General features: G+C 74.1%; 52 protein-coding genes, 3 pseudogenes and 1 riboswitch (1 of these 56 cut by a window edge). Of the genes and pseudogenes, 23 read left to right on the top strand and 32 right to left on the bottom strand.

Annotated elements, in window-relative coordinates; all coding sequences use genetic code 11:
• Positions 1 to 841 carry the 5' portion of a CHAD domain-containing protein gene (locus AB0P03_RS09625; protein ID WP_363581706.1) on the bottom strand. The gene continues 47 nt to the left of window position 1, outside the view, so only the first 841 of its 888 coding nucleotides appear in the window; it begins with the start codon at positions 839 to 841; its stop codon lies beyond the left edge, outside the window.
• Positions 842 to 1125: 284 nt separating this feature from the next.
• Here AB0P03_RS09625 and AB0P03_RS09620 point away from each other — a divergent pair, with 284 nt between their 5' ends.
• From AB0P03_RS09620 to AB0P03_RS09610, 3 genes are all read left to right on the top strand, one after another.
• The gene (locus AB0P03_RS09620; protein WP_350883589.1) at positions 1126 to 1800 is read left to right on the top strand and encodes a hypothetical protein; all 675 of its coding nucleotides are present in this window, start codon (positions 1126 to 1128) and stop codon (positions 1798 to 1800) included.
• A gap of 149 nt (positions 1801 to 1949) precedes the next feature.
• Positions 1950 to 2771: a thioredoxin domain-containing protein gene (locus AB0P03_RS09615; RefSeq protein ID WP_363581704.1), complete on the top strand. Its 822-nt coding sequence runs from the start codon at positions 1950 to 1952 to the stop codon at positions 2769 to 2771.
• 68 nt (positions 2772 to 2839) lie between these two features.
• Positions 2840 to 3490: a vitamin K epoxide reductase family protein gene (locus AB0P03_RS09610; RefSeq protein ID WP_363628236.1), complete on the top strand. Its 651-nt coding sequence runs from the start codon at positions 2840 to 2842 to the stop codon at positions 3488 to 3490.
• 33 nt (positions 3491 to 3523) lie between these two features.
• On the opposite strand, the gene AB0P03_RS09605 is transcribed toward AB0P03_RS09610, so the two are convergent.
• The 4 genes from AB0P03_RS09605 to AB0P03_RS09590 form a co-directional block, all read right to left on the bottom strand.
• Positions 3524 to 4021, bottom strand: coding sequence for an NUDIX hydrolase (locus tag AB0P03_RS09605; protein ID WP_363581700.1), 498 nt, complete (start codon positions 4019 to 4021; stop codon positions 3524 to 3526).
• Positions 4022 to 4191: 170 nt separating this feature from the next.
• Positions 4192 to 5265, bottom strand: a complete 1074-nt coding sequence (locus AB0P03_RS09600) for a serine hydrolase domain-containing protein (protein WP_363628234.1) — start codon at positions 5263 to 5265, stop codon at positions 4192 to 4194.
• 46 nt (positions 5266 to 5311) lie between these two features.
• Positions 5312 to 5824: a GNAT family N-acetyltransferase gene (locus AB0P03_RS09595; protein WP_363581696.1), complete on the bottom strand. Its 513-nt coding sequence runs from the start codon at positions 5822 to 5824 to the stop codon at positions 5312 to 5314.
• A gap of 23 nt (positions 5825 to 5847) precedes the next feature.
• Entirely contained in the window at positions 5848 to 6273 is a 426-nt protein-coding gene (locus tag AB0P03_RS09590; protein ID WP_363581694.1) for an ankyrin repeat domain-containing protein, read from the bottom strand.
• Between the two features lie 440 nt (positions 6274 to 6713).
• Here AB0P03_RS09590 and AB0P03_RS09585 point away from each other — a divergent pair, with 440 nt between their 5' ends.
• The 3 genes from AB0P03_RS09585 to AB0P03_RS09575 all read left to right on the top strand — a co-directional run bounded on the left by AB0P03_RS09585 (position 6714) and on the right by AB0P03_RS09575 (position 9302).
• The gene (locus AB0P03_RS09585) at positions 6714 to 6908 is read left to right on the top strand and encodes a hypothetical protein (protein WP_063346460.1); all 195 of its coding nucleotides are present in this window, start codon (positions 6714 to 6716) and stop codon (positions 6906 to 6908) included.
• Between the two features lie 127 nt (positions 6909 to 7035).
• Positions 7036 to 8652 (top strand): hypothetical protein, encoded by a 1617-nt coding sequence (locus AB0P03_RS09580; RefSeq protein WP_363628233.1) that lies wholly within the window; start codon positions 7036 to 7038, stop codon positions 8650 to 8652.
• Between the two features lie 275 nt (positions 8653 to 8927).
• Positions 8928 to 9302, top strand: a complete 375-nt coding sequence (locus tag AB0P03_RS09575; protein WP_030306127.1) for an RNA polymerase-binding protein RbpA — start codon at positions 8928 to 8930, stop codon at positions 9300 to 9302.
• A gap of 136 nt (positions 9303 to 9438) precedes the next feature.
• On the opposite strand, the gene fxsA is transcribed toward AB0P03_RS09575, so the two are convergent.
• The 4 genes from fxsA to AB0P03_RS09555 form a co-directional block, all read right to left on the bottom strand.
• The gene (gene fxsA, locus AB0P03_RS09570; protein WP_363628232.1) at positions 9439 to 10014 is read right to left on the bottom strand and encodes an FxsA family membrane protein; all 576 of its coding nucleotides are present in this window, start codon (positions 10012 to 10014) and stop codon (positions 9439 to 9441) included.
• Positions 10015 to 10069: 55 nt separating this feature from the next.
• Entirely contained in the window at positions 10070 to 11710 is a 1641-nt protein-coding gene (gene lnt, locus AB0P03_RS09565) for an apolipoprotein N-acyltransferase (protein ID WP_363628230.1), read from the bottom strand.
• 324 nt (positions 11711 to 12034) lie between these two features.
• Positions 12035 to 13648 carry an amidohydrolase gene (locus AB0P03_RS09560; protein WP_363628228.1) on the bottom strand — a complete coding sequence of 538 codons (1614 nt, stop codon included), beginning with the start codon at positions 13646 to 13648 and terminating at the stop codon, positions 12035 to 12037.
• A gap of 31 nt (positions 13649 to 13679) precedes the next feature.
• A complete protein-coding gene (locus AB0P03_RS09555; RefSeq protein ID WP_350883567.1) occupies positions 13680 to 14120 on the bottom strand; it encodes an Lrp/AsnC family transcriptional regulator in 441 nt (146 codons plus the stop codon).
• A gap of 229 nt (positions 14121 to 14349) precedes the next feature.
• On the opposite strand from AB0P03_RS09555, the gene AB0P03_RS09550 reads away from it, so the two are divergent.
• Positions 14350 to 14820 (top strand): hypothetical protein, encoded by a 471-nt coding sequence (locus AB0P03_RS09550; protein WP_363581684.1) that lies wholly within the window; start codon positions 14350 to 14352, stop codon positions 14818 to 14820.
• 127 nt (positions 14821 to 14947) lie between these two features.
• On the opposite strand, the gene AB0P03_RS09545 is transcribed toward AB0P03_RS09550, so the two are convergent.
• Positions 14948 to 16111 carry an acyl-CoA dehydrogenase family protein gene (locus AB0P03_RS09545; RefSeq protein WP_363628226.1) on the bottom strand — a complete coding sequence of 388 codons (1164 nt, stop codon included), beginning with the start codon at positions 16109 to 16111 and terminating at the stop codon, positions 14948 to 14950.
• Between the two features lie 263 nt (positions 16112 to 16374).
• On the opposite strand from AB0P03_RS09545, the gene AB0P03_RS09540 reads away from it, so the two are divergent.
• Both AB0P03_RS09540 and AB0P03_RS09535 read left to right on the top strand, forming a co-directional pair.
• Positions 16375 to 16953 (top strand): hypothetical protein, encoded by a 579-nt coding sequence (locus AB0P03_RS09540; RefSeq protein ID WP_363369767.1) that lies wholly within the window; start codon positions 16375 to 16377, stop codon positions 16951 to 16953.
• A gap of 407 nt (positions 16954 to 17360) precedes the next feature.
• Complete coding sequence (locus tag AB0P03_RS09535; protein WP_363628422.1) at positions 17361 to 19328, top strand: AAA family ATPase; 1968 nt, start codon at positions 17361 to 17363, stop codon at positions 19326 to 19328.
• Between the two features lie 27 nt (positions 19329 to 19355).
• On the opposite strand, the gene AB0P03_RS09530 is transcribed toward AB0P03_RS09535, so the two are convergent.
• The 11 genes from AB0P03_RS09530 to AB0P03_RS09480 form a co-directional block, all read right to left on the bottom strand.
• Entirely contained in the window at positions 19356 to 20342 is a 987-nt protein-coding gene (locus tag AB0P03_RS09530) for an NAD-dependent epimerase/dehydratase family protein (protein ID WP_363628224.1), read from the bottom strand.
• Positions 20343 to 20440: 98 nt separating this feature from the next.
• Positions 20441 to 21487, bottom strand: coding sequence for a hemolysin family protein (locus AB0P03_RS09525; RefSeq protein ID WP_363623619.1), 1047 nt, complete (start codon positions 21485 to 21487; stop codon positions 20441 to 20443).
• The gene (locus AB0P03_RS09520) at positions 21484 to 22827 is read right to left on the bottom strand and encodes a hemolysin family protein (RefSeq protein WP_363581676.1); all 1344 of its coding nucleotides are present in this window, start codon (positions 22825 to 22827) and stop codon (positions 21484 to 21486) included. Before AB0P03_RS09520 ends, AB0P03_RS09525 begins: the two co-directional genes overlap by 4 nt.
• A gap of 281 nt (positions 22828 to 23108) precedes the next feature.
• Positions 23109 to 23549: a PH domain-containing protein gene (locus AB0P03_RS09515; RefSeq protein WP_350883553.1), complete on the bottom strand. Its 441-nt coding sequence runs from the start codon at positions 23547 to 23549 to the stop codon at positions 23109 to 23111.
• A gap of 165 nt (positions 23550 to 23714) precedes the next feature.
• Positions 23715 to 24563 carry an ATP phosphoribosyltransferase gene (hisG, locus tag AB0P03_RS09510; protein ID WP_350883551.1) on the bottom strand — a complete coding sequence of 283 codons (849 nt, stop codon included), beginning with the start codon at positions 24561 to 24563 and terminating at the stop codon, positions 23715 to 23717.
• Between the two features lie 45 nt (positions 24564 to 24608).
• Positions 24609 to 24881: a phosphoribosyl-ATP diphosphatase gene (locus AB0P03_RS09505; RefSeq protein ID WP_363581674.1), complete on the bottom strand. Its 273-nt coding sequence runs from the start codon at positions 24879 to 24881 to the stop codon at positions 24609 to 24611.
• A 100-nt stretch (positions 24882 to 24981) separates the two neighbouring features.
• Positions 24982 to 25455 carry a 6,7-dimethyl-8-ribityllumazine synthase gene (gene ribH / locus AB0P03_RS09500; protein ID WP_363581672.1) on the bottom strand — a complete coding sequence of 158 codons (474 nt, stop codon included), beginning with the start codon at positions 25453 to 25455 and terminating at the stop codon, positions 24982 to 24984.
• 60 nt (positions 25456 to 25515) lie between these two features.
• Positions 25516 to 26793 carry a bifunctional 3,4-dihydroxy-2-butanone-4-phosphate synthase/GTP cyclohydrolase II gene (locus tag AB0P03_RS09495; RefSeq protein ID WP_363628222.1) on the bottom strand — a complete coding sequence of 426 codons (1278 nt, stop codon included), beginning with the start codon at positions 26791 to 26793 and terminating at the stop codon, positions 25516 to 25518.
• Positions 26790 to 27377: a nicotinamide mononucleotide transporter family protein gene (locus tag AB0P03_RS09490; protein ID WP_363628420.1), complete on the bottom strand. Its 588-nt coding sequence runs from the start codon at positions 27375 to 27377 to the stop codon at positions 26790 to 26792. Before AB0P03_RS09490 ends, AB0P03_RS09495 begins: the two co-directional genes overlap by 4 nt.
• A gap of 56 nt (positions 27378 to 27433) precedes the next feature.
• The gene (locus AB0P03_RS09485) at positions 27434 to 28096 is read right to left on the bottom strand and encodes a riboflavin synthase (RefSeq protein WP_063346476.1); all 663 of its coding nucleotides are present in this window, start codon (positions 28094 to 28096) and stop codon (positions 27434 to 27436) included.
• A 208-nt stretch (positions 28097 to 28304) separates the two neighbouring features.
• A riboswitch (FMN riboswitch) is annotated at positions 28305 to 28432 on the bottom strand.
• A 177-nt stretch (positions 28433 to 28609) separates the two neighbouring features.
• Positions 28610 to 28924 carry an antibiotic biosynthesis monooxygenase family protein gene (locus AB0P03_RS09480; protein WP_159398348.1) on the bottom strand — a complete coding sequence of 105 codons (315 nt, stop codon included), beginning with the start codon at positions 28922 to 28924 and terminating at the stop codon, positions 28610 to 28612.
• 165 nt (positions 28925 to 29089) lie between these two features.
• On the opposite strand from AB0P03_RS09480, the gene AB0P03_RS09475 reads away from it, so the two are divergent.
• Positions 29090 to 29761, top strand: a complete 672-nt coding sequence (locus AB0P03_RS09475) for an MSMEG_1061 family FMN-dependent PPOX-type flavoprotein (protein WP_363628220.1) — start codon at positions 29090 to 29092, stop codon at positions 29759 to 29761.
• 138 nt (positions 29762 to 29899) lie between these two features.
• On the opposite strand, the gene AB0P03_RS09470 is transcribed toward AB0P03_RS09475, so the two are convergent.
• Positions 29900 to 30088: a DUF1508 domain-containing protein gene (locus tag AB0P03_RS09470; RefSeq protein WP_063346479.1), complete on the bottom strand. Its 189-nt coding sequence runs from the start codon at positions 30086 to 30088 to the stop codon at positions 29900 to 29902.
• 166 nt (positions 30089 to 30254) lie between these two features.
• Here AB0P03_RS09470 and AB0P03_RS09465 point away from each other — a divergent pair, with 166 nt between their 5' ends.
• The 5 genes from AB0P03_RS09465 (at position 30255) to AB0P03_RS09445 (ending at position 35645) form a co-directional block, all read left to right on the top strand.
• Positions 30255 to 30668 (top strand): HIT family protein, encoded by a 414-nt coding sequence (locus AB0P03_RS09465; RefSeq protein ID WP_363581666.1) that lies wholly within the window; start codon positions 30255 to 30257, stop codon positions 30666 to 30668.
• 277 nt (positions 30669 to 30945) lie between these two features.
• Complete coding sequence (locus AB0P03_RS09460; RefSeq protein WP_363628419.1) at positions 30946 to 32013, top strand: glycoside hydrolase family 19 protein; 1068 nt, start codon at positions 30946 to 30948, stop codon at positions 32011 to 32013.
• 190 nt (positions 32014 to 32203) lie between these two features.
• Positions 32204 to 33292, top strand: a complete 1089-nt coding sequence (locus AB0P03_RS09455) for a serine hydrolase domain-containing protein (protein ID WP_363628219.1) — start codon at positions 32204 to 32206, stop codon at positions 33290 to 33292.
• A gap of 177 nt (positions 33293 to 33469) precedes the next feature.
• Positions 33470 to 34264, top strand: coding sequence for a hypothetical protein (locus AB0P03_RS09450; protein WP_363623609.1), 795 nt, complete (start codon positions 33470 to 33472; stop codon positions 34262 to 34264).
• Between the two features lie 205 nt (positions 34265 to 34469).
• The gene (locus AB0P03_RS09445) at positions 34470 to 35645 is read left to right on the top strand and encodes an alpha/beta hydrolase (RefSeq protein WP_363628217.1); all 1176 of its coding nucleotides are present in this window, start codon (positions 34470 to 34472) and stop codon (positions 35643 to 35645) included.
• A 70-nt stretch (positions 35646 to 35715) separates the two neighbouring features.
• Here the strand turns inward: AB0P03_RS09445 and AB0P03_RS09440 are convergent, their stop codons facing one another.
• Complete coding sequence (locus AB0P03_RS09440) at positions 35716 to 36258, bottom strand: helix-turn-helix domain-containing protein (protein WP_363628215.1); 543 nt, start codon at positions 36256 to 36258, stop codon at positions 35716 to 35718.
• Between the two features lie 120 nt (positions 36259 to 36378).
• Between AB0P03_RS09440 and AB0P03_RS09435 the strand changes: the two genes are divergently transcribed.
• Together AB0P03_RS09435 and AB0P03_RS09430 are read left to right on the top strand one after the other, a co-directional pair.
• Positions 36379 to 37860: an MFS transporter gene (locus tag AB0P03_RS09435; protein ID WP_363628213.1), complete on the top strand. Its 1482-nt coding sequence runs from the start codon at positions 36379 to 36381 to the stop codon at positions 37858 to 37860.
• A gap of 203 nt (positions 37861 to 38063) precedes the next feature.
• Entirely contained in the window at positions 38064 to 41744 is a 3681-nt protein-coding gene (locus AB0P03_RS09430) for a SpoIIE family protein phosphatase (protein ID WP_363581654.1), read from the top strand.
• Between the two features lie 54 nt (positions 41745 to 41798).
• Here AB0P03_RS09430 and AB0P03_RS09425 read toward each other — a convergent pair whose 3' ends face one another.
• From AB0P03_RS09425 to AB0P03_RS09415, 3 genes are all read right to left on the bottom strand, one after another.
• Positions 41799 to 42866, bottom strand: a complete 1068-nt coding sequence (locus tag AB0P03_RS09425; protein ID WP_363628212.1) for an S-adenosylmethionine:tRNA ribosyltransferase-isomerase — start codon at positions 42864 to 42866, stop codon at positions 41799 to 41801.
• A complete protein-coding gene (locus tag AB0P03_RS09420) occupies positions 42863 to 43612 on the bottom strand; it encodes an SDR family NAD(P)-dependent oxidoreductase (protein WP_363581650.1) in 750 nt (249 codons plus the stop codon). The genes AB0P03_RS09425 and AB0P03_RS09420 overlap by 4 nt, the downstream gene beginning before the upstream one ends.
• Before the next feature lie 72 nt (positions 43613 to 43684).
• Positions 43685 to 44653 carry a pseudouridine synthase gene (locus AB0P03_RS09415; RefSeq protein WP_363581648.1) on the bottom strand — a complete coding sequence of 323 codons (969 nt, stop codon included), beginning with the start codon at positions 44651 to 44653 and terminating at the stop codon, positions 43685 to 43687.
• A 145-nt stretch (positions 44654 to 44798) separates the two neighbouring features.
• Between AB0P03_RS09415 and AB0P03_RS09410 the strand changes: the two genes are divergently transcribed.
• The 3 genes from AB0P03_RS09410 (at position 44799) to AB0P03_RS09400 (ending at position 47573) form a co-directional block, all read left to right on the top strand.
• A complete protein-coding gene (locus AB0P03_RS09410; protein ID WP_363628211.1) occupies positions 44799 to 45887 on the top strand; it encodes a PP2C family protein-serine/threonine phosphatase in 1089 nt (362 codons plus the stop codon).
• Between the two features lie 164 nt (positions 45888 to 46051).
• Positions 46052 to 46441 (top strand): DUF3224 domain-containing protein, encoded by a 390-nt coding sequence (locus AB0P03_RS09405; protein WP_363581644.1) that lies wholly within the window; start codon positions 46052 to 46054, stop codon positions 46439 to 46441.
• Positions 46442 to 46544: 103 nt separating this feature from the next.
• Positions 46545 to 47573 carry a DUF5995 family protein gene (locus AB0P03_RS09400; RefSeq protein WP_363628209.1) on the top strand — a complete coding sequence of 343 codons (1029 nt, stop codon included), beginning with the start codon at positions 46545 to 46547 and terminating at the stop codon, positions 47571 to 47573.
• Here the strand turns inward: AB0P03_RS09400 and AB0P03_RS09395 are convergent.
• Positions 47534 to 48973, bottom strand: coding sequence for a GuaB1 family IMP dehydrogenase-related protein (locus AB0P03_RS09395; RefSeq protein ID WP_363628208.1), 1440 nt, complete (start codon positions 48971 to 48973; stop codon positions 47534 to 47536). The genes AB0P03_RS09400 and AB0P03_RS09395 overlap by 40 nt on opposite strands.
• A 297-nt stretch (positions 48974 to 49270) precedes the next feature.
• On the opposite strand from AB0P03_RS09395, the gene AB0P03_RS09390 reads away from it, so the two are divergent.
• Together AB0P03_RS09390 and AB0P03_RS09385 are read left to right on the top strand one after the other, a co-directional pair.
• Positions 49271 to 50761 (top strand): SDR family NAD(P)-dependent oxidoreductase, encoded by a 1491-nt coding sequence (locus AB0P03_RS09390; protein ID WP_363581895.1) that lies wholly within the window; start codon positions 49271 to 49273, stop codon positions 50759 to 50761.
• A gap of 41 nt (positions 50762 to 50802) precedes the next feature.
• Positions 50803 to 51255, top strand: coding sequence for an NUDIX domain-containing protein (locus AB0P03_RS09385; protein WP_363623588.1), 453 nt, complete (start codon positions 50803 to 50805; stop codon positions 51253 to 51255).
• 123 nt (positions 51256 to 51378) lie between these two features.
• Here AB0P03_RS09385 and AB0P03_RS09380 read toward each other — a convergent pair.
• Both AB0P03_RS09380 and AB0P03_RS09375 read right to left on the bottom strand, forming a co-directional pair.
• Positions 51379 to 51501, bottom strand: a pseudogene (locus AB0P03_RS09380) (ATP-binding cassette domain-containing protein); the annotation flags it as partial.
• Positions 51502 to 51545: 44 nt separating this feature from the next.
• A pseudogene (locus tag AB0P03_RS09375) lies at positions 51546 to 51862 on the bottom strand (PadR family transcriptional regulator); the annotation flags it as partial.
• A gap of 412 nt (positions 51863 to 52274) precedes the next feature.
• Between AB0P03_RS09375 and AB0P03_RS09370 the strand changes: the two are divergent.
• Positions 52275 to 52949 carry a hypothetical protein gene (locus AB0P03_RS09370; protein ID WP_363628206.1) on the top strand — a complete coding sequence of 225 codons (675 nt, stop codon included), beginning with the start codon at positions 52275 to 52277 and terminating at the stop codon, positions 52947 to 52949.
• Positions 52950 to 52997: 48 nt separating this feature from the next.
• On the opposite strand, the gene AB0P03_RS09365 is transcribed toward AB0P03_RS09370, so the two are convergent.
• The 3 genes and pseudogenes from AB0P03_RS09365 to AB0P03_RS09355 form a co-directional block, all read right to left on the bottom strand.
• Positions 52998 to 53675, bottom strand: a complete 678-nt coding sequence (locus tag AB0P03_RS09365; protein ID WP_363628205.1) for a YoaK family protein — start codon at positions 53673 to 53675, stop codon at positions 52998 to 53000.
• A 59-nt stretch (positions 53676 to 53734) separates the two neighbouring features.
• A complete protein-coding gene (locus AB0P03_RS09360) occupies positions 53735 to 54469 on the bottom strand; it encodes an MgtC/SapB family protein (RefSeq protein WP_063346501.1) in 735 nt (244 codons plus the stop codon).
• A 129-nt stretch (positions 54470 to 54598) separates the two neighbouring features.
• Positions 54599 to 55081 (bottom strand): annotated as a pseudogene (locus AB0P03_RS09355) (manganese transporter); the annotation flags it as partial.

The following is a 55081-nucleotide window of genomic DNA, read 5'->3' as shown; positions in this document are numbered from 1 at the left end:
GGGGCAGCCGGGCCCGGGCCGTCTCGGCGGCGGTGAGCTGGCGGGCGTAGAGCGCCCCGAGGCCGAAGGGCTCGCCGCTGTCGGCGGCCTGCCCGGCGAGGGTGTCGGCGGCGATCACCGCGTCCTGGTGCTCGCCCAGCAGTTCCTGGACGGCCTTCATCCGGTCCGTGTACCGCTCGGCGGCCGCGCCGACCGCCGGGGCGGCGGTCTCGCCGGCGTAGCGGGCGCGTTTGGCGGCCTTGCGGGCCTCGTGCAGGGCGCGGTCGCGCTGCTCGGCGGGCCCGGCCCCGGCGTCGAGGGCCGCCCGGACGCGCTCGCCGGTGCGGTGCTGCTCGCGCTCGGCGATCCGGGCCAGCTCGGGGACGGCGTCACGGCCGGCCCGGCGGCGCAGCGGGGGGTCGGCGAGGAGGGTGGCGAGGGCGTCGGCGAGGGCGCGGCGGCGCGGGCTGTCGAGGGCCGCGAGCACCTCGGGCCAGGCCTGCCGGTACTCGGCCCGCCCCCACCGCTCCAGCTCCGCCGCGACCCGCTCCGGCCGGCAGACGGCGGGCAGTGCCCGGGCCTGGGCGGCCAGCCGCTCGGCGAGCACCTCGCCGTCCCGGGCGCGGCCGAGGGCGGCTGCGAGCCAGCGCAGTTCGGCGACCAGGTGGTCGGTGGCCCCGGGGGCGAACAGCCGCCGGAAGGTCCGCAGGGCGCTGCGCAGCCGCCGGCAGGCGACCCGCATCCGGTGCACCGCGTCCGGTTCGTCCGCCCGGACGGCGTCGTCGAGGCCGGCCAGCACCGCCGCCTGGGCGCCGAGGCGGTCCAGCAGCACCTGCCCCACCGTGGTGGCGGGTCGCGCCATGAGCGCTCACCCCCTCATCGGGGTCACCGGGAACGCATTCCAGGCTACGGGCCCCGGTGCCCGACGACGACCAGGACCGCGACGGGGACGAGCAGGCCCGGGCGGGGACGAGCAGGCCCGGGACGACCGCGCGGCGCACAGGACGCCGACCCGCACGAACAGCGAAGCGATCCCGGCTGAGCGCGCGTCAGGCGGGTGAACGAACGGCCTCCGGCGGACAACGCTTCCACTCCCCGGGTACGCGCCCTCGTGCCGGATGTAAGCGTCGTGGCATACTCCGGGACGTGACGACCTCCACCCATGCGATCAGGGCCCTGCGGGCCGCGGTGTTCACCGCGCTCGCCGTGCCGCTGTCCGCGCTGGGCCAGGTGGTCATCACGGGTCGCCCGCTGCCGCTCTCGCTGGTGGCGGCCGCGACCGCCGTCGTCTTCCTGGTCGCGGCCGCGCTGGCCGGCGGGGAGCGGCGGCTGCTGCACATCTCCGGTGTGCTGGTGCCGGTCGAGCTGCTGCTCAACACGACGTTCAACCTGGGGCAGGCCGGCTGTGGGCCGATCCTGTCCGAGCACGTGCCCGCGCGCGGCGTGAACCTCCTGGTGTGTGGCGGCGGTTCGGTGGACGGGTCGCTGCTGGCCGGTCCGCTGGGCCACGTGGGGCCGCTGGCCCCGGCGGCGACCCAGGTGCTGCTCCTGCTGGTGCACCTGGTGATCGCACTGGCCGCCGCTGCCTGGCTGCGGCTGGGCGACGCGGCCCTGTCGGGCCTGGCCCGGTCGCTGCGCGCGCTGCGCCAGTCGCTGGCCCGCCCGTTGCGCGCCCTGGTCCTGCTGCTGCTCCCGGCTCCGGTTCGGCCGGTGCTGCGGGTGCCGCTGCCGGTGTCGGACCGCGTGCGGCCGCGCCGCGAGGACGTGGTGCTGAGCCCGGCTCCCCGGCGTGGTCCGCCGGTTCTCGCGCCTGCCTGCTGACCCGCCCGAGGCCTTCCCGAGGCCTTTTGGGGCCGCCGCGCACGTTCGTCCGCAGGCAGCGCGCACAACTCCCGCGTTCACTCGATCCCGCCGCACCCGGTGCGGTTTCCCGCGCGCATCCGCGCGCCGCGTACAGGAGTTGACCTTCCATGGCTCAGACCCCCAGCAAGCAGCAGGCCAAGCGCATCAGTGCCCGTGAGCGGATCCAGGAGGCGCAGCGCATCGAGCAGGCGGCCTCGAAGCGCCGTCAGCGGATCGTCGTGGTGGTGTCCGCCGTCGCGGTGCTCGCCCTCGCGGGCGGAGCGGCGGTCGCGATCAACTCGGCGTCCGGCAAGAAGGACTCGAAGGCGGCCGCCGATGCGGCCGCGCCGACGGAGCTGGTCGTCCCGGCGAACGCCTCCGGCCCGGACGGCACGGTGATCACCTACGGCAAGGCCGACGCCCCGCACACCATGGAGGTGTACGAGGACTTCCGCTGCCCGGTCTGCAAGCACTTCGAGGCGGCGAACGGCGAGGCGGTCAAGAAGCTGACCGAGGACGGCTCGGTCAAGGTGGAGTTCCACCTGGCGGCGTTCCTGGACAACGCCCTCGGCGGCAAGGGCTCGCGCACCGCGCTGGCCGCCGCGGGGGCCGCGCTGAACGAGGGCGTGGACAAGTTCAAGCAGTTCCACGACGTGCTGTACGCCAACCAGCCCGACGAGCGGAAGGACGACTTCGGCAACGTCAACCACATCCTCGACCTGGCCGGCCAGGTGCCCGGGCTGAAGACGGACGCCTTCGTGAAGGCCGTCACCGACAAGACGTACGCGCCGTGGGCGGCGAAGGTCGCGGACGCGTTCAACGGCAGCGGGGTGACGGGCACCCCGACGGTCAAGGTGGACGGCAAGCCGATCACGCTGTTCAGCGGCCAGTCCACGGTGACGCCGGAGCAGTTCACCGCCCAGGTGAAGCAGGCCGCCGGCCTGAAGTAAGCACGGCACCACCGGCCCGGCCGAACCCCGGCCGGGCCGGCTCCTCCCAGCCACCGGAGTGTGCTGCCATGTCCGCCGCTACCTCTGTGCACCCCTCCCCTCCCGCCCCCGGCGCCCCCGGCCGTGCGCCGGTCGGCGCGGGCCGGGCGTTCTCCCTGCTGCTGTTCCTCGGCGGGCTGATCGGGCTGGCCGCCTCGGCCGTCCTGACCTTCGACAAGCTCCGCATCCTGGAGAACCCGTCCTACGTCCCCAGTTGCAACCTCAATCCGGTGATCAGCTGCGGTTCGGTGATGCGCACCGAGCAGGCGGAGGTCTTCGGGTTCCCGAACCCGCTGCTCGGGCTGGCCGCCTTCGGCGCGCTGGCGGCGGTCGGGGCGGGGCTGCTGGCCGGTGCCGCGTACCGGCGCTGGTTCTGGCTGGGCCTGCACGCGGGCACCCTGCTGGGGGTGGTGTTCGTGCACTGGCTGATCGACGAGGCGCTGTACCGGATCGGCGCGCTGTGCCCGTACTGCATGGTGGTGTGGGCGACGGTGGTGGTGCTGTTCTGGTACACGACGCTGCACAACCTCCGGACGGGGGTGATCCCGGTGGGCCCGCGGCTGCGGCCGGTCGTGCGGGAGGCGGCGCGCTACCACTGGGCGGTGCCGGTGCTGTGGGCGGCGGTGATCGCGCTGCTGATCCTCAATCGGTTCTGGTACTACTGGAGCACGCTGGTCTGACGGGTCTGACGGACTGGCATATTTGATGGATCGTCAGCCTACGTATCCCGTGGAGTGCAGCAGCGCGGTGGCGCCGGTGCGCCGGGCCGCCAGGGCCCGGGCGAGTCGGCGCGCCGCGCAGGGGTGCAGCAGTGCGGCCGCCCGGGCGGGGGTGAAGTACCCGTACTCGGCGATCTCCTCGGCCTGTACCCGGATGGTCGCGCCGGCCGGGACCGTTCCGCCGTCGAACATGAACTGCACGGCGGGGTGGGCGTGTTCGCCCTGGCCGGGGATCGGATCGCGCCACTCGACGACGAGCAGCCGCAGCTCGCCGGCCACCAGCCCGGTCTCCTCGCGCAGTTCGCGGGCGGCGCATTCGGCGGGGCCCTCGCCCGGGTCCATCCCGCCGCCGGGGAACTGCCACTGGGCGCGGTAACTGGCCTTCAGCAGCAGGACGTCGCCGCCTTCGCCGGTGAGCAGCACGCTGCAGCCGACGTAGGCGCGCAGCAGTCCGGCCAGCCAGTCCTGTTCCGAGAGCCAGGTGTCCGTCATCGCGCCTCCTCCGCCGGTGCCCCGTCGCGGTGGCCACTCTGCCGCAACCCCCGTGCCGGATCCGGCGGTTCGTGCCCTAATCCACCCGATCGGGTACTCGACGCAGGAACGGACCCAGGGGCTCTCTTTCGGATCACGCCGCGCGTCCGGCGCGATCCGAAAGAGAGCCCCTAACCGAAGACCGCCCGCCGGTAGGCGTTGCGCAGGTCGGTGAGCGGCTGGATGTCGCGGTCGTAGTGGACCTTGTTGGTGAGCAGCAGCGCCCAGCGGCCGAGCCGCCGGGAGATCCAGATGCCGGTGCCGGTGAAGCCGTAGTGGACGAAGGCGCCCTCGGCGGGGTCGGTGCCGGGGGCGCACAGCCAGGACAGGCCGCGGGCGGGGGCGAGGCCGCCGGTCTGTTCGCGCAGCGACTCGGCGATCCAGGCCTCGCCCCAAGGCAGTTGGGGCGGCGGGGCGAGCAGCGCGGCGAGGAAGCGGGCGAGGTCGCGGGCGGTGGAGAAGGCCCCGGCGTTGCCGGAGACGCCGCCGAGCAGCCGGGCCGAGGGGTCGTGGACGACGCCGCACAGGTGGATCCCGGCCCGCGGGTCGTACTCGGTGGGCGCGGTGCGGGCGGTGTCGGCGGGGCCGAGCGGCCCGTACCGGGTGTCGGCCATGGCGAGCGGCCGCCAGATCCAGCGGGTGGCGAGCTCGTCCAGCGGCGCGCCGCCGAGGTCCTCGACGAGGTAGCCGAGCAGGACGGCGGCGCGGTCGGTGTACTCGACGGCCGCACCGGGGGCGCGGTGCAGCGGGGCGGCGATCACCCCGGCCCGGATCGCCGCGAGGTCGCGCCCGTAGAGCTGCTCGAATCCGGTGCGAGGGAGCATTCCGGCGGTGTGCGCGAGGAGTTGACGGACCGTCACCGCACCGGCGGGGTGCCCGGAGGCGGGCGGCCACCAGTGGCCGAGCGGTGCGTCGAGCGGGAGCCGCCCGGCCTGCCGGAGCACTCCGGCGCAGGGCCAGAGGGCGATGATCTTGGTGAGGCTGGCGAGGTCGTACCGGGTGTCCGGCCCGGGGGCGAGCCGGGCGTACGGGCCCTGCCCGAGCACGCCGTGCGCGCCGCCGCCGAGCGTCCCCCCGGCCTCGCCGACGGCCCAGACGGCGCCGGCCCCGACGGTGCGCACGCCGCCCCGGACCAGCCGGTCCAGCTCCCCACCGGGCGCGGCCAGGGCGGGGAGCCGGTCGGCTCCTGGCGGTTGCTGGCTCATCGCCCCCCCTAAGAGGTGTCGTGAGCCTACCCGGCGGGCGGGCCGGTCAGGCCGCCGCGGGAAGTTCCTTGCCGAGGCAGATGCTCTGCGGGTGGTCGCGGTAGATGCCGAACTTCCGGATCGCCGCGTACCCCTCGGACCCGTACAGCGCCACGGCCTCGGGCTGCTCGGTGCCGGTCTCCAGGATGACGCGGGTGCGTCCGGCCTCGGCGGCGGTCTGCTCCAGGCGGCGCAGCACCGCCCGGGCCAGGCCACGGCCGCGGGCGGCGGGGACCACGAACATCCGCTTCAGCTCGACGTCGCCGTCACGCAGCCCGTCCGGCCCGGCCTGCTTGGCCCGCCAGCCCCCGCAGGCGACCGGTCGGCCGTCGAGGTAGGCGACCAGGAACAGACCGGCCGGCGAGTCGAAGTCATCGAGGTGCAGCACGGTCTCGTCGGGGTCGCCGTAGCGGCGGACGTACTCCTGCTGCACCTCCGCCGACAGGGCCTGGGCGTCGGGGTGGGCGTAGCCGGTGACGCGGAACTCGACGGTTCCGGCCTCCATGGTGGTGCTCTTCATGAGGGAAGAGCCTACGACCTGGATCAGCGGGCCTCGAAACGGGCGACCAGCTCGTTCTTGCCGAACATCCGTGCGGTGTCGACGGCGTTCGGGGTGCCGGCGGCGGGGTCGGCGCCGCCGTCCAGCAGGACGGTCAGCACGTCCTCGGCGCCCTTGAAGACGGCGCCGGCGAGCGGGGTCTGGCCGCGGTCGTTGGCGCGGTTCGGGTCGGCGCCTCGCGCCAGCAGGGCTTCGACGGTGGCGGCGTGGCCGTGGTAGGCGGCGAGCATGAGCAGGGTGTCGCCGCGGTCGTTGGTGAGGTCGGCGGGCGCGCCGGCGTCCACGTAGGCGGCCAGGGTGTCGGTCTCGCCGGCCCGGGCGGCGTCGAAGAGCTTTCCGGCCAGGGCGATCACCTCGGCGTCGGGGGCGCCGGGGGCGTCGGCGGGCTGCTGGCTGGCGGCGTCGGTCATGGCGGGCGGCCTTTCCGGTCTGCGGGCTCTGCGGGTCCTACGGGTTCTGCGGGTTCCGCAGGCGGCAGAGCCACGGTGGAGGAGTGTCGCTGGCGGAGTGCGGCTGGAGGAGCCGCGCGTACCGCACCGTAGCGGCCGGGCGCCGGGCCGGGCCAGCGCGCGTCCGGATGGCGGATGGCAGCCCTCGAACGGCGGCCATCCGGGCGAACTTCCCCGACCCCCCGGAAACCTCCCGCCCACCCGGCGGGAATGCCTCGCCGCACTGGAACTGCGCGGGACACGGCCCCACCCCGGCCGGTCCGCCCGCCTTCGCCCGAACTCCAGGGCGACGTTGAACGGGAAACCACCCATTTGCACCGTTCCATCATCTATTACTTTTTGTCACGATTAGCGCACTTTCCGTAACACGGTCCCCGTCCCCCCTCCCCGAGGAGCAGAACGTGATCCTCTCGATTTCCGGCATCGTCCTGTTCGGCACCATCGCCTTTCTGTTCTTCCGCAGGGACGGGCTGAAGGTCTCCCACGCCGTCGTCTGCGCCCTCTTCGGCTTCTACGTCGCCGGTTCCTCGATCGCCCCGAGCATCACCGCCGGCGGCGCCAGCCTGGCGAGCCTGCTCGGCGGCCTCAAGTTCTAGCGGTCCACGTTCCAGGCGCTGCCACTCCCCCGCACGGGCCCGGGCGCGGATCCCACCGCCCCGGGTCCCGTCGTACCGGCTCCGCCCCCGCCACCCGACCCGTCCCACTCGCCCGGGGAGTCAAGGAATGCCGCTCCAACGCCATCTCAGCAAGGGCCGCGAGATCGCCCGAACCGCCGGGGACCACGCCTCCGACATGTTCGCCCCGCTCTCCGTGATCGGCCGCGGACTGCGCCACCACGCGGGCTGGGCCAAGGACCGCTGGAACGCCACCCCGAAGGAGCGCCGCGGCCCGACGCTGTTCCTCTCCGCCGCGATGCTGGTCGGCGTCTACCTGCTGCCGCACGGCCTGCTGTTCGCCCTGATCGCCCTGATGGCCAGCTCCGCCTGGGCCGGCCGGGCCCCCAAGCCCGCACCCGCCCCGCCCGCCCCGGACGTCGCCGACATCAAGCTCGGCGCGCTCTACGCGGCACTCACGCCGTACCTGTGCGGCCCCGAGGACGCCAACCCGCTGTACCACTACGAGGGCCACTACAAGAACGCCTTCGGCTCCTGGGAGTTCGACGACGAGGGCCGGCTCTCCCGGCTGGAACTCGGCTACCCGGCGTACTTCACCGACACCGAGCCGATCGCGCGGGCCCGGATCGAGCAGGTCGTCCAGGGCAAGGCCGGCCGGGCCCGGGAGTACCGCTTCGACTGGGACGAGGAGTCCAACCGGCTGCGGATCGCCGCACTCACCCCGCTGCCCGCCGACATCGTCGCCCAGCGCTTCGTGGCCGCCCCCGGCGAGATCGTGCTCGGCTTCACCGACGAGGACGGCACCGCCCGGACCATCCCGGTCACCCAGGGCGGCGCGATCGCCCAGCAGCCGCCGGTCGTCTGGCGCACCGGCCCCCGCTCGGCCGAGCCGCACCTGCTGGCGCTCGGCGTCACCGGCTACGGCACCTCCAGCCTGATCCGCTCGATCGCGCTCCAGGCGCTCCCGTACGGGGACCTGGTGGTGGTCGACGGCGCGGGCACCGGGGAGCACGCCTGCCTGGTCAACCGACCCGGCGTGCACACCGTGGAGACCAGCCTGCACGGCGCGCTGGCCGCGCTGGAGTGGGCCGCGCAGGAGACCGAGCGCCGGCTCGCCGCGCTGAACGCCGCCCGGCACGCCGGCACCGCGCCCCCCGAGGACGCCACCCGCCCGCTCTGGCTGCTCCTGGACCACCCGACCGAGCTGAGCGAGCTCGCCCACGCCGAGGGCCGCCCGGACCCGCAGGACCTGCTGGAACTGCCGCTGCGGCACGGCCGCGCCGCCCGCGTCACCGTGGTGATCGCCGACGACGTCGAGGCCAGGGGCCGGATCACCTCGACCGTGCGCTCCACCACCCGGGCCCGGGTGGTACTCGGCCCCGCCGGCCCCGAGGAGGGCCACGCCGTGCTCGGCGCGCCGCTGGACATCGTGCCCGCCGCGCACGCCCCCGCCGGCCGCGGCTACGCCCGGATCGGCAACGGCACCCCCGTCCGGCTCCAGGTGCCCGCCACCGTCGACCCGCTGGACGAGGAGGCCCCGGCCCAGCTGCGGGACGCGGTGATCGCCCTGCTGCCGCACCGCGACACCCGCACCGAGGCCGCCGCCGACCTGCCGCCCCGGCCGGAGCGCCCGCCGGTGGTCCTGCCCGCCGATCCGGCCCCCCGGGCCCACCCGGTCGACCTCGCCAAGGGCGAGCCGATGATCCGTTCCCGCCCGATCTCCTGACCACGTCGGGCGGGGGCGGCGGCGGTCGTCGAATCCCGCCCCGGTAGGCTCGTCCCGGAAAGGCCGACCGATCACCAGATGTGAAATAGGTGACACCTAGGGTGATATCCACGGCCAGATGTGACAAATCGGGCGCCGATGGGTACAAACAGGGGCGGCACGACAGACGACGCATGTCCCCGGACGGGAATCTTCGTCGGAAGCCGAGCGTTGACCGAACGACGAAGAACAGCGACCACTAGTCCTGTGGGCCATAAGCCCGGGAGGCACGATTCATGAGCGAGCGAGCTCTCCGCGGCACGCGACTCGGGGCCACTAGCTACGAGACCGACCGCGGTATCGATCTGGCTCCCCGCCAGACCGTCGAGTATGCATGTCAGAACGGACACCGATTCGAGGTTCCTTTCTCGGTCGAGGCGGAGATCCCCCAGGCCTGGGAATGCCGCTTCTGTGGCCAGGAGGCGGTACTTCTCGACGGCGACGAGCCGGAAGAGAAGAAGGTCAAGCCGACGCGTACCCATTGGGACATGCTGATGGAGCGCCGGACCCGTGAGGAACTGGAGGAGGTACTGGCCGAGCGACTGGCCGTGCTCCGCTCCGGCGGAATGAACCTCGCGGTACACCCGCGGGACACCCGCAAGAGCGCCTGACCTCGCTCCCGCCACGGCGGGAGGACGCGAAAAGGGACCCTGGTCACCAGGGTCCCTTTCGCGTTCCCGCCTCGCGTTCCCGCGCGCTCCCGGGAAGGCGAGGCGAGGCCGGCTCTCGCGTTCCCGGGAGGGGCGGTCAGCCCGAGATCGGCGGGCGGTAGGTGGTGTCCGGGCCCTGCGGACCGCGCGGGCCATCACCGGGCTCCACCACCTCGCCCTGGATCACCTTGCCGTCCGGGCGGTGGATGCGCAGCTGTTCCTGCAGCCGCATCGCGTCCGCGAACGGATCAGCCCCGGCGACGGTGCTGCGCAGCGCCTTGTCGGCCACCCGGCGGCCACCGGCCCGCCAGAGCGCCCGGGTGGGCGGGAACAGCAGGGTGAGCGCCACCAGGTCCGACAGGAAGCCCGGGACGATCAGCAGCAGGCCCGCCAGCACCGTCAGGCTGGTGCCGGTCTCGGGCTGCTCGGACTTCGGGTCCTTGCTCTGCTCGATCGCCGCGGACAGCGCCTTCAGCCCGGCCCGCTTGATCAGCGAACCGCCGATCAGCGCGCCCGCGACGAGCAGCAGCACGACGACGAATCCACCCAGCCACGAGCCCACTTGGACCAGCAGCCAGATCTCCAGCACCAGCCAGGCGGTGATCAGCAGCGGCAGCACCCGGCGGAGCTTGCCGCGCGGGGCCGGACGGGCGGGGGTAGCTTGCTGGGTCACGGTACGAATCCACTCCAAGCAGTGCTCTGCGCGCCGCACGGGAGGTCCGGGCCGGCTACGGCACCACCTGGTCCAACGATTCCCCCGCGGCCGGTGTTCCGGCGCCGGTCTTCCGTCGGCGGCCGACCAGCACGCCCGCGCCGCAGGCCAGCAGGCCCGCGAGGGCCAGCGTCCACTCCGGCGCGGCGCCGACCCGGTCGGCGACCGTGGTGCCGTCGCGCAGCGGGACGACCGCCGACAGCTCGGCCGCGGTCAGCTCCTCGGTACGCTGCTGGACCGTGCCGTCCGGGGCGATCACCGCGCTGATGCCGCTGGTGGCGGCGATCAGCACGGCCCGGCCGTGCTCGACCGCGCGCAGCCGGCTCATCGCGAGCTGCTGCTCGGGCTGGCCGGTCTTGGCATAGGTCGCGTTGTTGGTCTGGACCACCAGGACGCGGGCGCCGCTGTCCACGGTGTCGCGGACGATCTCGTCGTAGGCGACCTCGAAGCAGATCACGTCGCCGATCCGGGCCGGGCCGAGCTGCATGACGCCGTTGTGGTCGCCGGGGTAGAAGTCCCGGGCGACCCGCTGGAGCCGGGTGATCACCTTCATCAGCTGGGCGCGGAACGGCACGTACTCCCCGAACGGGACGGGGTGCTGCTTGGTGTAGGAGGCGCCGGGGCCGGTCTTCGGGTCCCAGACGATGCCCTCGTTCTGGACGTGCTGCGCGTCCGGGCCGTCCACCAGGGTGCCGACCAGGGTGGGCACGCCCACCGTCTTCACGGCCTGGTCGATGCGCTGGTAGGCGAGCGGGTCGCTGAACGGGTCCAGGTCGGAGGAGTTCTCCGGCCAGATCACGATGTCGGGGCGCTCGGCCTTGCCGGCGGCGATGTCCGCGGCCAGCCGCTCGGTCGCCACCGCGTGGTTGTTGAGGACCATCATCGGGCGGCCCAGGAAGTCCATGCCCGGGTTGGGCACGTTGCCCTGGACGATGGCGACCTTCACGGTGTCGGCCGGCGCGGTCGGCACCGGCACCAGGTACCCGGCCAGCAGCGCGGCCACCGCGCCCAGCCCCGCCAGCGCGGCGGCCCGGGGCGTCTTGCGCGGCCCGCGCAGGCGCAGCGCGGCGCCGGCGAGCAGGGCTCCCGAGAGGGCGACCGCGAAGGTCACCAGCGGTGCGCCGCCGAGCGCGGCCAGCGGCGTGAACGGGGTCGCGGTGTTGGCGAAGGCCAGCCGCCCCCACGGGAAGCCGCCGAACGGCAGCCGGTCGCGCGCCCACTCCTGGGTGATCCACAGGCAGGCCGCCCAGAGCGGCCAGGCCGGCAGCCGGGAGGTGAGGGCCAGACCGCCGCCGAGGACGGCCAGGAACAGCGCCTCCACGACCGACAGGCCGACCGTCGCGTCCCAGCCGACCACCCGCAGCCAGCTGAGCAGCAGCAGGAAGAACGGCAGGCCGAAGGCGAAGCCCGTCCAGACCGCCTGGCGGACGGTGCGGCCCCGGGTGAGCAGGGACAGCGCGGCGACGCCGGCCAGCGACAGCGGCCACAGGTCGAAGGGCGGGAAGGCGAGTGCGAGCAGCAGACCCGCCAGGGCCGCGAGGCCGGTGCGGGGAAGGCCCGCCCGGACCTTGGCGACGGCGCGGGCGGCCCGGCCGGGCCTGGGCGCCGACTCCGCCGGCTCGGGTGCGGCCCCCGGCCGCTCCTGGGTGACGGGCATGGCCACCGGCGCACCATCTTCCTGGATCTTGCTGTTCGGACGCTGTCCGAAGAAGGTACCCCGGAAGGTCAGGGAAGCGTGAGGTCAGGGTGGTAGCAGGGTCAGCGCCTCACGGCCCGGCGGGCCTTGCCGCACACGCCCCCGACCGGGCGGCGGGGTCGGCGGCGCGGTGCTGCCCGCCCAGGGGCTCCGGGCGGAAGTCCGGGGCGGGCAGCTCGCGGGGGACGGTGAAGCCGGCGGGGACCAGCGGGGCGGTCGTCCTGGGGGTCGCCCCACGGCCGCCAGGCCGCCGCTTCGGCCGGGTTCACGCGGGTCTGCTCGGCTCTACTCGGCGGCCCGGTGGACGGTGCGGCCGCGGACGACGGTGCGCAGGCAGGCCGGCAGCGGGTGGCCGGGGGTGAGGTCGGGCAGGCCCGGGGTGCCGGAGCGCGGGTCGGTGGACCAGCCCGCCACCCGGGAGTCCGGGGCCTGGACGACCAGTTCGTCGGCGGCCCAGATCGCGTAGCTGGCGACGGCGCCGGGCACGAGCACGCCGTCCTGGTCGCGGCCGATCGCGCGCCAGCCGCCGCGGGTGTGCGCGGTGAAGGCCGCGCGGACGGAGATCCGGTGGTCCAGGGTCTGGTGGAAGGCGGCCGCGCGGACGGTGCCCCAGGGGTCGAGCGGGGTGACCGGGGCGTCCGAGCCGAAGGCCAGCGGCACACCGGCCCGCAGCAGGGCGGCGAAGGGGTTGAGCGCGGCGGCCCGCTCGGCGCCGAGGCGCTGGACGTACATGCCGTCCGGGCCGCCCCAGGCGGCGTCGAAGGCGGGCTGGACGGAGGCGGTGAGGCCGAGTTCGGCGAAGGCGGCGACGGACTCGTCGTCCAGCGCCTCGGCGTGCTCGACGCGGTGGCGCAGCGCCTTGACCCGCCCGGCGCCGACCCGCTCCCCGGCCGCCCGGACGCCGTCCAGGACGGCGGCCACGGCCGCGTCGCCGATGGCGTGGAAGCCGGCCTGGAGCCCGGCCTCGGTGCAGGCGGCGACGTGGTCGGCGACCTGCTCGGCGGTCAGGTAGGCGGTGCCGGTGTGCTCGGCGTCGGCGTAGGGGGTGTGCAGGCAGGCGGTGTGCGAGCCCAGCGCGCCATCCGCGAAGAGGTCGCCGCCGGCGCCCACCGCGCCGAGCCGGCGGGCCGTCTCGACGCCGCCCAACTCACCCCAGTAGCCGAAGACTTCGGGGCCTTCACCCTCGGCGGCGAGGGCCAGCAGGGCGGCCAGGTCGGCCTCGGAGGAGATCTCCGGGCCGGCGCACTCGTGCAGCGCGCCGATGCCGAGTTCGGCAGCGCGGGCGAGGGTGGCGCGCTGGGCGCGGCCGCGCTGCTCGGGGGTGAGGTGGGCGAGCGCGGTCCGCCGGACGGCGTGGTGGGCGTCCTTGGTGAGCGGGCCGTCGGCGGTGTGGCCGGGGCGCTCGGCCAGGCCGGGGGCGAGGGTGCGCAGCGCCGTGGTGGCGAGCGCGGAGTGCACGTCGGTGCGGGAGAGGTAGAGCGCGGCGCCGCGGGCGGCGGCGTCGAGTTCGGCGAGCGTGGGCGGGCGGCCCTCGGGCCAGCCGGTCTCGTCCCAGCCGTGGCCGATGAGCACCCCGCCGGGCTCGGGCCGGGCGTCGACGAAGGCGGTGACGGCGGCGAGGGCGTCGGCCAGCGAGGGGCTGCCGGTGAGGTCGAGGCCGGTGAGCGCCAGGCCGGTGGCGGTGGCGTGCACGTGGGCGTCGACGAAGGCGGGGGTGACCAGGGCGCCGTCCAGGTCGACGATCTCGTCGGCGGTGGCGGCGTACGCCTCGGCGGCGCCGTCGCTGCCGACCCAGGCGATGTGCTCGCCCTCGACGAGCATCGCGGTGGCGAAGGGGTCGGCGGGGCTGTAGACGGCGCCGCCGCGCAGCAGGACGGTCCGGGAAGTGCGTTCGGTCATGCCGCTAAGTCTGCACCTGCGGGGTTCGTCCTCAGAGCCTCGGGGGTCGCGCCTCGTAGGGGGTGGAGAGGACGACGGTGGTGCGGGTGGAGACGCCGGCGGCGCTGCGGATGCGGGCGAGCAGGTCCTCCAGGTCGCCGGGGGCGCCGACGCGCACCTTGAGGATGTAGTTCTCGTCGCCGGCGACGCTGTGGCAGGCCTCGATCTCGGGCAGGCCGGCCAGCCGTTCGGGGGTGTCGTCCGGGGCGCTGGGGTCGAAGGGCTTGACCGAGATGAACGCGGTCAGTGCCAGGTCGACGGCGTCGGGGTCGATGATCGCGGTGTAGCCGCGGATCACCCCGCGCTGTTCGAGGCGGCGCACCCGCTGGTGCACCGCCGAGGTGGACAGGCCGGTGGCCTTGCCCAGGTCCGTGTAGCTCATCCGGCCGTCCTCTAGGAGCAGCTGGACGATGCGTTGGTCGAGATCCTCCACAGTGCGCAAACCTACCCGGTCGGGGGCACGGGGGGCGCACGCGGTGTCACATCGGGTGCCCGCAGGTGTCACGCGGGCAAATGCCAGGCGAATGTGGCAGTGGATGTGGCCAAGGACACACCCGGTGCATCACGGTGCACCGGACCGCAGGGTTATGAGCCCGAATCGAAGGGAAGTGCTGGTTGTGGCCCCGGGCGACCACGCCGGGCCCGATCCGAGGGGGATCCTCATGCCGACTGACCAGCGTGCCCTGGGCGCCGACGAGACCGACGATACGACCGGCCGCGACGACCTCGCGGTCGATCACGGCCACGTCCCGGGCATCGACCCGGGCGAGGCCGAGACCTGGGACATCTTCCGGGTGCACTGCCCCGAGTGCCGCCGCCCGATCGCCCTGGTGGCCGACGAGGAGCGGCTGCCGCAGCACGCGCTGCTGCCGACCGCCTGGAACCCCTTCACCCCCGCGCTGTGCCCGGGTTCGGGCACGCCGACCGACGACCTCGCCGAGGTGGAGACCCCGGAGGACGCCCAACCCGCCGGACTCGACGCGCTGTTCAGGCTCCCCACCGAACTCGACTGGCGCACCCAGCCGTTCTCGCACGCGGTGGCGCACCGGCCGACGCGGACCGCCGTCGTCGCCCCGGCCGTCCCGGTCATCTCGGCCATCCCCGAGCAGCGCCGCCGCCTGGTCCGGCGCTGATCCGCCGGCCCGCGCGGGCGGGTTGCTGATCCGCCCGCCCGCGCAGGCGGGTTGACGCAGGATCGAAGACGCCTCCGGCCGTCACTCCGCACCCTGGAGTGACGGCCGGAGGCCGTTTGTGGGGGGCTCAGCCCTTGGTGAGGTGACGGCCGATCACCAGGCGCTGGATCTGGTTGGTGCCCTCGACGATCTGCAGCACCTTCGCCTCGCGCATGTAGCGCTCGGCCGGGAAGTCCTGCGTGTAGCCGTAGCCGCCGAGCACCTGGACCGCGTCGGTGGTCACCCGCATCACGGCGTCGGTGCAGAACAGCTTGGCCATCGCCGCCTCCTTGGAGAACGGCAGGCCCGCGTCCCGCAGCCGGGCGGCGGACAGGTAGAGCGCCCGCCCGGCCTCGATCTGGGTGGCCATGTCGGCGAGCATGAAGGACAGGCCCTGGAACTCGGCGATCGGGCGGCCGAACTGACGGCGGGTGCGCGCGTAGTCGACCGCGAGGTCGAGCGCGGCCTGGGCGACGCCGACCGCGCAGGCGGCGATGCCGAGGCGGCCGGAGTCCAGTGCGGCGAGCGCGATCTGGAAGCCCTGGCCCTCCTCGCCGATCAGCCGGTCGCGGGAGACCCGGGCGCCGTCGAAGTGCAGTTGCGCGGTCGGCGAGGAGCGCATGCCCATCTTGTGCTCCGGCGGGGCGGCCGACAGGCCCTGTGCGTCGCCCGGGACGAGCAGGCAGCTGATGCCCTTGGAGCCCTCGCCGCCGGTGCGCACCAGGGCGCTGTAGAAGTCCGCCCGGCCGCCGTGGGTGATCCACGCCTTGGTGCCGTTCACCACGTACGCGTCGCCGTCGAGGTCGGCGCGGGTGCGCAGCGCGGCCGCGTCCGAACCGGACTGCGGTTCGGAGAGGCAGTAGGCGCCGAGCTGCTCGCCGGAGAGCATTCCGGGCAGCCACCGGCCGCGCTGCTCCTCGGTGCCGAAGCCGGCCAGCGCGTGGCAGGAGAGGGTGTGCACGCTCACCCCGAGGCCGACGGCCAGCCAGCCGGACGCCAGCTCCTCCAGCACCTGCAGGTACACCTCGTAGGGCTGCCCGCCGCCGCCGTACTTCTCGTCGTAGGGGAGGGAGAGCAGGCCGGCCTCGCCGAGGGTGCGGAAGACCTCCCGCGGGAAGCGGCCGGCGGCCTCGTCCTCGGCCGCGCGGGGCTGCAGCTCGCGCTGGACCAGGTCCCGGGTGAGGCTCAGCAGCTCGTGGGCCTCCTCGCTGGGCAGCTGGCGCTCCACGGCTTTCACTGGGGACGGGGTCATGGCGGCGGTCGCCTCCTCGATCGGGCACCGGAGCGTGGTGTGGCTGGTCCGGCGCGGGTGTGGCAGGTCGGCCCGACCGGCACCGGATTACGGTGAACGGCCGTTCACAGGCATGGCGATGCGAGTATGCCGGAAACCCGCGCCGCCGTCACGATCACCCAGGAGTAACTGGACGGACTGGTGGGCTACGGCACCGTAGGGTTGCCGTTGTGGCTGCTTCCCGACCCCTCTTCCCCGCCCTTCCACCCGTTCCCGGCGACGCGGTGGCCTCGCTCGCGGCGGAGCTGCGCGCACTGCCGCCCTCCTGCGGGCCGGTGCGGCTGGTCGCGGTGGACGGGCACGCGGGCTCGGGCAAGACGACCTTCGCCGGGCGGCTGGCGGCGGCGCTCGGCGGGGCGCCGGTGGTCCACCTCGACGACCTGGCCACCCACGCCGAGCCCTTCGGCTGGACCGGGCGGCTGCGCGAACAGGTGCTGGAGCCGCTGGCGGCCGGCCGGGACGGCGCGTACCGGGTGTACGACTGGACGCTGCGCCGCTTCGCGGGCACGGCCGCGGTGCCGGTCGCCCCGGTGGTGCTGGTGGAGGGCGTCGGCGCCGGACGGCGGGCGGTGCGGCCGTGGCTGGCCCGGGTGATCTGGCTGGAGTTGGACGCCGCCTCGGCCCGGCGGCGCGGCGAGCAGCGGGACGGGCCGGATCTGGCCGAGTTCTGGGCCGGCTGGGCCCGGGCCGAATCGGCGCATTTCGCCGCGGATCCGAGCCGTCCGTTCGCCGGGACGCGGGTCGACGGGGTGACCGGACGAATCACGCCGGGCACCGTGGGTGAACCTTCAACAAGCCCTTGACCTGCGCTGTCGCCAGGATTTAGGTTCTCCTCAGCCGCCGGAACGGGATGTTCCGGCCGCCTCGGACCCGGCGTCCCCGGCTTGTTCCCCCGTGAGCCGGGGGCGCCGTCCGGTCCTTTCCGAATCGCGCTCCCCCACCCCCGGTCCAGGCCCCCACCCGCTCAACGACCGCTCACACGATCGCATTTGACTCCGTGGGCGCCCTTCCGGATCAGCGCCACGCCGGTACGATTCCTCGCAGGCGCAGATGCGCCCGGGGGCTTTCGACCACCGGCCCGGCTGCACGCAGGCGACCTGCCACCGAGCCCCGGGCCAAGCCGCGGGGGGCGTGAGTGACGACGGTGGACAGTTCGGACAGCAACGCGGGCGGCCCGGACCGGCTCGCCGAACGCGCGTGGCTGCGTGCCATGGACGCGTACACGGCGGGCGCGTACGCCCGTGCCGAGGAGGAGTTCCGCGCGGCCGTCCGGCTGGACCCGGGCATGGCCGACGCCTGGCTCGGCCTGCACGCGCTGCGCAGCGACACCTCGGCGGCGCTGCTGGCCATGTACCGCAACCAGAAGCGGTTCGGCGAGCAGCGGCGGCGCCACCGCCGCCCGCTCAGTTCCTGGTACTGGCTGGGCTGGTGGGTGCAGCCCGTCCTGGAGGACGCCCGCGACCTGGCTCTGGCGCACGCCTCGCACTGGCTGGACGGCCGCCACCTGGCCGAGCTGGACCGGGCGCTGGAACAGTGCCCGGCGCCCAGCGAGGACCCGTCCGCCCAGTTCCTGTACGCCTGCCGGTCCTATCTGCTCAAGGACTGGGAGCAGTTGATCCGGGACACCGACCGGCTGCTGGACGACCCACTGCTCGGCATCGAGGCCGGGCTGTTCGCCGGCATGGCACGGGTCCGGCTGGACATGTGCGCCCAGGCGCAGGCGCCGCTGGCCGCCTCGCTGGCCCGCTGCCGCTCCGAGCAGCCCCAGCGCAAGGAGCTGCGGTACTGGCTGGCCCGGGCGTACGAGGGGGCCGGGCGCAGTGCGGCCGCGCTGCCGCTCTACCGGGCGGTGCACCGGGCCGATCCGGTGTTCATGGACACCGCCGCGCGGCTGGCCGCGATCGCGGCGGAGGACGGGTTGGCGGACGACCTGCCGGACGCCTTGCTGGACGGCGGCCTACCGGCGGGCGGTCGGTCGGCCGGGTACGAGGACACCGCGCCGGACGAGGCGGACGAGGCGGACTTCCAGGACGGGGCCGGGTACGCCACGGCGGGGGGCTTCGGCGACGCGGCCCCCGGGTTCACCGAGGGCGCCGGGTACACCGAGGGCGCCGGGTACACCGGCGGGGTCGGATTCGTCGAGGGCGTCGGGTTTCTCACGGGGCCCGGCCCGGGCGACGCCTCCACGGCGGACCCCGCGCCGCAGGCGGCCGGCGAGCGGTCGGGTTCGCCGGGCGGCTCCGCCACCCCGCTGCCGGCTCCGGTCCGCGCCGAGGCCCAGCCCCGCACCGCTCCACTGCCCGCCACCCAACCGGTCGACGACGAGCGCGAGTTGGACGCGGCGCTGGCGGAACTCTCGCTGATGGTGGGCCTGGAGCCGGTCAAGCGCCAGGTGCGGGCGCTGTCGGCGCAGCTGCGGATGTCCAGACTCCGGGCCGCGCAGGGCCTGCCGGTCCAGCCGCCCAAGCGCCACTTCGTCTTCTCCGGCCCCTCCGGCACCGGCAAGACCACCGTGGCCCGGATCCTCGGCCGGGTCTTCCACGCCCTCGGGCTGCTCTCCGGCGACCACCTGGTGGAGGCCCAACGGGCCGACCTGGTCGGCGAGTTCCTCGGCCAGACCGCGGTCAAGGCGAACGAGCTGATCGATTCGGCGCTGGATGGCGTGCTGTTCATCGACGAGGCGTACAGCCTCTCCAACTCCGGCTACACCAAGGGCGACGCCTACGGCGACGAGGCCCTACAGGTGCTGCTGAAACGCGCCGAGGACAACCGCGACCGTCTGGTGGTGATCCTGGCCGGCTACCCCGAGGGCATGAACCGGCTGCTCGCCACCAACCCCGGCCTCAACTCCCGCTTCACCACCCGGGTCGACTTCCCCAGCTACCGCCCGAACGAGCTGACCGCGATCGGCGCCGCGCTGGCCGGCCGGGACGGCGACGGCTGGGACGAGGACGCGGCCGAGGAACTGGCCAGCATCTGCGCCCACGTGGTCCGCGAGGGCTGGATCGACGAACTCGGGAACGGCCGGTTCATCCGCACCCTCTACGAGAAGTCCTGCGCCTACCGGGACCTGCGGCTCTCACTGCTGCGCGAGCCGCCGGGCCGGGAGGACCTGGCGACCCTGCGCCTGCCCGACCTCGTCCAGGCCTACGGGGAGCTGATCGACGGCCGCGGCTGAGACCAGCTCCCCGGGATCGCGCCGGGATCAGCCCCGGAGCAGCTCGGCCTCGCGCTCGGGGTCGAGTCCGACCTTCGGCCGGTCGGCGCGCTGCGGGGCGACGCCGCCGATCGACCGCAGCCAGGCCCAGGTGTCCTCGACCGTCTCGCCCACCGGCCGGCAGCGCAGCCCGGCGGCGACCGCCCGGTCCACGGACGCGCCGTGCAGGAAGTCGTTCAGCTCGCCGGGCGCCAGCCAGATCGGCAGCTCCGTCCAGGGCTCGACGCCGGCCGCCAGGATGCGCTCGGGGTCGGTCCAGCGCAGGTCCGCGTCCGAGCCGGTGACCCGCACGCAGGCCTCCAGCAGCTCGCCCGTCGTGGTGTGGCCCGCCGGGCTGACCACGTTGCACGCGCCGCCGAGCCGGGCCACCGATGCCTCCAGGAGCCAGCCCGCGAGGTCGCGGACGTCGATGTACTGCAGCGGCAGGTCGTACGGGCCGGGGGCGAGCACCGGGCCGCCCCGGGCGATCCGGTTCAGCCACCAGGGCAGCCGGCCGATGTTCTCGTGCGGGCCGAGAATCAGCCCGGCCCGGGCGAGCAGGGCGCGCCCGCCGAACTCCGCCTCCAGGGCCAGTTCGGCCCCGCGCTTGGCCTCGGCGTAGGGCACCTCGCCCTCCGCGTCCGGGGACGACTCGACCACCTTCGCCGACTCGTCCGCCCCGCGCGCCAGCGGGTAGTCGTACACCGACCGGCTGGAGACGTACGCGTAGTGGCCGACCCGGCCGGCCAGCAGCCGGGCGCTGTCGCGCACCGCCGTCGGGGCTCCGGACCAGGTGTCCACCACCACGTCCCACTCCCCCGTGGCCAGCGCCGCGAGCCCGCCCTCGGCGGTGCGGTCGCCCAGCAGTGCGGTCACGCCCGCGGGCGCGGGCTGCGTACCCCGGTTGAGGGCCGTCACCTCCCATCCCCTGACCAGCGCATCCTCGGCGACGACCCGTCCGACGAAATTCGTTCCACCCAGCAGGAGAAGCCTCATGCCGACCACCCTGCGCCCAGGGTGGTCGGCATGGGAACGGCTGAACGCTGAGAGCAGAATCGCCCGCGGCGGACACGCCGTCAGCGAAAGGGGGAACCTCAGGCGGCGGAGCGGTGGTCCGGGTCGTGCATCTCGCCGACCAGCTCCTCCAGCACGTCCTCCAGCATGACCACACCGAGCGTGCGGCCGTCCTGGTCCAGCACGGCGGCCAGGTGGCAGGTCGCCCGGCGCATCGCGCCGAGCGCGTCGTCCAGCGGGAGGCTGCCGCGCAGCACCGTGATCGGACGCCACAGCCGGGCCGGGACGGGCGCGGACGGGTCCTCCACGTCGAGGATGTCCTTGAGGTGCAGGTAGCCCAGGTAGCCGTGGCCGGCCGGGTCGCCGTCGGTGACCGGGAAGCGCGAGAAGCCGGTGCGCAGGGCGAGTTCCTCGACCTCCGCGGCGGTCACCTTGGTGTCCACGGTGACGAGTTGCTCGGGCTTGAGCAGCACCTCGGTGACCGGGCGGTGGCCCAGCTCCAGGGCGTCCTCCAGACGCTCCTGACGGCCCTCGTCGAGCAGGCCGGCGTCCCGGGAGTCGACCAGCAGGTACATCAGCTGCTCGGTGGTGAACACCGACTCGACCTCGTCCTTGGGCTCGACCCGGAACAGCCGCAGCACACCGTTGGCGATGGCGTTCAGCAGGCTGATCACCGGGGCCAGCCAGCGGGCCAGCCGGTCCAGCGGCGGGCCGAGCCAGAGCGCGGCCTTCTCCGGGCCCGCCATGGCCATGTTCTTGGGCACCATCTCGCCCATCACCATGTGCAGGAAGACCACGACGGCCAGCGAGATGCCGTACGAGAGCGGGTGCATCAGACCGGACGGGACGCCGATCGCGTGGAACGGGCCCTCCAGCAGACTGGCGATGGTCGGCTCGGCCAGGGCGCCGAGGCCCAGCGAGCAGACGGTGATGCCGAGCTGGGCGGCGGCCAGCATCGCGGACACGTTGGACAGCGCGTGCAGCACGGTGCGGGCTCGCTTGTGGCCGGCCTCGGCGAGCGGTTCGATCTGGCTGCGGCGCACCGAGACGACGGCGAACTCGGCGCCGACGAAGAAGGCGTTCCCGAGCAGGAGCAGGACGGCGACGGCCAGTTGGAGCGCGGTCATCGGGCGTTCTCCTGGTCGTCTCCGAACGAGGCCGGCGCACTGGTGCGCTCGACCCGGACCTGGCTGGTGCGGTGCCGGTCGACACCCGTCACGGTGAAGCGCCAGCCCGGCAGCTCCGCCTGCTCGCCGACCTCGGGCAGCTTGCCGAGCAGGTCGGCGACCAGGCCGGCCAGCGTCTCGTACGGGCCGTCCGGGGCGATCAGGCCGATCGCCTCCAGCTGGTCGATCCGGGCGCGGCCCTCGGCCTCCCAGGCCGGCAGGCCGTCCACCGGGGGCAGCGGGAGCAGCTCGGGGCGGTCGGCGGGGTCGTGCTCGTCCTGCACCTCGCCGACGATCTCCTCGACGATGTCCTCGACGGTGACGACACCGGCGGTGCCGCCGTACTCGTCGACCACGATGGCCATCGGCTGGAGGCGGCGCAGCTGGTCGAGCAGCCGCTCGGCGGGCAGGGTCTCGGGCACCAGCAGCGGCGGCGAGGTGAGCTCGCTCACCCGGACCAGGCCGCGCCGGGCGGCCGGGACGGCGAGGGCGTCCTTGAGGGTCACGATGCCGGTGACCTCGTCCAGGCTGTGGGTGTACACCGGGAAGCGGGACAGGCCGGTGGCCCGGGTCAGGTTGATCACGTCGGAGGCGGTGGCGTCGCCCTGGAGGGAGGCGACGTCGATCCGCGGGGTCATCACGGACTCGGCGGTCAGCTCGCCCAGGCCCAGGGTGCGGACGAACAGGGTCGCCGACTCCTCGTCTATCGCGCCGGCCTTGGCCGAGTGGCGGGCCAGCGAGACCAGTTCGGCCGGGGTCCGGGCGTGGTCCAGCTCCTCCTGCGGCTCGACGCCGAAGGCGCGGACCGTCCGGTCGGCCGCCCCGTTGAGGAAGCTGATCAGCGGGCGGCAGGCGAAGGAGAAGGCCATGTGCGGGGCGGCGACCGCGCGGGCCACCTGGAGCGGGCGGGAGATCGCCCAGTTCTTCGGGACCAGCTCGCCGATCACCATCTGCACCACGGTGGCGAGCACCATGCCGACGACCACGGCGACGCCGCGGGCGGCCGACTCGGGCACGCCGATCCCGGTCATGACGGGGCTGAGCAGGGTGGACAACGCCGGCTCGGCGAGCATGCCGACCACCAGCGAGGTGACGGTGATGCCGAGCTGGGCGCCGGAGAGTTCGAACGAGAGGTGCCGCAGGGCCCGGGAGACGCGGACGGACTTGGCGTCTCCGGCCTCGGCGGAGCGTTCGACAGCCCCGCGCTCGACGGTCACGAAGGCGAACTCGGCGGCCACGAACAGGCCGTTGGCGAGGATCAGCAGGAGGGCTGCGAGCAACAGCAGCCAGGCGGTGATCACAGTGCCGCCTGCCTTCCGCTGACAGGAAGGTGGGCGGCGCAGGTACTACCGGACGGATCGTCCATCGAGGGGGGAAGTCACTCCTCAAGTCGTCTTTCGGGCAGGACGGAAGTTTTGCCCTGCTTTTACCAGCGTAGACCATACCCGGACGATGGTAGGAAGAGTGTTCGGACCCGCCGGGCCGAGGATTCGCAGGCCCGGCGGGGACCGGAGGGGTGTCGGCGGGCCGGCGGTGCCGGTGTGGAACGGGCGGGCTCCGACCGGCGGCGGCGCTGCGGGGCTCAGGCCCCGGCGTGGTGCTCGACCAGGTCGCGCAGGGCGCGGGCGTGCGCGATCGCCTGGTCCTTGCCGACGCCGGACTGGATGCCGACCGCGGCGAGCGAGGTGCCGTCGGCCAGGTCAAGGGTGGCCCACGGGTCGCCCTGGCGGAAGTTGACCCGGACGATCTCGGCCCAGGTGAGCCGGCGGCTGCGGACGAAGTTGACCACCGTCACGCCCTGCGCGTCGGCGCTCACCCGGGGGCGGGCCAGCATCAGGCCCACGCACGCGAACAGCACGCCGCTGCCCGCCATCATGATCCGGTCGTTGAGCTGCCAGTTCTCCGGGAGCGCCACGGCCATCACGGCGAACAGCACCACCAGCAGCGCGCAGACCGGCAGCAGCACCGCGCGGGTGCGGCGCGGCGCCCAGGTGACGGGGAACTCGACGGGCGGCGTGGACACGTGGGGTCTCCGGTGGGGTGGTTCGGGGGGAACGGTCGTTCCCGGGAACGACGGTTCCGGGCAGCGGGCGGATCCGGACGAAGGGCGGGGACGCCGGTCAGCGTCCCCGCCCCATTCAACCGTTCCTTACCCGCACCACGGCGGGCGAGGTCGCCGCCGCACCGGTCAGAGGCGGCAGGCGTGGATGTTGGTGACCAGGATGGCCCGGGCGCCGATGCCCCACAGGTCGTCCATGATCTGCTGGGCCTCCTTGCGGAGCACCATCGAGCGCACCGCCACCCAGCCCTCGGTGTGCAGCGGGGAGACGGTCGGCGACTCCAGGCCGGGGGTGAGCGCCACGGCGGCACCGACCTTCTCGGCGCGGATGTCGTAGTCCATCAGCACGTAGCGGCGGGCCACCAGCACGCCCTGGAGGCGGCGCAGGAACTGGTCCACCCGGGTGTCCTCGCCCGCGCCCTTGGGGCGGATCACCACGGCGTCCGAGATCAGGATCGGCTCGCCGAACACCTCCAGGCCGGCGTTGCGCAGGCTGGTGCCGGTCTCCACCACGTCGGCGATCACGTCGGCGACGCCCAGCTGCACCGCGGTCTCCACCGCGCCGTCCAGCTTGGTGACGGTCGCCTTCACGCCGTGGTCGGCGAGGTGCTGCTCGACCAGGCCGGTGTAGGAGGTCGCGATCCGCAGGCCCTCCAGGCCCTTGACGTCCTCGACGGCCACGCCTTCGGGGCGGGCGAAGCGGAAGGTCGACGCGGCGAAGCCGAGCGCGAGCACCTCTTCGGCGTTGGAGTGCGAGTCCAGCAGCAGATCGCGGCCGGTGATGCCGATGTCCAGGCGGCCGGAGCCGACGTAGACGGCGATGTCGCGCGGGCGCAGGAAGAAGAACTCGACCTCGTTGTTCGGGTCGACAAGGACGAGCTCCTTGGGGTCCTTCCGCTGGCGGTAGCCGGCCTCATGGAGCATCTCCGCCGCGGGACCCGAGAGAGAACCCTTGTTGGGGACGGCGATGCGCAGCATGGGAGGTTGGTTCCTTACCTGTGGGGAGGGGCGTGCGGTTCGGGTTTAGAGGTACTTGTAGACGTCGTCGAGCGTCAGCCCGCGGGCGATCATCATCACCTGAACGTGGTACAGGAGCTGTGAGATCTCCTCGGCGGTCTGCTCGTCCGACTGGAACTCGGCGGCCATCCAGACTTCGGCGGCCTCCTCGACGACCTTCTTGCCGATCGCATGGACGCCCTGCTGGGCGAGCTGCGCGGTACGGGAGGACGAGGGGTCGCCGGTGGCGGCCTTCTGCTGGAGCTCGGCGAAGAGCTCCTCGAATGTCTTCGAAGCCATGATGGGACTCACCTTACGGCGTGCGGGCTGACCGGCGGTAAACGGTCCCGGACCGTGGACAGTCCGTTGGACGTCCACGGTCCGGGTCTGGGCGGTGCGCTCAGAGCGCGGCGCGCAGCACCGCGGCGGTCGCGACGGCCGCGGTGACGGCCTCGTGGCCCTTGTCCTCCGCGGAGCCGGGCAGGCCGGCGCGGTCGAGTGCCTGCTCCTCGTTGTCGCAGGTCAGCACGCCGAAGCCGACCGGGACGCCGGTGTCGACGGTCACCTGGGTGAGGCCGGCGGTGGCCGCCTGGCAGACGTAGTCGAAGTGCGGGGTGCCGCCGCGGATCACCACGCCGAGGGCGACGACCGCGTCGTAGCCGTGGTCGGCGAGGCGCTTCGCGGCGACCGGCAGCTCGAAGGTGCCGGGGACGCGCAGCACGGTCGGCTCGGTGACGCCCAGTTCCTTGAGCGCCCGGTGGGCGCCGTCCAGCAGGCCGTTCATCACGACGTCGTGCCACTGGGCGGCGACGACGGCGACCTTGAGGTCGGCGGCGCCGTCGATGGTCAGCTCGGGGGCTCCGTGGCCGCTCATGTTCGTTCTTCCTGTCCGTCGTGGTGGTGCGTGGGGTGATGCGTGGGGCGTGGGGAGGGTTCAGGAGTCGAGGCCGGGCAGGTCGTGGCCCATCCGGTCGCGCTTGGTGCGCAGGTAGCGCAGGTTGTGCTCACCCGGCGCGATCTCGACCGCTTCGCGCCCCTTGACCTTGAGACCGTGCTCGGTGAGCGCGGTGAGCTTCTCCGGGTTGTTGGTGAGCAGGGTGAGCGAGCGGACGCCGAGGTCCACCAGCATCTGCGCCGCGATGCTGTAGTCGCGGGCGTCGGCCGGCAGGCCGAGGTCGAGGTTGGCGTCGACGGTGTCGCGCCCCTGCTCCTGGAGTTCGTAGGCGCGCAGCTTGTGGGCCAGGCCGATCCCCCGGCCCTCGTGGCCGCGCAGGTAGAGCACCACGCCGCGGCCGGACTCGGCGACCTTGTGCAGCGAGGCCTCCAGCTGGGGGCCGCAGTCGCAGCGCAGCGAGCCGAACACGTCGCCGGTCAGGCACTCGGAGTGGACCCGGACCACGACGTCCTCGCCCTCGGGCAGCCGGCCGTCCGCGCCGAGGCCGCCGGCCACCAGCGCGAGGTGCTCGACGCCGTCGATGGTTCCCTGGTAGCCGACGGCCGTGAACTCGCCGTGGACGGTGGGCAGGGCGGTCACGGCGGCCCGGTCGACGTGCAGTTCGGTGCGGCGACGGTAGGCGATCAGGTCCTCGATGGAGATGATCGCGAGGCCGTGCTCGCGGGCGAAGGCGACCAGCTCGGGCAGCCGGGCCATGGTGCCGTCGTCGTTGACCACCTCGGCGATCGCACCGGCCGACGGCAGTCCGGCGAGCCGGGCCAGGTCGACGGCGGCCTCGGTGTGGCCGGGGCGCACCAGCACGCCGCCCTCGACCGCGCGCAGCGGGAACACGTGCCCGGGGCGGGTGAGGTCGCCGGGCTCGGTGCCGGGCGAGGACAGCAGCCGGACGGTGCGGGCGCGGTCGGCGGCGGAGATGCCGGTGTCGACCCCCTCCCGGGCGTCCACCGAGACGGTGTACGCGGTGCCCTTGCGGTCCTCGTTGACCTGGGTCATCGGCGGCAGCTTGAGCCGGTCCAGTTCCTCGCCGGTCAGCGGGGCGCAGATCACGCCGGAGCTGTAGCGGATGGTGAAGGCCATCAGCTCGGGGGTGGCGGCGGAGGCGGCGAAGACGATGTCGCCCTCGTTCTCGCGGTCCTCGTCGTCGACCACGATCACGGCGCGGCCGAGGGCGATGTCGGCGATCGCGCGCTCGACCGGGTCGAGGACGAGTTCGGGTGCCGCCTCGCGGTCGCGGTCGGCGGTGTGGTTCTCGGTCATACCGTGACTCCCTGCGGGACGGTGGCGGAGTTGACGCGCGGCTCACGACTGCTCAGCCACCAGGAGCGCAGGCCGAGCAGCACCAGGACGAAGTAGATCGAGTAGGTGAGGCCGGAGAAGGGGTAGCCGTTGTTGAAGGCGAGCGGGACGCCGACCACGTCGACGGCGATCCAGGCGAACCAGAACTCCAGCCAGCCACGGGCCTGGGCGACCATCGCGGCCAGCGTGCCGACGAAGATGTAGGCGTCCGACCAGGGGCTCCAGGACAGGCTGGGGTAGGCCGTGAACAGCCAGGCCAGCGCGACGGTGCCGGCCGCGGTGCCGACCACGAGCGCGGCCCGCTCGGGCCAGGTGGCGAAGCGGACGGCGATCGTGCCGGTGTCCCGGCGGCCCCGCCGCCACTGGGCCCAGCCCCAGCCGGCGGTGACGAGCACGATCAACTGCTTGCCGATCAGGCCGGGGACGTGGCCCCCGAGGTAGGCGGCGATCAGCACGGCGCCGGACAGGAGTTGGAGCGGCCAGCTCCAGACCGAGCGGCGCCAGCCGAAGGCCAGCCCGGCCAGGCCGAGCAGGTTGCCGAACATGTCGGCCCACTTCACGTGCTCGCCGAAGACGGTGAACGCTTCTCCGCTGAGCCAGTTCACTTGGACTCTCCGGCGATCGTCGGGGGAAGGGTGCGGGAGTCGAGCAGTCGCTCGACGTACTTGGCGAGCACGTCCACTTCGAGGTTGACGCTCTCGCCGACGGCCTTGGCGCCGAGCGAGGTCAGCGCGAGGGTCGTGGGGATGAGGCTGACGGTGAAGCTGTCCCGGGCGGCCTCCACCACGGTGAGGCTGACGCCGTCGACCGTGATCGAGCCCTTCTCCACCAGGTAGCGGGAGATGGTGCCGGGCAGCGAGAAGCGCAGCACCTCCCAGCGCAGGTCGCCGGCCGCGTCGCGCTCGCCGGGCTCGCGGCCCAACAGCGTGCCGGTGGCGTCGACATGGCCCTGGACGAGGTGGCCGCCGAGCCGGTCGCCGAGCGCCATGGCGCGCTCCAGGTTGACCCGGGAGCCGGGCTTCAACTCGCCGAGGCTGGAGCGATGCAGCGTCTCGGCCATCACGTCGGCGCTGAACTCGCCCGTATCGGCCGCCAGTTGATCCGGGCTGTCGACGACGGTCAGGCAGACGCCGTTGACCGCGATGGAGTCGCCGTGCCGCGCACCCGTACAGACCACCGGGCCGCGCAGGCGGATTCGCGAGGAGTCGCCGATCTCCTCGATCGACACGACCTCGCCGAGCTCTTCGATGATGCCGGTGAACACCCGGGTTCTCCTCGCGCTTGGGGGCGCGGACTCCGGGGCGGCATGGGAGATGACACGGACGGGCAACGGCGCGCGAGCCGACGGCACGACCCGTCGCCGGGATGCCGAGGCTGCCGGGAGATCGCTCGCCCGGCACGGGAGACACCTCTCCCGCCGTTCACCTGGCCGTGGTCCACCGGGGGACCACGGATACTGCTCTTCGTCCGCCCGCGCACGCCTCCCATCCGGACTTTAACCGTCGGTCCAGGAATTTCACCTGGTCAACCGGCCGCTGGCTGCGGACGGGTCGCGGACTGTAACCGCCGGTTCGGATTTTCACCGACCCCGGAGTGCGCTGAACGTCACTGCTGTTGGGGTCATTCTGCCATGGCGTGCGCAAGCCCAGGGAGAGCCTTCCGCTGTGGCCTGTTTCACGCGGATGCGGGGAATGTGCGGCCGGGTGGTAGGTGACGCCCACAACGTGGCGGGCGCACACGGAAAGTGGCGGGCGCGTACGGAAAGTGGCGGGCGCGGTCAGAGCGTGGCGGGTGCGGCGATCGACGTGAAGTGGGTGACCACCGGCGGGTGCGCGAGGTAGCACAGCTCGCCCTCCGACCAGACCGGCCGGATCCGCCACATCGGCCCCGCGTACCCGCGCAGGGCCGCCTCGTCGCGCCAGCGGCTCACCACGAGCACCCGGTGTCCGTCCTCGGTCACCGAGCGCAGCAGTTCACCGCCCAGGCAACCGTCGGTCCGCCCGAGCTGCGGGATCACCTGGGTTGTCAGCAGCACACAGAATTCCTCGATGCGACCGGCCAGGACCTGCCCGGCCCAGATCCTCACGATCACGACCACCACCTCCGAGCGGAGCGCCTGGCCCCATTATCACGGTAAAACCGCTGGTGGGGAGGGGTGGCGGGGAAGCTTTACCGAGGACTGCACCGGCTGGCGGCCGGGGGCTCCGGGAAGGGGCTCGGCTAGATTTCCGGTATGACCAGCACACCGGAATCTGTCATGTCGTCAACCGCAGCTCCGAATGCGCCGGGCAGCCTGTTCGCCGCTCTCGGCGCAGGGGCGCTGACCGACCCGGCGCAGCTGCGCGAGATCTACGAGCAGCCCGGCGACCACGCGCGCCGCAAGCAGGTCGACCACCTGCACGAGGTCGCGCGGCGGCTGATCGCCTGCTCCTCGCTGGTGTTCGTGGCGAGCTCGGACGCCGCCGGGCGCTGCGACGTCTCCCCGCGCGGCGGGCCGGCCGGGGTGGTCTCCGTCCTCGACGAGCACACCCTGGCCATCCCGGACGCCACCGGCAACAAGCGGTTGGACACCCTGCACAACATCCTGGAGAACGGCCGGGTCGGGCTGCTCTTCGTCGTTCCGGGCCGGGACACCACGCTCCGGGTCAACGGGCGGGCCTGCGTCTCCACCGACCCGGAGCTGCTGCGGCAGCTGACCGCCGTCGGGAAGCCCCCGCGCAGCGCGATCGTGGTGGCCGTCGAGGAGGTGTACGCGCACTGCCCGAAGTCCTTCCTGCGCGGCTCGGCGTGGAAGCCGGAGAACTGGCTGGCCAAGGACGCGCAGCCGACCTCGGCCGAGATCACCCTCTCGCACCTGCGGGACGACTCGCTGACCATCGAGATGATCGAGCAGACCGAGCGGGAGGCGCTGCTCCACCGCTACGAGTGACGACCGCGGCGCGGGCGGCGCCATCCGCCACACGGCGTGCTGCCGCGTGGCGGGCGGCGCTCGATGCTCGGTGCTCGACGCTCGGTGCTCGGCACTCGGTGTCGGCACTCGGCGCTCGGTGCTCGGTGCTCGGCGTGCTCAGGCGGCCTTGGGCACGTCCACCACCGGCGCGTCGCTGGCCGCCCGCTGGACGGCCTCGACGCCCTTGTGGGCGGCCTCCTTGCTGGAGTAGCCCTGGCCGGTGGCGACGATCTCGCCGTTGCCCGCCTTGAGCCGGAACCGGTACTTGCCGCCGGCGTCCTCGTAGACCTCGAACTTGCCCGCCATCGGGCCACCTCCTCGTGCGGCGCACGGCGCGCCTCTGGTCGACCCCCTCCAGCACCGTGCGCCACCCGCCCCGGCGGCCGCACCCGCTCGAGGCCGGACGGGTGACGCCCCGCAACCGCGCGATCGCGGAGGTGCCGGGGCGGGCGCCGGTGGTTTGAATGGGCGGATGGACTGCGTCTTCTGTGCGGTGGTGGCGGGCGAGGAGCCCGCGCACCGGGTGCTGGACGACGAGGCGGCGGTGGCCTTCCTGGACCGGCGGCCGCTGTTCCCCGGCCACGTACTGGTCGTCCCGCGCACCCACCACCGCACCCTGGCGGACCTGCCGGCCGCCGACGTGGGGCCGTTCTTCCTCCAGGTGCAGCGGGTGGCCGCCGCGGTGGAGCGCGGATTGGGCGCGGCGGGCAGCTTCGTGGCGGCGAACAACCGGATCAGCCAGTCGGTGCCGCATCTGCACGTCCACGTGGTGCCGCGCAATCCGAAGGACGGGCTGCGCGGCTTCTTCTGGCCGCGGGGGAAGTACCCGGACGAGGCGGGGGCGGCGGAGGTCGCGGCCCGACTGCGCGCGGCGCTCGGCGACTGAGGGGGCTCGCGGGGGCTGAGGGCGACGCTCGGAGGCCGGGAGGGCTCGCGGGGGCGCCGGGGGGCGTGCGCACCGCATTTGCGAGCCGGTTTCACCCACTCTCTTGACAGGTATAGAACACTCCGCTTGAGTCGCCTTCACGGCCCCGCACCGGCCCACACCCCGGTCGGCCGCCTTCCCCTGGCGCACCCCCGCACGGGACCCGGATCCCCTGCCCGCTCAAGTCCCTGTCACGACGACGTGCGGCCCCCACCGCACAAGGGGTGATGACGTGTCAATGAAACGCCTGCTCGCGCTGCTCTCCGCCGTGGTCACGGCACTGGCGGTCGCGGTCCTCCTCCCCGCCTCCGCCAGCGCCGCCGCCTGCGGCACGCCGTGGAGCGCGGCCACCGCCTACACCGGCGGCGCGGCCGTCTCGTACAACGGGCACAACTGGGCCGCCAAGTGGTGGACCCAGAACGAGCCCCCGAGCACCAGCGGCACCGGGGTCTGGGCCGACCAGGGCTCCTGCGGCGGGTCCACCGACCCGACGCCGACCCCGACGTCCGGCACCTGCGACTACCCCGCCTGGGTCGCCGGCCGCGCCTACGTCGCCGGCGACATCGTCCGGTACACCAACGGCGGCTACTACCGCGCCACCCACGACAACCCGGGCTACGACCCGGTCATCAGCACCTGGTACTGGGAGCCGTACGGCTGCGGCTCGACCCAGCCGCCCAACCCGGGCGGATTCCCGGTCAGCCAGGCCCAGTTCGACCAGATGTTCCCGGGCCGGAACTCCTTCTACACCTACCAGGGCCTGCTCGACGCGCTCGGCGCCTACCCCGGCTTCGCGGCCACCGGCAGCGACACCGTGCGCCGGCAGGAGGCCGCCGCGTTCCTCGCCAACGTCAGCCACGAGACCGGCGGACTGGTGTACGTGGTCGAGCAGAACACCGCCAACTACCCGCACTACTGCGACGCCTCGCAACCGTACGGGTGCCCGGCCGGGCAGGCCGCGTACTACGGGCGCGGGCCGATCCAGCTGAGCTGGAACTTCAACTACAAGGCCGCCGGCGACGCGCTCGGCATCGACCTGCTGCACAATCCGAACCTGGTGCAGACCGACCCGGCGGTGGCCTGGAAGACCGGCCTCTGGTACTGGAACACCCAGAACGGGCCGGGCACTATGACCGCGCACAACGCCATGGTCAACGGGTACGGCTTCGGTGAGACGATCCGCAGCATCAACGGCTCGCTGGAGTGCAACGGCAACAACACCGCCCAGATGCAGCACCGGATCAGCCTGTACCAGAGCTTCGTCCAGATCCTCGGCACCGTCCCCGGGGGCAACCTGAGCTGCTGACGGCTCGCCCCCGCCCCACCACGCGCCCCGCTACGCCCGGACCGGTCATCACACCGTGGTGTCCGTACGCTGCCGAGCGTAGCGGGGCGTACTCATGTGGGGGGCGTACTCCCGCGGGAGCAGCGGAGGGCGGTTGAAATCGTCGTTCCGGCGGACGACTTCGCAGGTCGCGGCCCCCTACGCTCAAGGCATGAACGAACTCGCCCGCCTCGTGCAACAGACCGCCGACCGGCTCGCGGGCCAGCACGTCGGTGCGGTGGTCGCCGGGTTGGCCGGCGGCGCCGTGGAGATCCGCGGCGCCGGGCGGACCGGTCCGGGCGGCGCCGCGCCCGGGCCGCACACCCTGTTCGAAGTCGGTTCCGTCACCAAGGTGTTCACCTCGCTCGCCCTCGCGCGGCTGGTGCTCGCCGACTCCGGCGGGACCGCCACCGGGCTCGACGACCCGCTCGACGAACCGCTCGCCGACGTGCTCGCCGACGTACGGCCCGACGGTGCCGCCGTCCCGGCCAGGGGCGGGCAGCCGATCACCCTGCGGCACCTCGCCACCCACACCTCCGGGCTCCCCCGGCTGCCCCGGGGCATGCTGGCGACGGCGCTGCTCAATCCCAACAAGCCCGATCCGTACGCGCATTGCAGCACCGAGTACATCCTCGCCGGGCTGGCCCGGACGAGACTGCGGGCCAGCCCCGGGCGCGGCTTCCGCTACTCCAACCTCGGCGCCGGGCTGCTCGGCCTGGCCCTCGCCCACCGGACCGGCACCGGCTACGAGGAGCTGGTGGCGCGCGAGATATGCGAGCCGCTGGGGCTGGTGGACACCCACGTGCGCTCGGGCCGGGAGCAGTCCGAGCGGCTGGCGCACGGGCACACCTCCGGCGGGCGACCCGTGCCGTACTGGGACTTTGCGGACATTTCCGGCATGGGCGGGCTCCGGTCGACCGCCTCCGACCTGGCGATACTCCTGCGGGCCCAGCTGGCCGCCGACCGCGAACCGGACGCACCGCTGGCGCCCGCGATCACGCTCACCCGGGAGACCCGGCACCGGGTCAACCCGTTCGCCTGGACGCACCTGGGGTGGCTCGGCCACCGCCTGCACAGCCAGCAGGGCGGCCACCTGCAGATCTGGCACAACGGCGGCACGGGCGGGTTCCGCTCCTTCGTGGCCTTCGATCCGGAGAAGCAGGTGGGGGTGGTGGTCCTGGTGAACACCCGCCGCTCCGCCGATCCGACCGGGACGGCCCTGCTGCGCACGCTGCAGAACGAGTACGCGACGACGAGCTGACGAGCCGAGGCCGGGGCGTGGCGGTGAGCGGGCCCGGCGGAGGACCGGGTGCGGCCGTCGGCGGAGTGAGGTGGAGGATGGGGTGAGGTCGTTTCAGGGCCAAGAGGTACGAATTGGCCCTGTTCGAGGGCGCGGCGGTCGGTCGATGCTGAGGATCTGACAGTCGCGGTTCCGGTTGTGGTGTTCGCTCAGCGGGAGGTGGCCGAGGTGGCGGTGGTGTGGCCCTTGTCGCGGGCTCGGTCGGTCGCGGACGGCGACGGGCGGCTCGGCCGCGCGGTGCGGGTGTACCGGCGGTTCCGGCCGCTGCCATGGCCGACGCGGGCCTGGCTGGACGCGGCGGCGGCCGCTGTCGCCGGGGCGGCCTGGCTGGCGAGCGGGGAGTGGTGGCCCGCGCCCGTGGTGGCCGCGGCGGCGATCACGGCCGCGAGCGGGTACGGGCGGCTGCGGCCGGCGCCGGGCCTGCGGGCCGTCCGGGTGCACGAGCGCGGGCTGGTCCTGGTCGGGGCGGACGGCGCGGAGCAGCCCCTGCCGTGGAGTGCGGTGGAGGCCACCGAGTACGCCCCCGGCGGGCGGCACGGAGTGGGCGAGCAGGGCCGGATCTGGCTGGTCGGCGCGGACGAGCCACTGGCACTGGCGCACCTGCGACGGCTGGACGAGCTGTTCCGGGAGCTCGACGAGCGACTCCGCCCGACCCTCCGGGCCGCACTGCACGAGGCGCTGCGCACGGAGGGCGGCGTCCGGTTCGCCCGGGGACGGCTGACGCTGACGGCCGGCGGGCTGGTGCACCGGCCGCCGCACCCACTCGCCGCGACGGAGTCGTTCCGGTGGACGGAGGTGCAGTCCGCGCGGGCCTCGGAGCTCGGGGAGCTGGAGATCCGGACGCACTCGGCCGGCCTGCCGCTCACCCTCCCGGTGCCGAACGCCGGTGCGGCGGCGGCCTTCGTCGAGGAGGTCCGGGCCCGGAGCCTCTGACCGGCGGACGATCCGAGGGGTGGACTCCCGAACTCACTGCTCCGCGGTGAGTTCGAGTTCGATTCCTCAACGACTCCGGTCCGGTCCGGTCCGGCCGGCGTCCATTCGGCCGACCCCTAAGGGTCCCCTCCCGCACGTCCCGGAAGGGATCTCTACGCCGCTGAGTGGACGTCAACTTCCGCTCCCCCGGCCTACCGTCCCTCACATGAACCGACTTCGCACCACCACGGCCGCGGCAGCCCTGCTGCTCACCCTGCCGCTGTCCGTCGCCGCCGCCGCGCCGGCCCTGGCCGCTCCCGCCGCCCTGACGAACGCCTCCGCCCCCGCCGCCGTCCACGTCGACCTGCCGCGCCCGACCGGCCCGTACGAGGTCGGCCAGGAGATCCTGCACCTGGTGGACCGGGACCGCCCGGATCCGTGGGTCCCCTCCGCCGGTCCGCGCCAGCTGATGGTGTCGATGTACTACCCCGCGAAGGCCGGGACGGGCAGCGCGGCCCCGTACATGACCCCTGCGGCCGCCCGGATGCTGCTGGACGGGAAGCTCCCGGGCAACACCATCCCGACCGAGACGGTCACCGGCACCCGGACCTGGGCGAAGTCCGACGCGCGCCCGCAGGGCGGCCACTTCCCGCTGGTGGTGCTGTCGCCGGGCTTCACCATGCCGCGGGCCTCGCTGAGCGGCCTCGCCGAGGACCTGACCAGCCGCGGGTACGTCGTCGCGCTGGTCGACCACACCTACGAGAACACCGGGACGACGTTCCCCGACGGGCAGACCCTCCCGTGCCTGCTGTGCGACAAGCTGACGACCCCGGAGTCCTGGGCGGCCGTGGACAACAGCCGGGCGAAGGACGTCTCCTTCGTCCTCGACCAGCTGACCGCCCGCCCCCACCCGGCGTGGCGCTACGCCCGCATGATCGACCGCGACCGGATCGGGATGGCCGGGCACTCGGCCGGCGGCGCCTCGACCGTCCCGTCCCTGTTCGCCGACGACCGGATCCGGGCCGGGGTGGACCTGGACGGCACCATGGACGTCACGGTCCCCGCCTCCGGGATCGGCGGCAAGCCCTTCCTGATGATCGGCCACCCGCTGCCCGACGGCGCCGAGGACAGCAGCTGGACGGAGAGCTGGCCACACCTCGACGGCTGGAAGCGCTGGTTGACCTTCGCCGGCTCCAACCACGGCACCTTCACCGACTTCCCGCTGTTCTTCGAGAAGCTCAACCTGCCCCAGCCTCCCGGCACCACGATGTCGGGCGAGCGGGGCGCGGAGCTCACCCGCTCGTACGTGGCGGCCTTCTTCGACCTCCAGCTGAAGGGCGTGCGGCAGCCGCTCCTCGACGGGCCGACCGCCGCCAATCCGGAGGTAACGTTCCACCCGTGACCGGGGCGTGGTGGGCGCGGCCGTCGGCAGCCTGCCGACGGCCGCGCCGCCGTCCGTCGCCCGCCGTTCGCTACGCGGCCGGCGCCGCCGAGGCGATCGGTTCGAGCAGCCGGTGCGGGCGGACCAGGGAGCGGGAGACCGGGTCGTCCCGGTGCGCGCCGCCGCGGGCGGGGTTGGGGCGCATCGCGATCTCGGCCGGCGGGACGGGTGCGCCGCCGCACCGCGGGCAGGCGCCGACGACGTCCAGGTCGGTGCCGCAGACGGCGTGCGCGAACAGGTGGTGCGGACCGCCCGCGGTCGCGTGGCGACCGCCCCAGCGACTCAACTGGTAGAGCGGTCCCCACAGTTCGAGGCCGGTCTCGGTGAGCAGGTAGCCGTGGCGCAGCGGCGCCTGCTGGTACGGCTCCTTGCGCAGCACCCCCGCCGCGACCAGGGCGTTGAGGCGGGCGGTGAGGACGGCGCGGGGGATGCCGAGGTGGGCGAGGAAGTCGTTGAAACGCTGCACTCCGTAGAAGGCGTCGCGGAGGATCAGCAGGCTCCAGCGTTCGCCGACCACCTCCAGGGCGCGGGCCAGTGCGCAGTCCTGCTGCTCGTAGTCGGTTCCCAGCGCCATGCGGGTCAGCGTAGTCCACCCGGACAGCGGGTTCAATGAACAGACCAATGGTGGTAGCGTGCCGATCGAGACGAAGGTTCATTCACCAGACCTAAGGTTCGCGCTCCGGAGGAACACCCCATGTCCCCCGCACCACCCGGCCCCTCCCCCGTCACCGCGCCCGTCCGGCCCCGCGCCACCCTGGCCGCCACCGCAGCCGCGACCGCGCTGGTCACCGTCGCCTACACCGCCCCCACCGCCTCGCTCGCCGCCACCGCCCAGGCCGCGCACCTCGGGGCCACCGGCCGGACCTGGATCCTCACCGGCACCCTGGTCGGCATCTCCGCCCTGCTGCTCACCGCCGGAAGCGCCGCCGACGACCACGGCCGCAAGCGGGTCTTCACCTTCGGCGTGCTGCTGTTCGCGGCCGCCGAGACGCTGGCCGCGCTGGCCCCCGGCGGCGCCGTCTACCTGGCCGCCCGGGTGCTGCTCGGCGTCGCCTCGGCCGCCGTCCTGGCACCCGCGCTCGGCCTGATCAGCCACGCCCACCCGCCCGGCCCGGGCCGGATCCGGGCACTCGGGGTCTGGGGCGCCGCCGTCGGCCTCGGCATCGCCGTCGGCCCGGTGTACGGCGCGCTGGTCGGGCAGTGGGCCGGCTGGCGCGCGGTCAGCGGCGGGATCGCGGTCGTCTCCGCCGCCGTGGCGGCGTACGCGGCCGCCGTCCTCACCGAGTCGCGGGCCGAACGGCCACGCGCCCTCGATCCGTACGGGGTGCTGACGCTGGCCGCCGGGACGTCCTGCCTGATCGCCGGGCTGGCCGAGGGGCGCGGCGGCTGGGGGCGGCCGGTGGTCGTCGTGCTGCTGGCGCTCGGGGTGCTGCTGCTGGCGCTGTTCGGGCTGGTCGAGGCGAAGGTCCGGGAGCCGATGCTGGACCTCGCGCTGTTCCGCAGCCCCGGCTTCGTCGCCGCCACCGGCGGGGCCCTGTTCACCGGGCTCTCGCTGGTCGGCTTCATGAGCTACCTGCCGACCCTGCTCCAGGGCGTCCTGGGCCTGTCCGGCCTGGCCGCGGGCGGGGTGCTGGCGCTCTGGTCGGGCCTGTCGGTGCTGTCCGCGCTCCAGGCGCGGCGGCTGGCGGCGCACCTGTCGGCCACCGCGCAGGTCGCCGTCGGGCTCGCGGTCTGCGGCCTCGGCGAGGCGGGCCTGTACGGGCTGGCACCCGGCTCCGGCTGGCTGCGGCTGGCGCCGGGTCTGGCGGTGGCGGGCGTCGGCAGCGGGGTGCTCAATGCGGCGCTGGCCCGGCTGGCCGTCAGCAGCGTCCCGGCGCACCGGGCGGCCATGGGCTCGGGTGCCAACAACACCTCCCGGTACCTGGGCTCGGCACTCGGCGTCGCGGTCACCGTGGCCGTCGCGGGCTCGGCCCGACCGGGCGGCCCCGGCCGGGAGGCCGCCGCCCGCGCCCTGGCGGCGGGCACCGACCGGGCCGTTCTGGTCGCCGCCGCCCTGTGCCTGGTCGGCGCGCTGCTCGCCCTGGCCGCCCGCACCGCCGAAGCCCGGGGCGGCGGAGCCCGGGGCGCCGAAGCCCCGGAGGCCGCCCCGGCCCGCGAACGGGCCGCGACCCGGTGAGGAGCGCGGGAAGTCGGCCCGGCCGACTTCGCACGCTCGACCGCCGCCAACGCCGCGGTGCCGCCGGTGCAGCCGGGAGCTCGACGACTTCTTCCCGGAGCGCCCGCTGCCGCTCCGGTGAGCCGCTACGGTGAGCGGCCCGCCGGGGCCGCGTGCGAAGATGGCAGGGCTGGTGGGGACGATCTCCGGACGGTTCTCTGGCCATGGTGAACGACAACGAACACCACCTGGGCGAGCCGCAACAGGACGCCCTGCTGATGGTGCCGATCGCGACGGCGCTGATCGAGGCCGACGGCCGGATCCTGCACTGGAGCGGCGACGCGGAGGCACTGCTCGGCTACTCCCCGGGGCAGGCGATCGGGGCCAGGGCCGCCAAGTTGCTGACCTCCGAGGAGCAGCGGCCCGAGGTGCTGGAACTGTTCCAGCAGATCCTGCACGGCCGGGCCTGGTCCGGTGTGTTCCCGGTCCGGCACCGGGACGGGCATCTGGTGAACCTGGAGTTCCGCACCCATCCGATCACCGGGCCGGACGGCCGCACGCTGGTGCTGGCCGTCGCCTCCGACGTGACCACGCTGCGCCGGATCCAGGCGGACCTGGCGGTGCTCGACGGCTTCTTCACCCAGTCCCCCGTCGGCATGGGCGTCTTCGACCCCGAGCTGCGCTTCGTCCGGCTGAACGAGGCGCTGGCCCGGGCCAACGGCCTGCCCGTCGAGGAGCAGCTCGGCCACCGGCTCACCGAGGTGCTGCCCGGGATCAACGGCGCCGAGGCGGAGGCGGTGATGCGACGGGTCCTGGAGAGCGGCGAGCCGGTGGTGGACACCCGCTCGCACGGCCGCACCCCGGGCGACCCGCAGCACGACCACGCGTGGTCCGCCTCGTACTTCCGGCTGGAGGAACCCGGCGGCCGGGTGCTCGGCGTCAGTTCCACCGTCATCGACGTCACCGAGCGGTTCCGCGCCGAGGCCCGGGCTGCGCGGGCCCAGGAGCGGCTGGCCCTGCTGGTCGACGCGACCGCCTCCATCGGCACCACGCTCGACCTCCGGCAGACCGCCCGGGAGCTGGCCGACACGATGGTGCCCAGGGTCGCCGACATCAGCGGGGTGTTCGCGCTGGAGGTGCTGGTGACCGGGCGGAACGTCGAACCGCCCGACCCGGACGCGCCGCAGCTGGTCCGCCGGCTGGCCCTGGCCACCACCGACCCGCTGTACCCGGCCGAGTCACTGCCGGTGGAATCGCTGTACGAGCTGACGCCGGACTCGCCGTACGCCCGGGCGCTGGCCACCGGGCGGACGGTGGTGGTGCCGTCCTGGGAGCTGCCGCTGCTGAGCGAGGCCATCACCGAGAGCCACCGCCGGGCCTACCTCGGCGACCGGCCGCGCTCGGTGCGGATCACCCCGCTGGTGGCGCGCGGCACCACGCTCGGCATGGTGGTGTACTCGCGGCGCGGCGACCGGGAGTCGTTCGCCGAGGCCGACATCACCCTCGGCGACGAGCTGGCCTCGCGGGCCGCCGTCGCGATCGACAACGCCCGGCTGTACCTGCGCCAGCACCAGACCGTCCTGGCCCGGCAGCAGGCGCTGCGCGAGGCGAAGGCCGCCCAGGAGCGGCTGGCGCTGGTCAACGTGGCCTCCACCCGGATCGGCACCACGCTCGATCTCGCCCAGACCGCGCAGGAGTTGGCCGAGGTGGCGACGCCCAGGCTGGCCGACTCCGTGGTGGTGGAGGTGCTGGAGGACCTGGTCCGCGGCGAGCGCGAGGCCCGCGCCCCGGCGGACGGTTCGGCGCTGCTGCGGCGGATGGCCTTCCACTCGGTACCCGGCTCGACGCTGCGGCCGGTCGCCCGACTCGGCGGGGTGCACCGCTTCGCGCCCGGCACGCCGTACGCGTGGAGCCTGGCACACCGCAAGCCGGTCCTGGTGCCGCGGATGGACGCGGAGGGGATGGCCTGGTTCGCCGACGACCCGGTGCGCGCCGCGGCGGTGCGGGAGCAGAACGTCCACTCCTTCATGGTCGTCCCGCTGATCGCGCGCGGCACCGCGGTCGGCGTCGCGGGCTTCTACCGCACCCTGGTGGAGCGCCCCTACGAGGAGGACGACCTGGCGCTGGCCGGCGAGTTGGCGGTGCGGGCCGCCGTGTCCATCGACAACGCGCTGCTGTTCACCCGCGAACGCGACGCGGCCGCCGCCCGGCAGCGGGCTTTGGACGAGGCCCGGGCCGCGCAGCAGCGGCTGTCGCTGCTCAACGAGGCCAGCACCCGGATCGGCACCACCCTCGATCTGCACCGCACCGCCCAGGAGTTGGTGGAGGTGGTGATCCCGCGCTTCGCCGACTTCGTCACCGTGGACCTGCGCGACGCGGTGCTCGGCGGCGAGGAGCCCGGCCCCGTCCCGGAGAACGATTCGATACTGATGCGGGCGGTGGCGGTCGGCGAAGCGACCCGGGGCGGCGGCATGACGGCGGCCTCCGACCAGGTCGGCGAGACCTCGCAGTCCGCCCAGCTGTACGCCCAGAGCCTGCGCACCCGGCGCTCGATCCTGGTCTCCGAGGTGACCGAGGAGGAGATGCGCCGGATCGCCGCCTCACCCGACCGGGTCCAGCCGGGGCTGGCCGCCGGGGTGCACTCGTACCTGATGGTGCCGCTGGTGGCGCGCGGACTCGTGCTGGGCGGCGCGGAGTTCGTCCGCACCCGCAACCCGGAGCCGTTCGGCCCGGAGGACCGCTCGCTGGCCGAGGAACTCGCCGCGCGCACCGCCCTCGCGATCGACAACGCCCGGCTCTACCGGCGCGAGCGGGACACCGCGCTCACCCTCCAGCGCAGCCTGCTGCCGCAGGAGATCCACCGCACGCTCGGCCTGGACCTCGCCTACCGCTACCTGCCCAGCAGCGTGGTCAGCGAGGTCGGCGGCGACTGGTTCGACGTCGTGCCGCTCTCCTCGGGGCGGGTCGCGCTGATCGTCGGCGACGTGATGGGCCACGGCATCCGGGCCGCCGCCACCATGGGCCAACTGCGCACTGTCGCCCGGACGTTGATCACCCTGGACTTGGCCCCTGAGCGCGTCCTGCACCGGCTGGACGAGGCCTCCAGCGCACTCGGCGAGGGCCAGTTCGCCACCTGCGTCTGCGTGGTGTACGACCCGGTGGACCGCCACTGCACCGCCGCCTGCGCCGGCCACCTGCCGCCCGTCGTCGCCGATCCGCAGGGGAGGGCGCACCTGGTCGAACTGCCGCCCGGCGCACCGCTCGGCGTTGGCGGGGTCCCGTTCGAGAGCGTGGAGTTCACCCTCCCCGAGGAGGCCATCCTGACGCTCTACACCGACGGGCTGGTCGAGCGCCGGGGCCACGACATCGACGAGGGACTGCAGTTGCTCTGCCGGACGGTCGCCGACCGGCGCCGCTCGCTGGAGCAGACCTGCGACGCCGTCCTGGCCGAACTCACCGGCCCCACCAGCGAGGACGACATCGCCGTCATCATGGCGCAGGTCCGGCCGGTCGGCGCGGACCGGATCGCCAGCCTGCCGCTCACCGGCGACCGCGCGATGGTCGCCCACTCACGCCGCTTCACCCGCGAGACGCTGGCCGCCTGGGGCCTCGAACCGCTCGCCGACTGGGCCGAACTGCTCACCAGCGAACTGATCACCAACGCCCTGGTGCACGCCGGATCCCCCACCCAGCTGCGGCTGTTCTGCAACCGGGCGCTCACCGTCGAGGTCGCCGACCAGGAGAGCGAGACGCCCCGGATCCGGCGCGCCCGCGCCGAGGACGAGGGCGGGCGCGGCATCCACCTGGTCAACGAGCTCGCGCACCGCTGGGGCAGCCGCCGCACCGGGGACGGCAAGGTGGTCTGGTTCGAGCTGGAACTGCCCCCGGGCAGCCCGTCCGAGTAATTCGGCCCGCGACCGAGTGATCCGGCCCACGACCGGGCGGCGCGGCGCGCGGGCTCAGTCCGGCAGGAGCAGGTTCACGTCGCCGAACTCGTGCCAGAGGTAGCGGTGCTGGACGGCGGCCCGGTAGCACTCGGCGAGCAGGGGCCGCCCGGCGACGGCGGCCAGCATCAGCAGGTGCGAGGCGCGGGGCTCGTGCCAGCCGGTGAGCAGGCCGTCGACCGCGCGCACCCCGCGCTCCGGAGTGATCACCAACTCCGTCCAGCCGTCCGCCTCCTGGACGGTGCCGTCCGACGCGGCGGCCGACTCCAGGGCGCGCACCACCGTGGTGCCGACGGCGATCACCCGCCCACCGCCGGCCCGCACATGGCCGACCAGACGGGCGGTGGCCGCCGGGACGTGGAACCGCTCGGCGTACGGCGCCTCGTGCGCCTCCGGCGAGGCCACCCCGGTGTGCAGCGTGACCGGCGCGACCAGCACCCCGCGACCCGCCAGGCGGGCCACCACCTCCGCGCTGAACGGCCTTGCGGCGCTCGGCATCTCACTGCTGCCGGGGACGGCCGCGAAGACCGTCTGGTAGGCCTCGATCGGCCAGTCGCGGTCCACGTAGCCGTAACGGATCGCCTTGCCGTGCACCTCCAGGTACGGCAACAGTCTTGCCGGCAGCGCCAGTTCGGCGTACCAGAGCCGGGCGGTGAACGGTGCGACCAGCTCGGCCGCGCCGCCGGCGGGCAGCGCCACCCGCAGACCGGAGCGGGCCGGGGAGTCGGCCGGCGGGTAGTAGGCGGCCGCCGACCCCGGCACCACCCGCCGCAACTCCACCAGGTGGGAGCCGCGTTGGTCGGGCTGGGCGGAGGACAGGTGCAGCGCGACCGCCGTACCGTCGGGCAGCCGGCCGGGCAGCGCGGCCGGCAGGGTGGCCGAGTTGTTGACCACCAGCAGGTCACCCGCGCGCAGCACCTCGGGCAGCTCGGTGAAGCGGTGGTGCTCGACGCTCCTCCGGTCGCGCCGGCCGACCAGCATCCGCACGCCGTCCCGCGCCCCGCCGCGTGCCTCCGCCGGTGCCCGGGCGGAGAGTTCGGGCGGCACGGCGACGTCGAGGCCGAGGTCCACGAGTCCGGTCATCGCCCACCCCGGGCCGCGGCCCTCAGGTCCTCGGCGCGGTAGCGGCCGGAGGCGGCCCGGTCGTGCAGCAGTCCGAGCAGGACCGGCACCACCTCCTCGGGCAGCGGCTCGCCGGAGATGTCCTCACCGGGGCTGGCCTCCTGCAACATCCCGGTGCGCATGCTTCCCGGGTCCACCGCCCACACCCGCAACTCCGGTTCCTCGCGGGCGAGTACGGCGGTGGCATGGTCGAGCGCCGCCTTGCTGGCGCCGTAGCCGCCCCAGCCGAGGTAGGGCACGACGGCGGCGTCCGAACTGATGTTGAGCACGCTCCCGGCGCGGGCACGCAGCTGAGGCAGGAGGAGCTGGGTGAGGGCGATCGGGGCGAGCGCGTTGACCTCGAAGGTCTCCAGCAGGTCCGGCAGCGGGAAGTCGGCCAGCCGGGGCAGCGGCTCGGCGCCGGGCGCGGTGGCACCGTTGAGCGTACCGGCGTTGTTGACCAGCAGGCTCGCGCCGCCGAGCCCGTCGGCGGCCGCGGTCAGGTGGGCACGGTGGTCGTCGTCGACGATGGAACCGGAGAGGGCGACGACCTTGGTGACGGCGGCCAGGGCCGCCTCGGCGGCGGCGAGTCCGGCCGCGCCACGGGCGCTGATCACCAGCTGCCAGCCGTCGGCGGCGAGGGCCCGGGCGAGCGCCAGGCCGAGCCCCCGGGAGGCGCCGGTGACCACGGCGACGGGGGCGGGGGCGGTGTGCTGTGCTGCGTTCATGTCCCCACCCTCGCCCCGCAGGGGGCGGCGGCGGATCGGGCGCCGGAACCGGGACCCGGTCGTCCGTTGGGCCTAGGGTGTCCGGGTCGCCGGACCTGGGCCGCCGGCCCAGGCTTGCGGGTCCGTCCAGGCGGCGAGGGTGCGGCGGGTGTCGAAGCGGCGCTCCCGGCCGGTCAGCGGGTCGGTGAACTCGACCACCGAGGCGAGGAGTTGGAGCGGGCGACGGAAGTCGTCCGGGGCCGGTTCGGGCAGCACCACCGGATACACCGGGTCACCGAGGATCGGCACGCCGAGGCCGCACATGTGCAGCCGCAGCTGGTGGGTGCGCCCGCTCAGCGGCCGCAGCCGGTAGCGGGCCAGGCCGTCGCGGCGTTCCAGGAGGTCGATCCGGCTCTCGCTGTTCGGCGGCGCGTCGAGCTCCCGGGCCGCGATCACCCCGCGCTCCTTGAGGATGTGGCTGCGCACGGTGCGCGGCAGGTCCAGCGCCGGGTCGTACCGGGCGATCGCCTGGTACTCCTTGCGCACCAGCCGGTCGCTGAACAGCGTCTGGTAGGCACCGCGCTCCTCGGGCCGCACCACGAACATGGCCAGGCCCGCGGTGAGCCGGTCGAGCCGGTGCGCGGGGCTGAGGGCGGGCAGGTCGAGACTGTGCCGCAACCGGGACAGCGCCGTCTCGACGACGTGCCGGCCGCGCGGGGTGGTCGCCAGGAAGTGCGGCTTGTCGACGACGACCAGGTGCTCGTCGCGGTGCAGCACCTCCAGTTCGAACGGGACGCGGACCTCCTCGGGGAGGTCCCGGTAGAACCACAGGTGCGCGCCGGGCCGGAACGGCTCGTCCGGGGCGACCGGGCCGTGCTCGCCGACGATCTCGCGGCCGCTCAGCGCCGCGTCGATCCGCGCGGCGGCCACGGCCGGCAGCCGCTCGACCAGGTAGGCACGGACGGACGGCCAGGGGCCCTCGGGCGGCAACCGCAGGTGCACCGGGTCCACACCGTGGCGCTGCGGGAGGGGGGAGGCCGGGCGGCGGCTCTTGCGTCTCATCTCCCGGCCAGCGTAGTCCGCCCGCTCGGGGCGGCCTCGGCCGAGGTCCCCGAGCCGCCCCGGTCCCCCGAGGTGCCGCTCACGGGGAGTGCGGAGCACAGTGGACGGTAGGTCGCCAATCCGCCGGGAGCAGCCGGGAGGACGTGTGAGCGCAGACGGCCCGGACGGTGTGCCACCGCTGCACCTGCCGCGGCGCACCCGGATGCTGCTGGTCGGCGCCTTCGGGCTGCTGGTCGCCGCCGTGGTGGCCGACCTGGTGACGGGGCCGGGGACGACCCTCTCCCCCGTACTGGCCGTCGCGCCGGTCCTGGCCGGGGCGACCACCCGCAGCGCCCGGGTGCCGCTGGCCGCCGGGGGCATCGCCGTCGTGGCGGTCGGGCTGCTGGAGACCACCAACACCGAACTGCCGGCCGAGGTGCACATCACCGCGCTGATCACGGTGCTCGCGGCGACCCTGGCCAGCGCCGCCAACGTCGTCCTGGTGTCGGCCCGGGAGCGGGAGCTGTTCCACGTCCGGACGGTCGCCGAGGCGGCACAGCGGGCCCTGCTGCGCCCGCCGCCGGAGCGGATCGGGCGGCTGCGCACCGCGGTGCGCTACGTCGCGGCGGCGGCCGAGGCACGCATCGGCGGGGACCTGTACGCGGTGGTCGACACCCGCTACGGCACCCGGATCCTGCTCGGTGACGTGCAGGGGCACGGGCTGCCGGCGGTGGAGACGGCGGCGGACGTGCTGGGGGTGTTCCGCGAGGCGGCCCGGACGGAGCCCGATCTCGCGCGGCTGGCCGAACGGCTGGACGCGGCGCTCGCCGCCCGACCGGACGAGGGGCGCTTCGCCACCGCGCTGCTGCTGACCGTGCCCGCGGAGCGGGGGCCGGCCGGCGTGGTCAACTGCGGGCACCCGCCCCCGCTGCTGCGCCGCGCGGGCCGGGTGCGCGCGCTGACGCCGCCGTACGCCGCGCCGCCGCTCGGGCTGCGGGGGCTGACCGGTGACGGGTATCCGACGGTCCACTTCGAGCCGCTGCCGGGGGACCTGCTGCTCCTGTACACCGACGGCATCACCGAGGCCCGCAACGCCGAGGGGCGGTTCTACCCGCTGGAGGAGCGCCTGCCGGAGCTGCCCGCGGGGAACCCGGCGGACCTGCTGGAGGACCTGCTCGCGGACGTCGACGGCTGGGTCGGCGACGCCGGGCTGACGGACGACGCGGCGCTGCTGGCGCTCCGCTGGGAGCACTGACGGGCGGAGGGCGGACGGCGGACGGGCAGGCAGCCAGGGGGCAGGCGGGATGGGCGGGCCGGCGGGAGCAGTGACGGCCCGGCCGATTGTCAGAGCCGTGTGCAAGGCTTCGCACACGGTCGGTGAGGAGCCGGCCGGGTAGCGATCGTCGAAGGGAGAGCGCCATGGGGGACAAGGCCAGCGGGTCGTTCGAGCTGACCGGCTTCGAACCGGTGGAGACGGAGGAGCGCGAGGGTGCGGCCTTCGGGCGGGTCCGGATCTCCAAAAACTTCACGGGTGGGCTGAGCGGCACCAGCGAGGTGCGGATGCTCTCCGTCGCGGGCCCCTCGGGCGGCCCGGCGTCCTACGTCGCGGTGGAGCACGTGACGGGCGAACTGGACGGGCGTAAGGGCTCGTTCGTGCTCCAGCACGCGGCGTGGGACACCGGCGGGACGACCATACGCGTGGTGCCGGGCACCGGGTCGGGCGAGCTGGCCGGGCTCACCGGCGAGTTCCGCCTGACCGTCGACGAGGCCGGCACCCACACTTACGTCCTGGAGTACGAGCTGGGCTGAATCACCTGGTCTCAGCCGCGCGCCGCGCGCCGCACGCACCGGGCTGCCGTCCGCGCTGCCACGATGATGCGATCAGTGCACGATCGACATCGGAGGGTGGCGCATGCCCGGTACGACGATGGCGGCGGACGGCACGCCGGTCGCGGTGCTGGCCGCGAACACGGTCACGGCGCCTGTCGCGACACCCGTCACGACTCGGGTCACGGCGCCAGTCACGGTCGAGGAGGTGGTCGGTCGGCTGCGGGAGATCGGGGCGGTCCTGCCCCCGGCGGACGGGGTGGCGGTCTTCAACCGGCTCTACCTCACCGTCACGGAGGCCGTCCGCGGCCGGCTCGGCGGCTCGTACTTCGCCGATCCGGCGGCGATGGCCGAGCTCGACACGGTGTTCGCCGGGCGCTACCTGCTGGCCGTGGCCGCCGACGCGGCCGGGCAGGAGCCGCCCGCCTGCTGGCGTCCGCTGTTCGCGCTGCGCGCCCACCCGGGGGTGCACCCGCTGCAGTTCGCGTTGGCCGGGATGAACGCCCACATCCAGCACGACCTGCCGCTCGCCGTCGTGGACACCTGCCTGCGTCGGGGCTGCGAGCCGGCCGGGCTCGCGGCGGACTACCACCGGATCAACGGCCTGCTGGCAGAGGTGGAGACGGCCGTCCGGGAGCAGCTGATGCCCGGCCCGGACGTGCTGGAGCGCGCCGAACCGCTCACCCACCTGCTCGGCGTCTGGTCGGTGGAGGCCGCCCGCGAGGGGGCGTGGTCCGCCGTCCAGGCGCTCTGGGAGCTGCGCGCGGTGCCGACCGCCGCGCGGGCCTTCGCCGCCGCCCTGGACTGCTCGGCCGGCCTGCTCGGCCACGCCCTGCTGCTCCCGCTCGGCCCGCACCCCGCACCGGACGCGGCCGACGGCTCACCACGCACGGCGGACGCCCCGGGCACGACGGCGGGCACGCCGGACGCACCGGGCAAGGCACCGCATGCACCGGGCACGGCGCCGGACGCACCCCACAAGGCACCGGACGCCCCCCGCACGGCGGCCGGCCGGCTCCCCGAGGCGAGGAACCGGCCGGCCGGTGAAGGAGCGGGCGCTCAGGCCCGACCCGATCAGGCCCAGCTGGAGTGCAGCGGCTTGCCCTCGGCGTAGCCGGCCGCGCTCTGGATGCCGACGATCGCCTTCTCCTGGAACTCCTCCAGGGTGTTGGCGCCCGCGTAGGTGCAGGAGCTGCGCACACCGGCCACGATCGAGTCGATCAGGTCCTCGACGCCCGGGCGGGCCGGGTCGACGAACATCCGGGAGTGCGAGATGCCCTCCTCGAACAGCGCCTTGCGGGCCCGGTCGTACGAGGAGTCCTGGGCGGTGCGGTTGCTGACCGCACGGGCCGAGGCCATGCCGAAGCTCTCCTTGTACTGGCGGCCGTCAGCGGCGGTCTGCAGGTCACCCGGGGACTCGTAGGTGCCGGCGAACCAGGAGCCGATCATCACGTTGGAGGCGCCGGCGGCCAGTGCCATCGCGACGTCGCGCGGGTGGCGGACGCCGCCGTCGGCCCACACGTGCTTGCCGAGCCGGCGCGCCTCGGCGGCGCACTCCAGCACGGCGGAGAACTGCGGGCGGCCGACGCCGGTCATCATCCGGGTGGTGCACATGGCGCCGGGGCCGACGCCGACCTTGAGGATGTCGGCGCCCGCCTCGACCAGGTCGCGGACACCGGCGGCGGAGACCACGTTGCCGGCCACGATCGGGATCCGCGGGTCGAGGCCGCGCACCGCGCGCAGCGCGCTGATCATCGATTCCTGGTGGCCGTGCGCGGTGTCCACGACCAGCACGTCGGCGCCGGCGTCGATCAGGGCCTTGGCCTTGCCGGCCACATCGCCGTTGATGCCGACGGTGGCGGCGATCCGCAGCTTGCCGGCGGCGTCCACGGCCGGGGTGTACAGGGTGGCGCGCAGCGCGCCCTTGCGGGTGAGGATGCCGACGAGCCGGCCCTCGGCGTCGACGACCGGGGCGAGCTTGCGGTGCGCCTCGGTGAGCTTGTCGAAGGCGGTGCGCGAGTCGATGTCCTCGTCCAGGAGCAGCAGGTCGCGGGACATCACGTCGGCGAGGCTGGTGAAGCGGTCCACGCCCTGGCAGTCGGAGTCGGTGACGACGCCGACCGGCTTGCCGTCCTCGACGACCACGAGGGCGCCGTGCGCGCGCTTGGGCAGCAGCGACAGCGCCTCGGCGACGGTGGCGCCCGGGGCGAGGGTGATCGGGGTGTCGTGCACCAGGTGGCGCTGCTTGACCCAGGAGACGACCTCGGCGATGACCTCGGTGGGGATGTCCTGCGGGATGGCGACCAGGCCGCCGCGGCGGGCGACGGTCTCGGCCATCCGGCGGCCCGCGATGGCGGTCATGTTGGCGACGACCAGCGGGATCGTGGTGCCGGTGCCGTCGTTCGAGGAGAGGTCGACCGCCTGCCGGGAGCCCACGGCGGAACGGCTGGGGACCATGAAGACGTCGTCGTACGTCAAGTCGTACGAGGGCTTGAGGTCGTTCAGGAAGCGCATGAAGGGGGCTCTCTGGCTGGGAGAAATTACACCTCGGGTGCGGTTGCGGCACTGCCGCCGGGCGCACTCGGGCGCCCGGCACCCAGCATTCAATTCTCCGGGACGGTGGGATCAAAAGCCAGTTCGAGCCCCATTGCTGGCACTGTGTACAAACCATGATCAATGCTCCGCGCGTAGACTTGGACGATCATCCAAGGCCGACGGTTTTCGCCCCGGCCAGGGCCGCTCCCGTAGCATTCACGCGGTAACGGCGAGGCGAGCGGGAAGCGGCGACAGGCAATGACGGCGGGCGTGGACATCAAGCAGGACCAGAGCGGCACGGACACCGGGGAGGAGATCGACTACGGTCCCGGCCTCGACCCCGAGCGGCTGCGGCTCTGCCTGGACGTGCTCGCCGAGCTCGACCAGCTGCACGTCGACCACCCGGACGCGATCACCGTCCGCCAGGCCGTCGGCGGCATATTCCGGACGCTCAAGCAGCGCCGCCGCCAGGAGACCCGGGCCCGCAAGACCGCCAACGACCGCGAGGTCACCGCGCGCACCGCCACCGGCGCACCCACCCGGATCGACGACGAGACCGCCGGCGCCTTCGGCCTGACCACCGTCACCAGCACCGAGATCGCCGGCATCCTGGAGCGGCCCCGCTCCTGCTACACGTGCAAGCAGCGGTACGTCGAGGTCGACGCGTTCTACCACAACCTCTGCCAGGACTGCGCCGTCAAGAACCGGGCCCACCGGGACGCCCGCGCCGACCTCACCGGCAAGCGCGCGCTGCTCACCGGCGGCCGGGCCAAGATCGGCATGTACATCGCACTGATGCTGCTGCGCGACGGCGCCCACACCACCATCACCACGCGCTTCCCCAACGACGCCATCCGCCGCTTCACCGCGATGCCGGACAGCGCCGAGTGGATCCACCGCCTCAAGGTCGTCGGCATCGACCTGCGCGACCCGGCCCAGGTCATGGCGCTCGCCGACGAGGTCGCCGCCGACGGCCCGCTGGACATCCTGATCAACAACGCCGCGCAGACCGTGCGCCGCCCGCCGGAGTCCTACCGCGAGCTGATCGCCGCCGAGTCCGCGCCGCTGCCGGCCGGCGAGCTGCCGCAGGCCACCACCATCGGCCGCTTCGGCAGCGGCAGCGTCGACCTTCCCGCCCTCCCCCACCAGGCGAGCGGCGACGCGCAGCGGATGGCCGCCGAGGACGTCACCTCGCTCGCGCTCGTCACCGGTTCCGCCACGCCCGCCCGGATCGAGGCCGGCACCGCGATCGACGCCGGCGGGCTGGTGCCCGACCTCGCCCCCACCAACAGCTGGGTGCAGACCGTCCAGGAGGTCGGCCCGGTCGAGCTGCTGGAGGTCCAACTCTGCAACTCCACCGCGCCGTTCATCCTGATCAGCCAGCTGCGCCCGGCGATGGCCGCCTCCGCCTCCCGCCGCAAGTACGTCGTCAACGTCTCGGCGATGGAGGGCGTGTTCCAGCGCGGCTACAAGGGCGCCGGCCACCCGCACACCAACATGGCCAAGGCCGCGCTCAACATGCTCACCCGCACCAGCGCGCACGAGATGTTCGAGACCGACGGCATCCTGATGACCGCCGTCGACACCGGCTGGATCACCGACGAGCGGCCGCACCCGGACAAGATGCGGCTGGCCGACGAGGGCTTCCACGCCCCGCTCGACCTGGTCGACGGCGCGGCCCGGGTGTACGACCCGATCGTCCGCGGTGAGCTCGGCGAGGACCTGTACGGCTGCTTCCTGAAGGACTACGAGCGCTCCAACTGGTAATCCCCGATCCTGGCGAGGACCCCCGCGAAGGAGATGGCGAATTGACCACCGCACCGCTGCTCGGCGCAGGAATCATCGTGCCCACCGGGGACGGCCGGGTGCTGATCGGCCGGCGCACCACCGCCGGCGAGCCGCCGACCTGGAGCCTGCCCGGCGGAAAGGTCGATCCCGGCGAGTCCTTCGAGCAGACCGCGGCCCGCGAACTCGCCGAGGAGACCGGCATCGTGCTGCCCGCCGAGCAGATGCGGGTGCTCGCGCTCCTGCTCGACCACGAGCTCGGCCGGCCCCGGCTGACCGCCGCCGTGCTGGCGCCGCCGAGCCTGGCCGAGGCGGTCGTCACCGAGCCGCACTCCTGCGGCGGCTGGGAGCGGGTCGCGCTGGACGCGCTGCCGGAGCCGATGTTCTACCCGTCCTCGCTGGTCCTCGGCAGCTGGCTGCCGCAACGGCCGTCGGTGGTCCGGGCCGGAACGACCGGGTACCCCGTCACCCGCTGAGGGCGCCGGGGTACCCGGCGGCACTCGGACGCCGAGAGCCCACCGCCCGGGCGGCCCATGCCGAACGGCGACGGGCCGTCAGCCGTTGCGGGCGTCCTCAGGACCGGTGATCCGCTTCAGCGAGTCGAGCGCGCCGGTCGGCTCGTCGGCGAACAGCACCTGCGGCCGGGCCGCCAGACCCCGGGCCGGCGCCACGCGCCGCGCCTGACCACCCGACAGTTCGCCGGAGCGGCGCCGCTCCATGCCGCTCCATGCCGCCCAGGCCGAGCCAGGCCGAGCCGGGCCGGCGCGTCCAGGCGGGCGGCGGTGAGGTCGATCCAGCGCAGGCCGGCGTCCAGGTGGAACAGGCCGTGGTCGGCGAGCAGGGCGTCCACCAGGGCGCCGGTGCGGCGCAGTTCGGTGCGTTCGCGCATCCGGCGCAGGTGGGCGGCGCGCTGGGTGTCCAGGTACTCCTCGGCGTCGCGGCCCAGCGTCAGGGCCAGCACCACCTTGGTGAACAGCACGCTCCGCAGGCTGGGTTCGGGCGCGTCCGGACCCCGGAGCCAGGTCTCGAACTCCGTCGCCCCGCGTCGGTGATCACGTAGCGCTCGCGTTCGGGTCCCTCGCCGGGAACCCGGTCAGAACGCGGCCAGAACCCGGGCGGAGACACCGTCACCCGGGTGCGGGCGGGCAGGAGGCAGCCCCACGCTCACCCCCTGCACCGCACCACGGCCCGGCACCCCCACGGTCAACCGGGCCAAGCCGTCCCCTGGCACGAAGGATGCGGCCGGACCCCAGCCTGCCCGCCCGCCCGGCCGCTGCCGAGGGTCGAACGTCCCGGGTGCGCGAAGGGGCGCCGGGCGGCCGCACGCCCGGGCGTGACCCGGAGCGCGACCGGCGCGCGGCGGCGCCGTCCGCAGGTCCCGGTGGTACGAGCCCGCACGACTCTTGTGCGCGGGCGGCCACCGGGTGGAAATTGGGTGACGAAGCCCCACGACCCCACCACCGCGCCGCCCCAACCCCCCTGAGGAGCCGTCGACGTGTCCAGCACACCCCGCCCCGCCCGGCCCTCGTCGCGCCCGCCGCGAACCGGCCGCCGGCTGCGGCGGGCCTTCGGTGCCCGGCACGAACCGCTGGTCCGGCCCGTCGACCGGGCCCGCGCCCGCGCCTGGCTGCTGAGCACCCTCGGGGCCCTGCTCGCCCTCGCCTTCGCCACCGGCAGCGCCCTGCTCGCCTACCACGCCACCGCACCCCAGGCCGACAGCGACCGCCTGCGCCTCCACAAGGTCGACGCCGTGGTGCTCACCCTCCCCGACCACGGCTCCGGCACCGGCACCGGCACCGGCACCGGCGGACGCTTCGGCGCCGGCTACAGCACCCGCGTCGACGCCGAGGCCGCCTGGACCTACCCCGACGGGCAGCCGCACACCGGCACCGTCCAGGCCCCCCGCACGGCCGTCACCGGCACCGTCGTCCCCGTCTGGGTCGACCCCGCCGGCGCCCTCTCCTCGCCCCCGACCAACCGAGCCTCCGTCGCCGTCTCCGCCGTCTGCACCGGCGCCGGCGCCCTTCTCGCCCTCCTGGCCCTGCTCACCCTCGCCCTGCGCCTTCGCCTGCACGTCCTCGACCGCCGCGCCGACGAAGCCTGGACCCAGGGCTGGGCCCACCTCGAACCCCTCTGGAGCGGCCGCGCCGGCCACCGCCAGGACGACTGACCCCTGAGGACGAGCGGGGGCCGGCGAGCGGAGGGGCGCGGCGCCGGGTCAGAGCGGGTGGGTCCAGGCCGGGGCGGGGTGGGATCCGGCGGCCCGGTGGGTGAGGGCCGCGACGGCGACGAGGAGGGTCAGGGCGAGGGTCAGGGCGACGGGGACGTCGGCCTGGCGGATGAGGAGGGCGCCGACGAGGGCGCCGACGAACATCCAGACGGCGGAGGCCAGACGGCGGGGGCCGGTGCGGTCGGCGGCGAGGGCCGTGATGGTCATGGTGAGCACCGTGGTGGTCAGGTCGGGGACCTTGAGGGAGCGGACCACCGCGTTCTGGCCGCCCATCGCGAAGGCCAGCAACCCGATGAGGCCGTAGCGGGCCGGGTCGGAGGTGTAGCCGGCCACGGCGGCCAGGGCGATGCTCGCGGCGACGAGCACCACCTGGCCGACCATCGCCGTGGTCAGCAGCCGCCCGCGGTGGTCGGGCAGCCGCCGGGCGAGGTGGCCCCCGACCAGGGCGCCGAGTACGAACGCGGCGAGGGCGCTCAGTGAGGCGGTGGCGGAGAGTCCGGCGGCACCGGCCAGGGCGAAGCCGAGGAAGACCACGTTGCCGGTCATGTTGGCGACGAAGACGTGGCCGAGCCGGAGGTAGCTGACCGCGTCCACCAGTCCGGTGACGACGGTGAGCACCAGCAGCATCGGCACCAGCGGCCCGTGCCTGGGGTCGGGGGTGAACATCGGGACCTCCTGGTCGGCCTCGTGACGGTGCCTCCGTTCTACCTCCCCCGGGCCGCCTACTAGGCGAGCGCGGGGCGGCTCGGGTCGTCGGGTTCGTCGTCGAGGTGCCAGTGCAGGTCGCGGACGCCGGGTTCGAGGGAGAGCCGGCTGACGACCTGTTCGAGGGCCGGGGCGACCTGCCCGGTGATGGCCACGGTGGCGCGCAGGCTGGTGGCGTCGCCGCTGTCGGTACGGCGGGCGCGCAGGCCGGTAGGGGCGAGGCCGGAGGCGGACAGGGCCTGGAGCAGCAGGGCCCGGATGTGGGTCTCGGCCTTGCGCTCGCATTCCAGGTGGACGGTGGCGCGGACGGTGGAGTCGGGGTCGCTGCCGGACTGCGGGGCGCGGTCGAGCATCCGGCCGGCCGGGCGCAGGATCAGGTGGACGGCGAGGACGCCGAGCGTGCCGAGGACGGCGAATTCGAGCTTCCCGGCGGCGGCGAGCACCCCGACGGCGGCCGAACACCACAGCGTGGCGGCGGTGTTGAGGCCGCGGACGCCGGCGCCGTCGCGCAGGATGACGCCACCGCCGAGGAAGCCGATGCCGGAGACGACGTAGGAGGCGACCCGGGTGGGGCTGGCGGCGTCGCCGACGGCCTCGCTGTACAACACGAACAGGGTGGCGCCGGCGGCGACCAGGGCATTGGTGCGCAGGCCGGCCATCCTGGCCCGCCACTGGCGTTCGACGCCGATGAGCGCGCCGCAGGCGACCCCGGTGGCGAGCCGGACGAGGAAGTCGGCGGTGGTCAGGGTGTGCACGACGGCACCTCCTTCACTGGGAGAGCTGGCAGAGCTGGGAGAGCGGGAAGGGCTGCGAGACCTGGGAGACGGACGGACGGGTGGCGGGCCGCTGCCCACCACCCGTCCGTCCGGGCTGCGGTCTGCGGCTCAGTGGTTGAGCGCGGTCTGGACGATCTTGATGATGACCATCACCATCGCGACCAGGAGGTAGGCGCGCAGGGCGCCCATGCCGACCTTGCGGGCGGTGGACATGACCGGCTTGCCGAGGGTCTCCAGCGGGGGCATCCGCCACTCCTCGCGGCCGGTGCGGTCGATCGGGTCCTCCTTGGTGACGGTGCGGCCGAAGGTGAAGAAGTACCCGGCGACCAGCACGCCCGCCACGCCGCAGCCGGCCATGATCCACAGGATGGCCTGCGAGCTGATGTCGGGCCAGACCACGGCGGCGGTCAGGATCAGCGACAGCATCACCAGGACCCCGACCACGGCGGAGGTGAAGGCGTTGGTCTTGGGCCCGTTGACCCACGGCCCCAGCACAGCCTTGTCGTTGCAGAGCAGCAGCAGGAACACCGTCGCCGAGGGCAGCAGCACACCCGCCAGCACCTGGACGAACTGCGTCATCAGGCCCTGGGT

It is taken from the genome of Kitasatospora sp. NPDC088779 (assembly GCF_040685395.1).
Lineage (GTDB): Bacteria > Actinomycetota > Actinomycetes > Streptomycetales > Streptomycetaceae > Kitasatospora.
This window is presented reverse-complemented; position numbering and strand designations above follow the sequence as displayed.

Bases quoted from the DNA above. Each gene is read 5' to 3' on its own strand.
- AB0P03_RS09525 (WP_363623619.1), bottom strand. From the start codon at position 21,487: ATGACCGCGCTCCAACTGGCCGTCGCCGTCCTGCTCCTGCTCGGGAAC.
- AB0P03_RS09610 (WP_363628236.1), top strand. From the start codon at position 2,840: ATGTCCGCCGCTACCTCTGTGCACCCCTCCCCTCCCGCCCCCGGCGCC.
- AB0P03_RS09550 (WP_363581684.1), top strand. From the start codon at position 14,350: ATGCCGACTGACCAGCGTGCCCTGGGCGCCGACGAGACCGACGATACG.
- AB0P03_RS09545 (WP_363628226.1), bottom strand. From the start codon at position 16,111: ATGACCCCGTCCCCAGTGAAAGCCGTGGAGCGCCAGCTGCCCAGCGAG.
- ribH (WP_363581672.1), bottom strand. From the start codon at position 25,455: ATGAGCGGCCACGGAGCCCCCGAGCTGACCATCGACGGCGCCGCCGAC.
- AB0P03_RS09405 (WP_363581644.1), top strand. From the start codon at position 46,052: ATGGGGGACAAGGCCAGCGGGTCGTTCGAGCTGACCGGCTTCGAACCG.
- AB0P03_RS09460 (WP_363628419.1), top strand. From the start codon at position 30,946: ATGAAACGCCTGCTCGCGCTGCTCTCCGCCGTGGTCACGGCACTGGCG.
- AB0P03_RS09455 (WP_363628219.1), top strand. From the start codon at position 32,204: ATGAACGAACTCGCCCGCCTCGTGCAACAGACCGCCGACCGGCTCGCG.
- AB0P03_RS09395 (WP_363628208.1), bottom strand. From the start codon at position 48,973: ATGCGCTTCCTGAACGACCTCAAGCCCTCGTACGACTTGACGTACGAC.
- AB0P03_RS09580 (WP_363628233.1), top strand. From the start codon at position 7,036: ATGCCGCTCCAACGCCATCTCAGCAAGGGCCGCGAGATCGCCCGAACC.
- AB0P03_RS09560 (WP_363628228.1), bottom strand. From the start codon at position 13,648: ATGACCGAACGCACTTCCCGGACCGTCCTGCTGCGCGGCGGCGCCGTC.
- AB0P03_RS09600 (WP_363628234.1), bottom strand. From the start codon at position 5,265: ATGAGCCAGCAACCGCCAGGAGCCGACCGGCTCCCCGCCCTGGCCGCG.
- lnt (WP_363628230.1), bottom strand. From the start codon at position 11,710: ATGCCCGTCACCCAGGAGCGGCCGGGGGCCGCACCCGAGCCGGCGGAG.
- AB0P03_RS09445 (WP_363628217.1), top strand. From the start codon at position 34,470: ATGAACCGACTTCGCACCACCACGGCCGCGGCAGCCCTGCTGCTCACC.
- AB0P03_RS09595 (WP_363581696.1), bottom strand. From the start codon at position 5,824: ATGAAGAGCACCACCATGGAGGCCGGAACCGTCGAGTTCCGCGTCACC.
- AB0P03_RS09415 (WP_363581648.1), bottom strand. From the start codon at position 44,653: ATGAGACGCAAGAGCCGCCGCCCGGCCTCCCCCCTCCCGCAGCGCCAC.
- AB0P03_RS09400 (WP_363628209.1), top strand. From the start codon at position 46,545: ATGCCCGGTACGACGATGGCGGCGGACGGCACGCCGGTCGCGGTGCTG.
- AB0P03_RS09365 (WP_363628205.1), bottom strand. From the start codon at position 53,675: ATGTTCACCCCCGACCCCAGGCACGGGCCGCTGGTGCCGATGCTGCTG.
- AB0P03_RS09430 (WP_363581654.1), top strand. From the start codon at position 38,064: ATGGTGAACGACAACGAACACCACCTGGGCGAGCCGCAACAGGACGCC.
- AB0P03_RS09425 (WP_363628212.1), bottom strand. From the start codon at position 42,866: ATGACCGGACTCGTGGACCTCGGCCTCGACGTCGCCGTGCCGCCCGAA.
- AB0P03_RS09465 (WP_363581666.1), top strand. From the start codon at position 30,255: ATGGACTGCGTCTTCTGTGCGGTGGTGGCGGGCGAGGAGCCCGCGCAC.
- AB0P03_RS09615 (WP_363581704.1), top strand. From the start codon at position 1,950: ATGGCTCAGACCCCCAGCAAGCAGCAGGCCAAGCGCATCAGTGCCCGT.
- AB0P03_RS09605 (WP_363581700.1), bottom strand. From the start codon at position 4,021: ATGACGGACACCTGGCTCTCGGAACAGGACTGGCTGGCCGGACTGCTG.
- AB0P03_RS09575 (WP_030306127.1), top strand. From the start codon at position 8,928: ATGAGCGAGCGAGCTCTCCGCGGCACGCGACTCGGGGCCACTAGCTAC.
- AB0P03_RS09590 (WP_363581694.1), bottom strand. From the start codon at position 6,273: ATGACCGACGCCGCCAGCCAGCAGCCCGCCGACGCCCCCGGCGCCCCC.
- AB0P03_RS09470 (WP_063346479.1), bottom strand. From the start codon at position 30,088: ATGGCGGGCAAGTTCGAGGTCTACGAGGACGCCGGCGGCAAGTACCGG.
- AB0P03_RS09420 (WP_363581650.1), bottom strand. From the start codon at position 43,612: ATGAACGCAGCACAGCACACCGCCCCCGCCCCCGTCGCCGTGGTCACC.
- AB0P03_RS09440 (WP_363628215.1), bottom strand. From the start codon at position 36,258: ATGGCGCTGGGAACCGACTACGAGCAGCAGGACTGCGCACTGGCCCGC.
- AB0P03_RS09490 (WP_363628420.1), bottom strand. From the start codon at position 27,377: ATGTTCGGCAACCTGCTCGGCCTGGCCGGGCTGGCCTTCGGCTGGCGC.
- AB0P03_RS09475 (WP_363628220.1), top strand. From the start codon at position 29,090: ATGTCGTCAACCGCAGCTCCGAATGCGCCGGGCAGCCTGTTCGCCGCT.
- AB0P03_RS09530 (WP_363628224.1), bottom strand. From the start codon at position 20,342: ATGAGGCTTCTCCTGCTGGGTGGAACGAATTTCGTCGGACGGGTCGTC.
- AB0P03_RS09535 (WP_363628422.1), top strand. From the start codon at position 17,361: ATGGACGCGTACACGGCGGGCGCGTACGCCCGTGCCGAGGAGGAGTTC.
- AB0P03_RS09505 (WP_363581674.1), bottom strand. From the start codon at position 24,881: ATGGCTTCGAAGACATTCGAGGAGCTCTTCGCCGAGCTCCAGCAGAAG.
- AB0P03_RS09435 (WP_363628213.1), top strand. From the start codon at position 36,379: ATGTCCCCCGCACCACCCGGCCCCTCCCCCGTCACCGCGCCCGTCCGG.
- AB0P03_RS09495 (WP_363628222.1), bottom strand. From the start codon at position 26,793: ATGACCGAGAACCACACCGCCGACCGCGACCGCGAGGCGGCACCCGAA.
- hisG (WP_350883551.1), bottom strand. From the start codon at position 24,563: ATGCTGCGCATCGCCGTCCCCAACAAGGGTTCTCTCTCGGGTCCCGCG.